Genomic DNA, 49,883 nt, shown 5'->3' with positions numbered 1-49,883 from the left:
GTCCGGCTGCGCAGCAGTCGTAAAATCAGGCGGCGCGGTTTTTCAGGGCAGCCGCGAGCGCCCAATCGACGACTGCTGCGCAGCCGGACGCAGGCTGCGCCAGCTGCTACAGTCCTGTGTCGTATCGGACAGAATGATCCTGCACAGACTGCGCGCTGCCCCGTCGGAAGGCCGAGCGCAGGTTCTGCGCAGTGGGCAACCCGGCAAGGATGCCGGCGGGCCCACGGAGCAGGACCGGAGCGAGGGTATGGCGAGCCTTAGCGTGCCACCGTACGTCGGGGTGCAGGCGCTTGGTTACTTGGCGCCGGGCCGCGCAGGCTTTTCCAAGTGACCCGCCGTAAGGGCGGAACCCATATCAGCCATCACCGCAAAAACGGATATGTACACCGTCTGATGAGCCTGATTCATAAACCGGCGCATTGCCAAAAATCGCTTGGAAAGTCCGCCCCATCCCGCGGTCTATCACCAATCAAGCCCCACACCCAGGATTCCCCATGACCCACCCACGAATCGGTTTCGCCTGCCAGTTCAAGCATCCCGAGCGCGACCTTTCGCTCAGTGCTTTGAAACTCATCGAGAGCCCGTTCAACCCGCGAACCACCACGTTGCGCTGGATGGATAGCGTCGAAGCGCAGGTGGCTCGGGACCGTTTGCTGGAAGTGATCGCGCATAATCTGGAGGCGCAACTGCGCTTGCTGGCCTACGTCGCCGAGTTGCCGCCAACCTTGCGCATGCTGCGGCTCAGCAGCGATTTACTGCCGTTCTACAGTCACCCGAAAGTGGCTGCGTTCTATCAGGACCCGGCTATTCAAGATCAGCTCGCCGAGCGCTTCGCTGCCATCGGTACGCTGGCGCGGGCGGCGGACATTCGCTTGTCGTTTCACCCCGGCCAATACTGCGTGCTGGGTTCGGACAAGCCGAACGTGGTGGAAAACAGCCTCGCCGAGTTCGAATACCACGCCGACATGATCCGGATGATGGGCTACGGTCAGCGTTTTCAGGACTTCAAATGCAACGTACACATTGCCGGTCGCTTGGGGGGCGAGGGCATTCGGGCGGTCTGGCCGCGGCTGTCTGAAGTGGCGCGCAACTGCATCACCTTCGAGAACGAAGAGAAAACCTACGGCGTCGACGACTGCCTGCAACTGGCGGATCTGGCCCCGGTGGTGCTCGACATCCATCATTGCTGGATTAACGAAAACGACTACATCGCGCCGGATTCCGCGCGTGTGCAACAGGTCATCGACAGCTGGCGCGGGGTCCGGCCGACGATGCATTACTCGCAGCCCCCGGAGCGCTTGCAGGAGTTGGGTTTCGACGCCGACCGCAAGCTGGAAATGCCCGAGTTGCTGCAAGTGGTGACCAAGCGCGACCTCTACGGCCACAGCGCGCAGATGTGGAATCGCTGGACCAACACTTACGCACAGCTGTTCATGGATCGGTTCGACGTCATGCTCGAAGCCAAGGACAAGAACCTCGCGGCGCTGGCCTTCTATAAAGAGTTTGCGCCCGGGGCGTGAAGCACAAAAAAAAACGGCCCATCAGGCCGTTTTTTTATGTCGCGAGAAACTCAGGCAAGCCTTACAGGTGATCCGCATCAATCACCGCCTTGGCGAACGCCCGCGGGTCTTCCTGCGGCAGGTTGTGGCCGATGCCGCCGCTGATCAGGCGGAATTCGTATTTGCCGGTGAAGCGCTTGGCGTAGTCCTCGGGCGCCGGGTGTGGTGCGCCGTTGGCATCGCTTTCGAGGGTGATGGTCGGCACGCTGATGGACGGTGCCTTGGCGAGTTTCTGCTCGAGCGCCTCGTACTGGCTTTCACCCTGAACCAGGCCGAGGCGCCAGCGATAGTTGAACACGGTGATGTCGACATGATCGGGGTTGCTCAACGCCTTGGCGCTGCGCTCGAACGTGGCGTCGTCGAACGCCCATTTCGGCGAAGCCAGTTGCCAGATCAGTTTGGCAAAATCATGGGTGTTCTTCGCATACCCGGCACGGCCGCGCTCGGTGGCGAAGTAGAACTGATACCACCACTGCAATTCAGCCTTGGGCGGCAGCGGATTTTGCCCGGCCGCTTGATTGCCGATCAGGTAACCACTGACCGCCACCAGCGCCTTGACCCGCTCCGGCCACAACGCGGCGACGATGCCGGCTGAACGCGCGCCCCAATCGTAGCCGCCGAGCACCGCCTGTTTGATTTGCAGTGCGTCCATGAAGTCGATGACGTCGCTGGCCAGCGCCGCCGGTTGACCGTTGCGCAAGGTTTTATCGGAAAGGAAATGCGTGTCGCCATAGCCTCGCGCATACGGCATCAGCACGCGATAGCCCTTGGCCGCGAGCAACGGCGCGACCTCGTCGTAACTGTGAATGTCGTACGGCCAGCCGTGCAGCAGAATCACCACCGGGCCATTGGCAGGACCCGTTTCGGCGTAGGCCACGTCGAGCAGGCCAGCCTTGACGTGCTTGAGCGGGCCGAACGGGGAAGGGCTCGTATATGAAGCTTGCGCGTTATTTGCCGCGGGCTGGGCGGTCGCTGCGGTCTGCGCCTGGGCCACGCCGAGCACGCCGAACAGGGCGAGTGCGAGGATTGACGAGCCGGCCAAGTGGCGGCGAGTTTTATTGGGTTTGTTGTTCTGCAGTGCCGTTTTCATGTGAAGTCTCCGTTGCGAGCCAATGATCGAAGGGCTGACTGCTGCCCTTCAAACCTGGCGCCCATTTCAACGCGGTGACGTATCCGGGCTGTGTCGAATCCCCAGCCCGGTGAAAACCCATGTATCAAAATAGCAGCCATATACACACTGATACACCGCAGGAGCATTGCCGCACAAACCTGTAGCAGCTGGCGCAGCCTGCGTCCGGCTGCGAAGCAGTCGTAAAATCAGCCAACTCGGTGAATGACCAGAACGCATTCACCATCACGACTGCTTCGCAGCCGGACGCAGGCTTCGCCAGCTGCTACAGAGACTGCACTGGCGATCAGTCAGTTGATCAGAGGCCGTGCTGGCGATCGATCAGTCAACCAGGACCGCGGCGGTTGCCGCAGCGCCCATCAGTTAATAACAAACCCCGCGCCCACCGGATCATTGCGTTCGATCACCCAGCGCGAAGTGCCGAGGATGCTCGCCGTACCTTTGACCGTCGGGCGTACTGCGCGGGTGCCATTGAGGTCGACTTCGCCCAGCAGGCAGCCTTCAAAGGTGCCGCTACCCAACAACCCTTCGGACAGAATCGGTTGGTTCAAACCGAGTTTTCCCCGAGCCTCGAACATCGCCATCATCGCGCTGGTGCCCGTGCCGCCGGGCGAACGGTCGAGCTGACCGGCGCTGAACACGTGGACGTTCTTATAGAACGCGCCTTCGATGGTCGCCGGGTGCCAGAAAGTGATGAAGTTGAGGTCATTGATGTGCGCCTCGGTGGGGTGCTGGATCTTCAGTTGCCGGTTGATCTGGTCACGCGCCAGCAGGCCGAGACGCGACAGTTCGCTGCCGTTGTCGGGGCTGATGCGCAGGTCGCAATCGCTCAGGTCGATGATGCCGAAGTAGTTGCCGCCCCAGACCAGATCAGCCTTGAGGTCACCGTAGCCGGGCAGTGTGATCGGGATGTCCTGAGCAGCGACGTAGGCCGGCACGTTTTCAAAACGGGTCCACAGTACTTTATCGCCTTCGGAAGCGACCTCGGCCACCACCAGGCCGGCGGTGGTTTCGAAGCGGATTTTGGTGATGCCATCGGCACCGCGCGGCACCAGGCCGAGCGCGACCATCGCCATGCTCACGGCGATCGTGCCGTGACCGCACATGTGCGAATACACACTGCCGTCCATGTAGATCAGGCCGGCGTCGAATTCGCTGCTCGATGGCGGCGTGAGGAACACGCCGAACATGTCCTTGTGGCCACGCGGTTCCTGCATCAGGGCCTTGCGCAACCAATCGTAGTTCTGCTCAAGAAAGGCGCGCTTGGCGAGGATGCTCGAACCGGCGGGGTAGGGAATGCCGCTGTGAACGATGCACAGTGGTTCGCCTTCGGTATGGGTATAGATGACATCGAACGTGTCTTGCATGCGCATGACTGAACTCCTGGCTGACGGGCGGATTTATGGCTATGTATGGCTGGAAGTGGACGGTTATTTGCGTTCTGACAAAAGGTCGAGACCGATACAGAGGTCGAGAATGATCACCGCGAGCACCACGACGATAATGGTCGCGCCGGAGGCGGCGGCGATGGTCGGGTCGACGGTGTACTGCACGTAGTTGAAGAGTTTCACCGGGATGGTGTTGAGGTCTGGCGTGGTGTTGAAGATCGACAGCTCGACGTTGATCCACGACGAGATGAACGCGAAGATCGAGCCGGTGACAATGCCCGGACGAATCTGCGGCAGCACCACCAGAAAGAAGGTCGCCCAAGGCGTACCGCCGAGATCGCTGGACGCTTCTTCCAGGGCGCGCTGTTCCGGCGTCAGCATCGACAGCACCGAACGCAGCACGAAGGGCGAAATGATGATGGTGTGGCCGATCAACAACGCCAGAAAACTGCGGGTCAAACCGAAGTAACCGCCAAATTGCAGCAGCGCTGCGCCGAGCACGATGTGCGGAAATACCAGCGGTGAGGTGAGCGCCGCGAGGATCGTGCCCTTGCCGGGAAAGTCATAGCGCGCCATTGCCAGCGCGGCCGGCACGCTGAGCAGCACTGCCACCAACGTCGCGACCAGGGCGAGCAGGGTGCTGGTGGCAAATGACGCCACATAGCTGGGGTCACCGAGCATTTTTGCGTACCAATCCAGCGTCCAGCCCTGCGGCGGGAAGGCCAGGAAAGAAGTCGCGGTCACAGACACGCCGAGGATCACCACCAGTGGCAGCAGCATGTAGCCAAGCACGGCCCACGACACCAGTCTGACCAGCATTTTAGTGATCATTGATTGCTCCCCCGAATGCTGCCGACCCGTCCGGCCAAGCCGACCATGATCAGGGTGAAAATCAGCAGCACCACGCTCAGCGCGCCGCCGTAATTGAAATCGAAAACCGAGCTGTATTGCTGGAAGATCAGCATCGACAGCACTGAAATGCGTCCACCGGACAGCAGCGCCGGGGTTACGTAAGCGCTCGCCGCCAGGGTGAACACCATGATCGAACCGGAGATGATCCCAGGCATGGTCAGCGGCAGCACCACGTGGAAAAACGTCGAGCGTGGGCTGGCGCCAAGGTCCTCGGAGGCCTGCTCAAATGCCGGGTCAACTTGCGCCAGTGCGTTACCGGCGGCGAGCACAATGAACGGCAGCAGGATGTAGACCATACCGATGAGGATGCCGAGTTCGGTGCCGAGGAAGCGGATCGGCGTTTCAATCAGGCCCGTCTCCAGCAGGCTCTGATTCACCAGGCCTTTGCGCCCCAGCAACACCATCCAGCCGAACGAACGGACGATATTGCTGGTGAACATCGGCACCACCAGCAGAATCACACAGGCCCGGCGCCACGCTCGCCACTTGACCACGCGCACCAGATACCAGGCCAGCGGGTAACCGAGCAGCAAGGAAATCAGCGTGGTCAGCGCGGCGATGCGGAAGGTCACCAGAATCACATCCCAGTGGTACTGATCGCCCAGCACGCGGATGTAGTGTTCAAGGGTGAGCGTTTGATCGGCACCCTGGGTCAGGCTGGCGAAGATCACCACGGCGAACGGCGCCAGAAAGAACGCGGCGAAAAACGCCAGAGCGCCGAACAGCATTAACGCCGGAGCCAGCACCTGGCGTTTCATAGCGCTTCACCAATCAGGTGCAGGTGCGCAGGATTGAAGCCCAAGCGCACGCTGCTCCCCGTGACCAGATCGGCGCGCGGGAAACCCATCGTGCGCGCAACGATCGCTTGCCCGTCGATCAAGGCATGCACCAGCGTATGACTGCCGACGGTAACGATATCGGTCACCGTGCCGTGGATTTCGCAGGCGCGGCTGCTCGACGCATCCAGCACCTCCAGATGTTCGGGTCGCAGCACGGCCACGCCACGCGGCAGCAGGTCTTTTGCCGGATGGATAATGGGTGTGTGCCCGATGCCCAGACGAATCTCGCCATTTTCGCTGACCTGATAGCCGATCAGGTTGGCCTCGCCGATAAAGTCGGCGACGAAGCGTGAGGCCGGTGCGCTGTAAATCTCGCTGCACGCCCCGACCTGCTCGATGCGGCCGGCATTCATCACCACGATGCGGTCGGCGATGGTCATCGCTTCTTCCTGATCGTGGGTGACAAAAATGAAGGCGATGCCGAGCTTGGCCTGCAGGTGCTTGAGCTCGAGCTGCATGCGCTTGCGCAGTTTCATGTCCAGCGCCGACAGTGGCTCATCAAGCAACAGCAGTTTCGGTTGATTGACGATGGCGCGAGCCAGCGCCACGCGTTGTTGCTGGCCACCGGACAAGCCGCGAGGGAATCGCTCTTCGAGGGTTTCCAGGCCGACCATGGCCAAGGCTTCACGCGCCTTCAGTTTCGCTTCAGTGCGGTTGACACCCTGGCGGCGCGGGCCGTAGGCAACGTTTTCCAGCACGGTCATGTGCGGAAACAGCGCGTAGTTCTGGAACACCGTGTTGAGCGGTCGACGGTACGGCGGCAGGCGACTGACGTCCTGACCCTCGATCGCGATGCTGCCGGAATCGGGCTGCATGAAGCCGGCAATCGAACGCAGCAGGGTGGTCTTGCCACAGCCACTGGGGCCGAGCAGTACGATGAATTCGCCCTGCTCGATCTCCAGGTGAATGTTGTCCAGCGCCTGGTATGGCCCAAAGCTTTTACAGACGCTGTCGATGCTCAACAAAACTGACATTGCAGACCTCTTGAGCTAGTTTCTGGCGGTGACTTTGCGGTTCCAGTCGTCGGTTACGCTGGCGCGCTGGGCATTGATCTGGCTCCAGTCGAACAGCCGCAGGTTGTCAATCGAACCGCCGACACCCCAAGGCAACTTGCGCGCCACGTCATCCGCCACTTCGACGCCTTTCACCGCCGGCCCCAGGTACAGCTTGCCGGCCAGGCAGGACGCCGCTTCCTTGGTCAGCGCGGTATTGATGAACTGTTCGCCGGCCTTGCTGTTCTTCGCCCCCTTGATCAGGTGCAAGCGCGCATCGGTGGCCCAGGCGCCTTCCTTGGGAATGGTGAAAGCGATCGGTGCGCCCTTGTCGATCAAGTCCCAGGCGCCGACGTTGAAGTGCGCGCCAATGATCGCTTCGCCGCTCTGAAAAGCGTTGGTGGCAGCACCCGAACTGTCAAAAAACAGCGCGGTGTCGAGTGCGCCCAATTTGCTGTCAAGCGGATCGAGATTTTTGCGGTCGATGCCCCACACGTCCGCCATGAAAAACACGAACGGCACTCCGGAGGAGTTGGCCGGCGAGGGCAGGGCGATGGCGCCGGCGTATTCCGGATTCCACAGGTCTTTCCAGCTGGTGGGCGCTTCCTTGATTTCCTTGGTGTTGTAGGTGAGGCCCAAGGAATAGAAACCGCTACTGACGGCGAAGGTATGACCGCCCTCGGCGTAGACCGCTTTTTCTTCGACGTTTTTCAGGTTGGGAATGGCTGCAGCATCGAGGTCAGCGATAACGCCGGCGGCGTAGGCCAGTTCACTGATGCCGCCATCCATCCACGCCACATCAATGGTCGGGCTGGATTTTTGTTGCTGGAGTTTTGCCAGCGTGGTGGTCGACGTACCGACTTCCGCTGCCACCGCAACACCGGTGGCCTGCGTGAAAGGTTCTGCAACACATTTAAGGAACGCCTCCCCCCAGTTGCCGCCGTACAACGCAACGGTCAGCTTTTGTGGATCAGCCAGGACGGCGGGTGAGGAGATGCAGCCGGTAACCAAAAGAGCAGCGGTGATTTTCTTGCCTGTCTTCAGTTTCATCGTGTGTCCCCTGGGGCGTGGGTGGACGTTTCCCCTTCGTTGCATCTTGCTCGTGTCAGTGATTGGAGCGCTTGCACTTCGGGGCCTTAAAGTTGAATAGTTAGGTCATGCGCACACTCACTTCGACTCATCCCGACAATGCCCTGCCTGACTCGCTCAACGGCGAGCCGGGAGGGCGCCCGCAGCTGTCGGTCGGGCTGGTCCTGCTTGACCAATTCACACTGGCCGCGTTTTCCGGTTTTGTCGATGTGTTGCGCTTGTCTGCCGACCTCGGTGGAGGCAGCCGGCAGATCCATACGGCGTGGCGGGTGATGAGTGTCGACGGATTGCCGCGCACCTCCAGTGCCGGTATCACCCTGGAAGTGTCCGGTGGCCTGGCACAGGACCTCGACGAGTTTGATTACGTGGCCATCTGCGGCGGCAACGACTACCTCAACACCCATTTGCCGAATAATCTGCGCGACTGGCTGCAGCGCGCGGCCAAGAGCCGCACACGCTTGCTCGGCATCTGCACGGGCACCTTTGCCCTGGCGCAGGCGGGCGTGGTCGGCAGCCGTGCAGTGTGCGTGCACTGGAACGTGCTGGACGCGTTTCGCGCACGCTTCCCCAAGACGCCGGCAGCGGTCGATCATCTGTTCATCGACGAAGGCGACCTGATCACCTGTGCCGGCTCAACGGCCGCCATCGATCTGGGCCTGTATCTGGTGGCCCGCCATTGCGGGCGCGAAAAAGCCCAGCAGGCGGTCCGGCACATGATGTTGCAGGGCATTCGCCAAGGGCGGCAACCGCAGGCGCATTTTTACGCCAACCTGGCGGACATCAAGGATGAGCGGGTGCGCCAGGCGGCGCATTACATCGAACAGCGCATGGACAGCTTGCCGACGCTGGATGCCATCGCGCGGTATGTGGGCCTGGGAAGACGTCAGCTGACCCGGGCATTCCAGCAGTCGCTGGGTCTGTCGCCCATGGAGTTCCAGCGCTCGCTGCGGATCGAGTATGGCGGCTGGTTGCTGACCAACAGTCACAGCAGCATCACCCAGATCGCCATGGACTGCGGCTTCTCCGACGGCGCACATTTCTCCCGCGAGTTTCGCAGTCGCTTCGGTGTGTGCCCGCGCCAATATCAACGTCAGCAACTGCCTGGCGTGCCAGTTGCTGATTGAAGGTTGGCGCCGTTTATCGGAGGGATAGTGGAATTTTTTGCCGCCGCTCGACTCAGAGCAAAAAGGAAACAGCGCCCTGAAATGTGAACGTCCGGTCAGGTTTTTTCTGCAAAACCCTGTTCCTGTGTACCATTCCTGGCTGATTTTCCTCCCCCATGGCCGTGATGAGGCCCGACCGCTAGAGCTCACTACATGCAATCAAAAGGCCGCAGCGTCGGTGTTCCGTTGGTGCTTCAAAATTTGCGCGCGGAAACCGCGCCCCTGCACACCGCCCTGGAAGAACGCCTGCCGTTTTTCTCCCCGGTGCTTGACCACGTTCACTATCAGCGACTGATCCAGGCGTATTATGGTTTTTACCAGCCTCTGGAACGACGTCTGCTGGATAGCCATCAAGTGCCGCCCGATTTCCTTTTGCCCGAGCGACTCAAGACCGCCACCTTGTACAGCGATTTGCTGGCATTGGGGCTGACCGAACGTAAGATCGCTGAACTGCCGCTGTGCCAGTCCTTGCCGGTGATCGACTCGCCCGCAGCCTGCCTGGGCGTTCTTTATGTGCTGGAGGGCGCTACGTTGGGCGGTCAGATCCTGCGTCGAGAAATCGCCGCCCGTCTTGATCTGGATGCGGCCAGTGGCGCGGCTTTTCTTGATGTTTATGGTGACGCAACTGGCCGACGCTGGCGTGAATTCATCGACTACCTGGCCACTTTCCCACTGGATGATGCCGCGCGGCAGTCCGTGGTGAGCGCCGCCCAAACGACATTCGCCTGCTTCGAAAGCTGGCTCGAGAGCACCGAGGTATTGTTATGAAGCGGTTGGACAAAGAGGCCTTTGATGAACTGCTGGCCAATTGTGACGATGAACCGATTCGTACGCCCGGCGCCATCCAGCCGCACGGCGTGCTGCTGACCTTGTCGGAGCCCGGCATGTGCATCGTGCAGGTCAGCGCCAACGTCGAAACCTTGCTCGGCCAAGCGCCACAGGCCCTGTTGGGCTCGACCCTGGCTCAGCTCATCGGCGACGTCTATGCACGCGAGGTCGAGCAGGCCGCGCAGCATGAAAATCCACTCGACATCCCCAGCCTGTATTTCACCCTCAATGGCGCAGCGTTCGAAGGTTTCGTCCATCGGCACCAGGGCGTGCTGGTGCTGGAACTGGAAGTTCAGGCCAAGCCGGCGCAACCCGTTGTCGACGGCAAGGGCAATAATTTGGGGCGCATGCTGCAGCGTCTGCAAGCGGCGAAGACTTTGCAGGCGTTGTACGAAATCAGTGTTCAGGAAATCCAGGCGATCACCGGTTACGACCGCGTGCTGATTTATCGCTTCGAAGAAGAGGGTCACGGTCAGGTGATCGCCGAGGCGACGTCGCCGTCCATGGAGGTGTTTCAGGGGCTGTTTTTCCCGGCCTCGGACATTCCCGAACAGGCCCGCGAACTCTATCGCACCAATTGGCTGCGGATTATTCCCAATGCGGATTACCAGCCAGTGCCGCTGGTACCGAAACTGCGCCCGGACACCGGCCAGCCGCTGGATTTGAGCTTTGCCAGCCTGCGCAGTGTGTCGCCGATCCACTGCCAGTACATGAAGAACATGGGCGTCTTGTCCTCCATGAGCATCTCTTTGCTCAAGGGCGATAAACTCTGGGGCCTGATCAGTTGCGGCAATCGCCAGCCGCTGCACGTGCCGCACGAATTGCGTAGCGCCTGCCAGACCATCGGCCAGGTCTTGTCGCTGCAGATCAGTGCCATGGAAGCGCTGGAAATCAGCCGCCAGCGTGACGAGAAAATTGAAGCGCTGGGGCTGCTCAATCAGGCGATGGTCGATTCGCCAGACACGGTCTTCGACGGGCTGGCGGCGCAGCCGGCGGTGTTGTTAGCGCTGGCCAATGCCGGCGGCGTGGCGATCATCGATGACAACAAACTACATCGCTACGGCAACTGCCCCGAGCCGGACGACATTCGGGCGCTGCACAAATGGCTGCAATCGTCCTCTCAGCAGGTTTTTTCCAGCCATGAGCTGTCGAAGGTCTATCCGCCTGCAGCGGCCTTTGCGCAAGTTGCCAGCGGCGTGCTCGCGATGAGCCTGCCCAAGCCGGTCGACAATGGCGTGCTGTGGTTCCGCCCGGAAGTGAAGGAGAACATCAGCTGGAGCGGCGACCCGGACAAGCCGCTTAACCTGGAGGATTCCGACACGGGGATGCGCTTGCGTCCACGCACCTCGTTCGAGATCTGGAAAGTGGAAATGGCCGGCATTTCCAACAAATGGAGCAACGGTGATCTGTTCGCGGCCAACGACCTGCGACGCTTTGCGCTGGAGTCCGATCTGGCTCGTCAGGTGGTGCGCGAACAGCGTGCGGTTCAGGCCCGTGATGATCTGGTGGCGGTGGTGTCCCACGATTTGCGCAACCCGATGACAGTCATTTCGATGCTCTGCGGCATGATGCAAAAAGCCTTCAGCTCTGAGGGTCCGCACACCTCGCGGCGCATCAGTCGAGCCATCGACACCATGCAGCAGGCGGCGGGGCGAATGAACACGCTGCTGGAAGACCTGCTCGATACATCCAAGATCGACGCCGGGCGCTACTCCATTACGCCGCAACGCATCGCCGTCGATGAGATGTTTGAAGAGGCTGATTCGTTGCTGTCGCCGCTGGCGATGGACAAGGACATTGAGATTTCCTTCACGACTGAACCGCAGCTCAGCATCCATGGCGATCCCGAGCGGCTGTTCCAGGTGCTGTCGAACCTGGTGGGCAATGCGATCAAGTTCACCCCGCGCAGCGGCAGGATTGGTGTCGCGGCCATGTCAGCGGGGGACGAGATCGTTTTCAGCGTGAGTGACACCGGCGAGGGTATCCCACCGGATCAGCTACCGCACGTGTTTGATCGCTACTGGACCGTCAAGGAAGGCAACCCTACGGGCACAGGGCTTGGTCTTTACATCACTCAAGGCATTGTCAACGCGCACGGCGGGCATATCGAAGCGCAGAGCGAAGTCGGGCGTGGCACGGAGTTTCGCTTCACTGTGCCGAAGTCGGGTCACTCGGCGGTTCGGTAAACGCCACTGCCCGCGAGGCCTGCATTGGATGCAGCGCATCGGCCGGGTCCGAGCACTGTGGCGAACACTCGTCGACCGGTTATGCTGCATGCTCTGACCCTTTCAGGTGATCCCATGTCCCGTTCACTGCTGTCCCTGCTGAACATTGAACTGCCGATCCTGCAATCGCCGATGGTCGGCGTGTCGACTCCCGCACTGGCCGCAGCGGTGTCGAATGCCGGCGGCCTGGGCGCGATCGGTATCGGTGCGAGCATCGTCGAACAGGCGCGGGCGATGCTGCGCGAGACGGCGGCGCTGACTGACAAGCCGTTCAACGTGAATCTGTTCTGCCACGCGCCGGCCGTTCAGGACGTTGATCGTGAAGCGCAGTGGCTGAAAGCGCTTGCGCCGTATTTCGCGGAGTTCGACGCGGCTCCTCCCGCTTCGCTGCGCGAGATCTACACCTCATTCGTTACCGATCCGGCCATGCTGCAGATGCTGCTGGAAGAAAAACCGGCGGTGGTCAGCTTCCATTTTGGTCTGCCGTCACAGGCAGCTGTGGATGCGCTGAAGGATGCCGGCATCGTTTTGTTTTGCTCGGTAACGAGTCTGGCGGAAGCACGTCTGGCGGAACAGGCCGGCGTGCATGCGCTGGTGGCGCAAGGGTTTGAAGCGGGCGGGCACCGCGGGGTGTTTGATCCGCAACAGGACGGCGAAATGGGCACCTTCGCCCTGGTGCGCGTCCTCTGCGCGGCGAGCTCGCTACCGGTGATCGCCGCCGGTGGGATCATGGACGGTGCGGGGATCAACGCCGTTCTGCAGTTAGGTGCGAGCGCAGCTCAACTGGGTACGGCATTCATCCTCTGCCCGGAATCATCGGCCAACGCGGCGTGGCGCGAAGCACTCAAAGGCCCACGGGCGCACCATACCCAAATTACCAGCGCCATCTCCGGACGGCCGGCGCGGGGCATGGTCAATCGAAACTTCAGCGATCTGCAAATCAGCGGCGCGAACGTGCCGGACTACCCGATTGCCTACGACGCCAACAAAGCCTTGAACGTCGCCGCCAGCGCGAAAAACAACAGTGACTTCGCCGTGCAATGGGCGGGGCAGGGCGCCCCGCTGGCGCGCGAACTGCCTGCTGGCGAGTTGGTGAGATTGTTGGCAGCAGAAATGAACGTGTAGCAGCTGCCGAAGGCTGCGTCCGATCGCGGCCCGACCGGACGCAGGCTGCGCCAGCTGCTACAGGGTAGCGTTGCGACTGATATTTAACGCAATCAAACCACGCTCAACACTTGCTCCAACGGACGACGCGGTTTCTGCGGCCAATTTTCCGGCAGCGGCTCCCCGACAGCCACCAGCATCACCGCAATCTCATCCTCAGCCAGGCCAAATTCCTCAGCCACCGCCTCGGCATCAAAGCCGATCATCGGTGACGAACCCAAACCCATCGCCTGCGCCGCATAAATAAGCGTGCCAGCGCCGAAAGTCGCCGTGCGAACCGCTTCATCACGCTGCCTCAGCGGCTGATCATGGTAGAGACTCTTCGCCGCGCCTTCCCAGCCAGGCACCATCTGCTCCGGCATCAACCCGGCCTCAACCGACGGCGCCAAGCGGTCAGGAATGGTTTTGTAGTCCGCCAACTGCCCGCACACGATGAACGTCACCGCCGCCTCGGTCACCTTGGCCTGATCCCAGGCAATCTTGCGCAGGCGCGCTTTCGCCTCGGCTGTATGCGCAGCGATAAAACGCCAGTTCTGCAGGTTGAACGCTGTGGGCGCGGTGGTCGCCAGGCGAATCAGCTCAACGACTTGCGCTTCCTCAATACCCCGCGAGGCATCAAACAGGTTGACGGTACGACGCGCCTCGATGGCGCTGATGATCGGGTCTTTCATCGCAAGTTCTCTCTATTTGGTTGCTGACGGCCGTCGTGTTGGATCGGTGACAAACCGCCAGCGCAATGATTGGAATGGTTTATTCAGACGATGCTGTCGATCACGCCGCCATCGACGCGCAGCGCGGCGCCCGTTGTGGCGGACGCCTGTTCCGAGCTGACGTAGATGATCATGTTGGCCACTTCCTCAACGCTGGCTGCACGGCGAATGATCGATGAGCCGCGATGGGCATTGACGAAATCGGCTGCTACCTTCTCCAGACTGTCGCCGGAGCTTTCGACGGCGGGCCGGAGCATTTCAGCGACGCCTTCAGAGAGCGTCGGGCCTGGCAGCACTGAGTTGACTGTCACCCCGGTGCCGGCCAGGCGTTTGGCCAGGCCGCGCGAAATGGCCAGCTGAGCGGTTTTGGTGAAGCCGTAATGGATCATGTCTGCCGGGATGTTCAGCGCCGATTCGGATGAGATAAACACGATCCGACCCCATTTGCGCTCCACCATGCCCTGTGCATAGGCCCGCGAGAGGCGCACGCCGGACATAACATTGATGTCGAAAAACCGTTGCCATTCGCTGTCCGGTGTCTCGAAGAAATCCTGCGGATTGAAGATGCCCAGGTTGTTGATGACGACGTCGAAGTTGCGATGCTCTGCCACCAGTTTCTGGTAGCCGGACTCGCTGCCCAGATCGCCGGCAAACCCTGTGGCGTTCGCGGCCAGTGCGCCCAGACGTTGCAAGGCATTGTCGACGCTGTCCTGGCTGCGCCCATTGATGACCACATGCGCACCCGCCTGCAGAAAGCCTTTAGCCGTCGCAAAACCGATGCCGCTGGTGGAGCCTGAGACCAGAATTTTCCGGCCGGTAAAGTCGATGTTCATGATGACCTCGCAATTCTGTGGATGAGCGAATCCTGAAGTATTTTCGTCCCATCGATAATCCGGCCGGATTCGAGATGACTTTTCGAGTCTGCCGAATTATCGTCGACGCACGCTCCCTTCGGATCAAATGCTCATGGACACACTCGATGCCTTGCGCCTGTTCGTCAGCATTGCTGAGGCCGGCAACCTGACGGCAGCGGCGCGTCAGGAATCGGTGGCCACCTCGACGGTCACCCTCGCGTTGCAGCAGCTGGAAGAACGGGTAGCAGCGCGCCTGATCGCGCGGTCCACGCGCAAGCTGACCTTCACCCACGAAGGTGAGCAGTTTCTGATTTATGCCCGGCGATTTTTGGCGGAGTGGGAGGGGGCGATCGACGGGATCCGCCAGACCGGGCCATTGAAGGGGCCGATCCGCATCACCGCGACCAGCGATTTCGGCCGTGTGCAACTTGTGCCTGCGATTGATCGGTTCATGCAGTTGCACCCGGGTATCCAGGTCACCCTGCATCTGGGCGATGGCGTCATTGACCTGATCGATCACAACCTTGACCTGGCGCTGCGCAATGGGCCGCTGGTGGATTCGAACCTGCGCTCCCGAGCATTGGTGCGCAGCCAGCGGATCATCTGCGCGGCGCCCGCCTATTGGGATGCGCACGGCAGACCGGATCATCCCGAGCAGTTGGCAGCGCATAACTGCCTGATCCTGCACCGCCCGGGCGTGCCGTTTTCCACCTGGCCCTTCGTCGTTGATGGCAAACCGATCGCTGTTCGGGTGTCCGGCAACCGTATTGCCAACGACGGCGGGGTACTGCGCCATTGGGCCGTGCAGGGGCACGGCGTGATGATCAAGAACCGCTGGGAGGTCCGTCACGAAATTGAAGCGGGACTGCTTGAAACGGTCCTTGATGAATTCGTTCCCGCGCACGTCGATCTGTACGCGGTAACCACCGGCCGCACTTCAAGCAGACGCGTCTCGGCGCTAGTGGACTTTCTCGCCGAACAACTGCACGACGACTAATCCACATGCTTCTGTATCCGGAGTGAGCGCGCTCATGTAGCAGCTGCCGAGCCCGCGAGACCGCGTCCGGGGCCGGTGTGAATAAGCTTCTGTAGCAGCTGCCGAGCCTGCGAGGCTGCGTCCGAGGCCGAAGGCCTCGCCATCCGGCCCCACACATTACCGACCGTGAGCCGCCGCTGCCAATTGTTCGGTATCCACCCGAACAAACACAGAATCACCCACCGCCGTCAGCACATCGCCCGCGTACACCTCACACATAACGCGAGTCTTGCGTCCGACTTCACCGTCTACTCTGGCCTTCAGCGTCAATGGCAAACCCATCGGCGTCGGCTTGATGAACTTGATGCCCAGATTGCCGGTGACGCAGTTGATGCGCGGCAGACTGGTGGCCTCGCGCTTCTCCGCTCGGTAGTGATAAGCCATCGCCGTCCAGTTGGAATGACAATCCACCAACATCGCGATCAGCCCGCCGTAGACCAGATCCGGCCAGCCGCAATAGCGAGCGTCCGGCAGGTGCTCCGCCATCACATGCACACCGTCCTCGTGCCAGAAACTCTTGATATGCAACCCATCGACATTGCGACTGCCACAGCCATAACAAACGCCCTCCGGCGCGGCACTGTCCTGCAGGGAAGTCTCGGGAGTGGACATGACAAGTTCATCTCTAAAGGAAAAAACCTCAGGATATTAGCGCCGAATCCGAAGACCCGATACATCGGCCAAACGCGAAATGCGCGCACGCCGCCCATTCCCTGTGGGAGCGAGCCTGCTGGCGATGAGGCCGGTACAGACGGCAGATATCTGCGACCGATGCACCGCCTTCGCCAGCAAGCCGGCTCCTACAATTGACCTGGGCCAGGCACGAAATGTAACCGCGGCCCCGATCCACTGTAGGAGCGAGCCTGCTGGCGATGAGGCCGGTACAGACGCCAGATATCTGCGACCAATACACCGCCTTCGCGGGCGCCACGCTCCCACAGTTGACCCCGGCCAGGCACGAAATGTAACCGCGCCCTCGATCCCCTGTGGGAGCGAGCCTGCTCGCGATGAGGCCGGTACAGACGCCAGATATCTGCGACCAATACACCGCCTTCGCGGGCGCCACGCTCCCACAGTTGACCCCGGCCAGGCACGAAATGTAACCGCGCCCTCGATCCCCTGTGGGAGCGAGCCTGCTCGCGATGAGGCCGGTACGGACGCCAGATATCTGCGACCGATACACCGCCTTCGCGGGCAAGCCACGCTCCCACAGTTGACCTGGGCCAGACACGAAATGTAACCGCGCCCTTGATCCCCTGTGGGAGCGAGCCTGCTCGCGATGAGGCCGGTACAGACGCCAGATATCTGCGACCGATACACCGCCTTCGCGGGCAAGCCACGCTCCCACAGTTGACCCCGGCCAGGCACGAAATGTAACCGCGCCCTCGATCCCCTGTGGGAGCGAGCCTGCTCGCGATGAGGCCGGTATAGACGCTAGATATCTGCGACCGATACACCGCCTTCGCGGGCAAGCCACGCTCCCACAGTTGACCCCGGCCAGGCACGAAATGTAACCGCGCCCTCGATCCCCTGTGGGAGCGAGCCTGCTCGCGATGAGGCCGGTATAGACGCCAGATATCTGCGACCGATACACCGCCTTCGCGGGCAAGCCACGCTCCCACAGTTGACCCCGGCCAGGCACGAAATGTAACCGCGCCCTCGATCCCCTGTGGGAGCGAGCCTGCTGGCGATGAGGCCGGTACAGACGCCAGATATCTGCGACCGATACACCGCCTTCGCGGGCAAGCCACGCTCCCACAGTTGCCCCGGCCAGGCACGAAATGTAACCGCGCCCTCGATCCCATGTGGGAGCGAGCCTGCTCGCGATGAGGCCGGTACAGACGCCAGATATCTGCGACCGATACACCGCCTTCGCGGGCAAGCCACGCTCCCACAGTTGCCCCGGCCAGGCACGAAATGTAACCGCGCCCTCGATCCCATGTGGGAGCGAGCCTGCTCGCGATGAGGCCGGTACATACGCCAGATATCTGCGACCGATACACCGCTATCGCCAGCAGGCTGGCTCCTACAGTTGACTTGGGCCAGGCACGAAAACGAAGCACACCGCCAATCGCCTCACTTAAGGCACTGAGCCCCTGTCTTGGCCACCTGCGCGTCCTGCTCGGCCTTGACTCCCGATACGCCAATTGCGCCGATCACTTGCCCGTCATGAACAATCGGCACACCGCCTTCCAGGGAGGTGAGCAATGGGGCAGAAAGGAAGGCGAAGCGTCCGCCGTTGACCATGTCTTCGTAGCCTTTCGATTCGCGGCGTCCAAGTGCAGACGTACGCGCTTTTTCGGTGGCGATGTAGGCCGCGCTCGGGGCGCAGCCGTCGAGGCGTTCCAGTGCGAGCGGATGGCCGCCATCGTCAACAACCACGATGGTCACGGCCCACTGATTGTTTTGCGCTTCGCTGCGCGCGGCGGCGAGAATCCGGCTGACTTCATTCTGGCTCAAGATGGCTTTACTGTTCATCGGGTTGCTCCTGTGTCGGGGGATGACATGGCGTCTTCGACCAGCTCGATCCAGTGCCGAACAGGCGTTCGGCCGGCGCCATCGAGATGAGACTGGCAGCCGATATTGGCCGTGGCGATGACGTCGGGGTGGCCGTTTTCCAGCGCGTTGAGTTTGTTATCACGCAATTGCCGCGACAACACCGGTTGCGTGATCGAATACGTTCCCGCCGAGCCGCAACACAAATGGCTGTCAGGCACGACGGTGAGGTTGAAGCCCAGACGAATCAACAGCGCTTCCACCGCACCGCCGAGTTTCTGCGCGTGCTGCAACGTACAAGGGCAGTGGAAGGCCAAACGTTGATCACTGTGAAGTGCAAGCCTTTCCAGCGGTTCTTCACGCAGTACTTCCACAAGGTCGCGGGCCAGCGCGCTGACCTTGTGAGCCTTGTCCGCGTAAGCCGGATCGGCGCGCAGCAAATGTCCGTAATCCTTGATAAACGCCCCGCAGCCACTGGCCGTCTGCACAATCGCTTCGACCCCGTTTTCAATGCCCGGCCACCACGCATCGATGTTGCGTCGGGCGCGGTCGAGGCCGGCAGCTTGCGCGTCTAGGTGATAATCCACGGCGCCGCAGCAACCGGCTTCACGGGCCGGGATCACGCTGATACCCAGACGATCCAGAACCCGCGCCGTCGCCGCATTGGTATTGGGTGACAGGCTCGGTTGCACACAGCCTTCGAGCATCAACACCTGTCGGGCGTGCTGCATGGTCGGGCGCGGTTTCGCCGAAACAACGTGGCGCGGCAACTTGCCCCGCAGGCCGCCAGGCAACAACGCGCGGAATACCTGGCCGCTGCCGATTAACGCCTTGAACAGACCAGGGTTGGGCACCACGCCGCGCAAGCCTTCGCGCAGTAACCGCTGGTCAAGCGGGCGCGCAACCGCTGCATCCACCACCGCCCGGCCAATGTCGAGCAGGTTGTGATAATCAACGCCGGACGGGCAGGTGGTCTCGCAATTGCGGCAGGTCAGGCAGCGGTCCAGATGCAACTGCGTCTTGCGCGTAATCTCATTGCCTTCCAGCACCTGCTTGATCAGATAGATGCGGCCACGCGGCCCGTCCAGTTCATCGCCGAGCAGCTGATAGGTCGGGCAGGTCGCGTTGCAAAATCCACAATGCACACAAGAGCGCAGGATACTTTCGGCTTCCTCGGCGCGGGGCAGTTGGCGCGACGCTTCGCTCAGGGTTGTCTGCATGGTTCAGAGCTCCGCATACAGGCGTCCGGGGTTGAAAATCTGTTGAGGGTCGAGTTGCTGTTTAAGGCTGCGGTGGTAGCGCATCAACGCCTCGGGCAACGGCTGAAAAGGGCAGTCGCTGAGCCCGTGGCTGTAGCAGGTCACGTGCCCGCCGACCTCATCAACCACCCTGCGAATGAACGCCCCTTCAGCATCCGACTTCAACCAGCGCTGGGCGCCGCCCCAATCGAGCAGTTGCCGGCCAGGCAACGAAAGCCGTGCGGTATTGTTCGGCACGGACAGGCGCCAAAGCGGCTGATCCTCATCGAAGAAACTCAGCCGGTGCTCATTCAGATCAGCCCAGAAACCAGCGTCCAGCCGCTCTCCGCCGAGCCGGTCATGGGCCGCCGTCACCGACCCTTCGCCCCCTTCAAGACGCAGATGCAGACGCTGACCATCGTGGCAGGCGGCGCTGATCGGCAACGGTTGCTGGCCCCATTCTGCCAGACGCAGCAAGGCGCGGTCGGCGTCCATTTCGAGGCTGATGCTCAGGCATTGACGCGGTTTCGGCAGCACCTTGAGTGATACCTCGGTGATCACGCCCAGTGAGCCGAAGCTGCCCGCCATCAGACGCGACAGGTCGTAACCGGCGACGTTTTTCATCACTTCGCCACCGAAGCGCAAGTGCTTGCCGAGCCCGGTGATCACCCGCGTCCCCAGGACGAAATCACGCACCGACCCCGACCATGGCCGACGCGGTCCGGACAAGCCGCTGGCGATCATGCCGCCGACCGTGGCGCCATCACCGAAAGCAGGGGGTTCGCACGGCAACATCTGCTGCGCCTGGTCAAGCGCTTGCGCGAGCTCGGCTAGCGGCGTACCGCAACGGACAGTGATCACCAGTTCGGTCGGGTCGTAGCTGACGATGCCCCGGTGCGAACGTGTGTCGAGCACTTCGCCTGCGGTAATGCGACCCAGAAAAGCCTTGCTGTTGGAGCCTTGTATGCGCAGCGGCGTGGCGTTTTGCAGCGCCTGGTTGACCTGCTCCAGCAGTGCGCCGCTGTCATCGAGATCGTGTTCGCCGGGCATCAGAAGCGCTCCAGTTCGGGGAAGGGCAGCTGACCCATGTGCACGTGCATCGCGCCAAATTCGGCACAGCGGTGCAGCGTCGGGATGTTCTTCCCGGGGTTGAGCAGGCCGCTCGGATCGAACGCGGCTTTGACGGCATGGAACAGCGTCAGCTCATCGCTGTTGAACTGCGCGCACATCTGATTGATTTTCTCGCGACCGACCCCGTGCTCGCCGGTGATGCTGCCGCCGACCTTCACGCACAACTCGAGAATCTTGCCGCCCAGCGCTTCGGCGCGATCGAGTTCGCCGGGCTGATTGGCATCGAACAGAATCAGTGGATGCATGTTGCCGTCCCCGGCGTGGAAAACGTTGGCCACACGCAGATTGTATTCGGCTGACAACGCCGCAATCGCTTGCAGAACTCCGGGCAAGGCGCGGCGCGGGATGGTGCCGTCCATGCAGTAATAGTCTGGCGAGAGCCGGCCCACTGCGGGAAAGGCATTCTTGCGTCCGGCCCAGAAACGCACGCGCTCGGCCTCGTCTTTGGCGAGCCGCACTTCGGTGGCGCCGGCCTGTTGCAGTACTTCGCGCACGCGGTCGCAATCAGCGTGGACATCGGCTTCGACGCCGTCGAGTTCGCACAGCAGAATGGCTTCGGCCTCGACCGGGTAACCGGCGTGAATAAAATCTTCGGCCGCGCGGATCGCCAGGTTGTCCATCATCTCCAGACCGCCCGGGATGATGCCGGCGGCGATGATGTCGCCGACTGCGCGGCCGGCTTTTTCGACGGAATCGAACGCTGCCAGCAGCACCTTGGCGGTTTGCGGTTTCGGCAACAGTTTGACCGTGACTTCGGTGATCACGCCGAGCATGCCTTCGGAGCCCGTGAACAATGCGAGCAGATCAAACCCGGGAGAGTCCAGGGCCTGGGAGCCCAGGCTCAACTGTTCACCGTCGACAGTGAGGACGTCGATTTTGAGCAGGTTGTGCACGGTCAGGCCGTACTTGAGGCAATGCACGCCACCGGCGTTTTCGGCGACGTTCCCGCCAATCGAGCAGGCAATCTGCGAAGACGGGTCCGGCGCGTAATACAAGCCGAACGGTGCGGCGGCCTGCGAGATCGCCAGATTGCGCACCCCCGGCTGAACCCGCGCAGTGCGTGCAGCCGGGTCGATGTGGAGAATATCGTTGAAGCGCGCCATCACCAGCAGCACGCCTTTTTCCAAGGGTAAGGCGCCACCGGACAACCCGGTGCCGGCGCCTCGGGCGATGACCGGCACATGCCTTTCGTGACACAAGCGCAACACGCCTTGCACCTCATCGAGGTGGCGCGGCAACACCACCAGCATCGGCGTGGTGCGATAGGCCGACAAGCCGTCGCATTCGTACGGTCGCAACTCTTCCGGCTGATGCAGCACGTCCAGGTTGGGCATTCGCTCGTGCATTGCCTGAATCAACGCGGCTCTGTCGACATCCGGCAGCACACCGTCGACGCGTTCGTCGTAGAGGATGTTCATAGGCGGTCACGGCACTCGGTTATTGTTGTTCGAGGTGTGTTTCCGGTATTGCGCACCTATGCATCATTGGCCCGAGGCGGTCAGCTGTCCATGCGTTGTTGCCTGTTGCAACAGGTTTTTTCAGGGGCTCAACCGCGCCCCTGGAAAAACATCAGGCCGATCAGGACGTTATCGTGTTCAGCTCAAGGACGCTGATCATCTGCAGACTCAGTCTCGAAGCGGATCTGCTCGGGATCACCCAGCGAGCTGTAATGCTTGCGCAGTTTGCGCAAGTCCCGGGTGCCCATTTGGTCCAGCGACAAGATCGCGTTCTGCGCTTCATGGGTAGCGCGAATCAGCTCGTCGATTTTCAGATGCAGAATGTCGTTGTCGCGGTTTTGCGTGTTCTGGATCAGGAACACCATCAAAAAGGTGATGATCGTGGTCGAGGTGTTGATGATCAGTTGCCAGGTGTCGTTGTAGTTGAACAACGGACCCGTCACCGCCCAGGCAATGATCAGCACGATGGCAGTCAAAAAGGTCTTCGAACTGCCGGCGCGGTTGGAGAGGGCTTGGCAGAATTTTGAAAATTTCATGAGACGAGCTCTAGCTTGTGGTTTCAGTCTGACCACAGCTCGCCTGTGAAATTCTTTCTTACAAATCTGCCACGGTCCTGGACACTTCATCCGTCCTGCAGAAAAAACTTGGAACAACCGGAATCCAGCCCTGGTCACTCTTCTGGCACGACGGTTTTGACTGCCGTGTGCCCGCGACAACGGGCGCCCTCCGGGCGACGCATCCTTTGACCGACAGGAAGACTGAAAATGGCCAGAAAAACTGTTGAAGACCTTTTTGTTCACGAGCTATCCGACGTTTACAGCGCGGAAAAGCAGATCACCAAAGCGCTGCCTCGCATGGCGAAGGCCGCGACCAATCCGCTGCTGGCTGAAGCGTTCACCTCGCACCTTGAGGAAACCCATGGCCAGATCGAGCGTATTGATCAATTGGTGCAATTGACCGGCCTTAAGCTCAAAAGAATGAAATGCGTGGCCATGGAGGGGTTGGTTGAAGAGTCCAAGGAACTGCTGGAAGAGATCGACAAGGGCGCGGTGCTCGACGCAGCACTGATCGGCGCTGCGCAAAAGGTCGAGCACTATGAGATCGCCAGTTACGGCACGCTGGTTGCGATGGCCAAGCACCTTAAGCTGGATGACGCCGCAGCCTTGCTGGCGGCGACGCTGGCGGAAGAAAAAGGCGCCGATGAAAAGCTGTCGAAAATCGCCGAGCAGGGCGATAATCAGGCCGCTACGTTAGAAAAATAAGCGTCGCCCTTGCACATGAACGGTGGCGGTAAAAATCGCCGCCGCCGACTCACCGCACAAAAAAACTGCATCTCTAGCAAGCTGGACGTTTTGAAGCTGGCGCAAACCTCAGTCTGCGGCAGACTTCTCGTCGTTGGGCTGCCCTTTAGCCATTATGTAGCAGGGGTGAAGCTGGCCATTGGGATGCGTGGTGACCACGACTGAGAGCAGTTTCCAGCCTTCACGAATTTTCATGTTGGCGTCATTGGTAGATAGGGCTTCCATAATTTGGTACGCCTCGGACATATGCATGGGGTAACTCGCTTTTCTGGATTCTTCCATTAGGCACGTATCTGCCGCGCAGGTTCAGACGTTACCCCGCAATTCACCGAGCGCCCCACTGATCGACCAGCCCCAGCCGGGGCACAATAGACCGTGGCTCCAGCAGTGCACCCGGCGCCACCACCGCGTTGGCGCCGATCCGCACGCCGTCACCCACCAGTGCTCCGAACTTGCAGACGCCGGTTTCGATCATGCGTTGATTGAACAAAATCGTGATGTTCGCACCCTCGAACTCGTTGCGGTAGTTGGCGATCACGGCGCCGGCCTCGACATTGACGTTCTCGCCCAGCAGCGAATCGCCCACGAAATTGAAGTGCGCCAGCTTGCTGCCGTCCAGCATGAAGCTGCTCTTGAGCTCACAGGCGGGGCCAATGATGCAGTGGCTTCCCAGGTAAGTGCCGCCGCGGAGGTACGCGCCTGATGCAACAAAACAATGCGGGCCAATCACCACTGGCCCCTTGAGGATTGCCCCCGGCTCAACCGTGGCGGTCTCGTGGACAGCGACGTTTCCCTGCAGACGGTAACCGGAGCCGAGTCTCCCGAGCAGCGTCAGCACATGCTGTTCGGCGGCCTGGGTGATATGCCAGGCCTGCGCAGCCTTGTTGGCTAACCCGAGATCCTGCCAACGGGAAACGAATCGGGAAATGTCAATTTCAGTCAATGCAAAAAACCTCTGGTCGGGCCGTGGAGGAGGTGGGTGACAGGTCGCTAACCGGGCTTGTGTACTGGCTTGTCCGGTTGAAGCAGTTGCGTCACTGCCAGCACCAGATCGTCCAGCGACCACGGTTTGTGCAGGTACAACGTCGAGGCGGGCAGTGTCTGCGGATCCAGCAAATAACCAGAGGTGAGAATGGCGGCGATGTCTGGCCATTGTCCGCGCACCATCTGGATGAATTCCGTCCCTTGAACCTGACCGGGCACGCCGTGATCGGCGATCACCAGACGGCACTGTTGATGCGCATGCAACAGGTAGGTCAAGGCCTCATCGGCCGTGTCGAAAGCGGTGGCCTTGGCGCCGATTTCCTCAACGATGTCTACCATCAACGAACGCAGTGTCGGATCGTCTTCGACGATGATGATTTCGCCCTCGATCGGCAATATTCCTTCCCAATTTACATTCACTCATTGATTCCTTAGCCAGGCCCGGCGGCCGACGTCACTGAAGTCAGTGTCTGAGTGTATGTGCGATTGGGCAATGTGCTCGATGAAAAAATCATTCGTTTTATGTCCCAGGTCAACGAATGGGTTTATTGCGCCACCTCTCCCGGAGACCGGGCCTTTTCACCGCATTCATTCACCCCGTACTGACGGCTCACACGTTTGTCCGTTGGCTTCATCCCTAGCAGGGGCAAACCCAGCAACGTCAGGCCGATACCGGCCAATGCGCTGATGGGCAGCGGGTCGCCGAACTGCAGCCACGCCCACAGCAGCGTGATCGGCGGCGCCAGAAACAGTGCGCCGCTGATTCGCTGGACGCTGAAGCGTTGCAGGCACAGCCAGTAAAAACCGTAGCCTCCAACCGTAGCGAAGATCACCAGCCACGCGACGCCCGCAGCGAAACCCGCACTGGCCGGTGGCAGCAGCCCACCTTCAAAGTACGCCAGCACGGCGAATACCGGCGTCACGGCACAGACCTGAATGAACAACGCAGTCGACGCTGGCATCGAGACGCCGGGGGTGGCTTTCTGGTACAGCGTCGCTGCTGCCAGCGAGAACACCGCCAGCAGGGGCAAAACGTAAACCCACAGATTGGCAGCCGCCCATTCGACGCTGGCGCTGCTCGCCACCAGCATGCCGAGCACACACAGGGCCAGGCCCAGCCATTGCCAGCCACGCGTGCGTTGCCCCGGTACGCAACCGGCCAGCACCACAATCGTCAATGGCAAAAGGTTGGCGATAACTGCAGCCGTGCCAGGTGCAACGCCCAGCTGAATGGCGCCGGCGATCGGGCCGATGTAGCCGCCAATGGCGAACAGTCCCAGCAGACTTTGATGGATGACATCGCGGCGGCGCAGTGCTCGCAATCCCTTCCAGGCAAAGGGCAGCAACACGGCCGCGGCGAGAATGAAACGCCACAGTGAAGCGAGGTAGACGCCGCCCTGATCGGCCGCGTAGCGGTATCCGATAAAACCGGAACTCCAGCTGACGACCATGGCGAGCAGAAGCAGGGCGCTTCCCAGTAGTGAAACTCGAGGTATGGCAACGTTCATCGCGTGGCACCTGACAGTGGGCTTGATTCGATGGTATGAATGAACCGCTGGTGCAATCAAACGATACGATCAGCACGACTGATGCAGGAATCCAGAACCATGTCCGAGACCCTCGAGATTGATCTGCTGCGAACGTTTCACGCCATCGTGCGCTTTGGTCAGTTTCTCGCGGCGTCGCATTTTCTGAACAAAAGTCCTTCGGCGGTGAGCCTGCACGTTCGGCGCCTGGAAGCGCTGGCGGGAGGGCGGCTGCTGGAGCGTGATAACCAGACCGTGACACTGACGCCACTGGGTCGACGCTTCGCGCTGCAAACCGCCGAACTGTTGCAACTGCACGATCGCCTGCTGGCCGGCTTTACCGCGCCGGTGGCCAGTGGGCGGATCAGGCTGGGAATCTCCGAGGAATACGCCGCAGCCGTGCTGGGCTGTACGTTGCCGCACCTGACCGCGGATTTTCCGGGCATCGAACTGGAAGTGGAAACCGGTAACAGTGGGCGCTTGAGCGCACGCCTGGAGCGCGGGCAGCTGGACATGGCGTTGCTGGTCGAGCCGGTTGACGTGGCGGCAGCGGACGCGCGTTGCCTGAAAACCTTCGGGGTGACCGAACCTGTCTGGGTCGCCGCGCACGACTACACGCTGGACCCGAGCAAACCGGTGCCGTTGGCGTTGCACAGCAAGGGCTGCCCGTATCGCGCAGTGGCGATCGACAACCTGTCGCGGCTGGGTCGACGCTGGCGAACGGTGATCATCAGCGCGGGCGTCACCGCGCTTGACGCCGCCATCGAGGCCGGTCTGGCAATTGGCATTGTCGACCGCGCCCGGGTCGGTGAAGGCATGCGCATGCTGACGCTGGCGGACGGATTTCCCGAATTGCCAATGCATGAATTGCGTCTGATGTCAGCGCCCGGCGAGTTGAGTGGGGCGGCTGAAGTGCTGGTGGGATTGATCGGCCATGATTTTCATCGTTGAGTCGACAATCCACCGTCTTCTTGTAGCAGCTGGCGAAGCCTGCGTCCGGCTGCGAAGCAGTCGTAAAATCAGCCTACTTGGTGAATGAGCGCGGAACGCATTCACCATTACGACTGCTTCGCAGCCGGACGCAGGCTTCGCCAGCTGCTACACAGACGAGCGACTACCGGTTGAACCGCTCCACCAGCGAGTACTGGGTTTTTGCGGTCTGCGTCAGTTCGGTGCTCAGCTGGGCCGAGTGCCTGGCCTGTTCAGACGTCTGGTCGGCCAGATGCGCGATGGTGGTGATGTTGCGGCTGATTTCCTCGGCCACCGCCGTTTGCTCTTCGGTCGCGGCGGCGATCTGGGTGGTCATGTCGGTAATGTTTGCGACCGCCGCGCTGATGCCGACCAAGGCTTTATCGGCCTCAAGCACCCAGGCCACGCCTTCCTCTGCCTGACGATGGCCACTTTCCATGGTTTTCACGGCGTTGCTGGACGACACCTGCAGTTTGGAAATCAGGCCATGAATCTGCGCAGTGGACTCAGTGGTGCGTTGTGCCAGCTGCCGCACTTCATCCGCCACCACCGCAAAGCCGCGACCCATATCACCCGCGCGAGCGGCTTCGATGGCGGCGTTCAGCGCGAGCAGGTTGGTCTGGTCGGCAATGCCTTTGATGACGTCGACCACCGTGCCGATTTCATTGCTGTCCTTGGCCAGTTGCGCCACGGTTAACCCTGTTTCGCCCACCACTACAGAGAGGCGCTGGATCGACTCGCGGGTATCACGCGCGACATCGCGTCCGCGCGCAGTCAGCACATTGGCTTCCTGCGTTGCATCGGCAGTGCGCTGGACGTGGCTGGCGACTTCCTGTGTGGTCGCCGCCATCTGATTGACCGCTGCCGAGACCTGCTCGGTTTCAACACGCTGACGATCAAGTCCACGCGAACTGTCAGCGGCCAGACCGTCGGATTTGCCCGCCAGGCTGGTCAATTGCTCGGCCGTATCCTGCAGGCGCGTGAGGCAGGTCTTGAGGCGCGAGGCCTGACTGACAAACGCCGTTTCCAGACGCGCCTGAGGGCCGCGTTCATCGCTGTACATTTTGCTGAGCAGCGCGTCGCAGGTGGAAGATTCAGCCAACGCCAGCAGTTTGAGCGCGCCGCGATTCTGCCGGCGGGAAATGAACAGACCGATCGGTACCGAAGCGGCAATCGTCAGGAGGGCCGCTTCAGTGGCGCCCAGCCAGATGCCGCCCGCGGTGCCGACCAGACCCATCGTCAGCACTGGCAGCCAGGCGAGCAGGGCGGGTTGCCATTGATCGCTGGCGGGAACGGCGGCCTTGCCCAGACTGATCCGCTTGTAAAGCGCTTCAGCGCGACGGACCTGTTCGGCAGTCGGTTTGACCCGCACCGATTCATAACCGATCACCTGGCTGCCTTCGAAAACAGGCGTGACGTAAGCGTTGACCCAATAGTGATCGCCGGTTTTCGAGCGATTCTTGACGATGCCCATCCACGGCTTGCCCAGCTTCAGCGCGGCCCACATGTGGGCGAATACCGCGGGCGGCACATCGGGGTGGCGGACAATATTCTGCGGCGCGCCGATCAGGTCCTCCCTGACAAAACCGCTGATCTCTACAAACGCGTCGTTGCAATACGTGATGTTGCCTCGGGCATCCGTGGTCGAGATGAGTTTTTGCTGAGGTCCAAGCGAAACCTCGCGCTGCGTGACGGGCTGGTTGTTTCTCATCTGTGTTGCTCCTTTGCCTAAGCTCAAGACATCGGCCGCACAGAATGAAAGGTTAATAACAATCGCCAAAAGACCGGGTTGTTCGTCGGGTGATAGCAATACTGTCATTTTCGGCACTGTGCCAATACCACTTGGCACGTGTTCGGGGTGCCACCGGAACGCCCGGCATAGCGTACGCAATTATTCATGGATTTTTTGCGGGCCATGTTCAAGGTATCGCCCCAGGCCAGACCACCTTCGCCCACGGTCGGAAGCGCTTTCGCGTAGCAGCTTGATCCGATGGTTGAAGCGGAATAACGAGACTTGGCGGCGTTGCCGGCGCATCCAGCGGTCAGCCCCAGCAGCGTCGCGAGCAGGATCAGAGGGACCCATGACGAGCAGTGCGCCGCTGAAAGTCTGGTCATGCCGGTTCCCCTGATTCAGGCTGTCGTGCTCTTTTTCAGTCTAGACCGTGTTGGGTCAGGTCCGACCGAATGCGTCGGCCAGACCCGCTATTGCCGCTTTCGATTTGCCGTTTTTACGTAGTCCACTGCCCTGCATTTAACCATCATGCCTGCGTTCACGAAGCACCAGCCGACCATTCCATCCGAGGGGCAGGGCATGCGACGTTTATCGTGTTTGATCGTTTCTTCTGCGTTGAGCTTTCCGTTAACGGCCCACGACTCAGCGCAAGGCACTACGTAAAACAGGCAAATTTGCACAGAACAACACACTACCTGTAGCAGCTGTCGAGCTTGCTCGGTGCGCAGCTACTTGCCGGTTTTACGTAGCTGCGTTGCGCTGGGGTTGCGCATGCTGCTGCAGGCAGACGGCTGTCCCGGATCCCGCCGCTGTAACCGCACGCGACGATAATTTCCCATCCATGAAAAACCGAGGAGTGCGCGAACCATGAGTACTTTTACCACTAAAGAAGGCGTGGACATTTACTACAAGGATTGGGGCAGCGGCCCGGTTGTCGTGTTCTGCCATGGCTGGCCGCTGGACGCCGACAGTTGGGAATCACAGATGTATCACCTGGCTGCCAACGGCTGCCGCTGCATCGCCCATGACCGCCGTGGTCATGGTCGCTCCAGTCAGCCATGGGACGGCAACGACATGGACCATTACGCCGATGACCTGGCGCAATTGCTCGACCATCTTGATGTGCGCGATGCGACCTTGTTCGGTTTCTCCACGGGTGGCGGTGAAGTGGCGCGGTACATCGGCCGTCACGGCACTGCCCGGGTGAAAAAAGCCGGGCTGATTTCTGCCGTGCCGCCACTGATGGTCAAGACTGACGCCAATCCGGGCGGGCTGCCAGTGTCAGTTTTTGACGGAATTCGCGAAGGCTTGCTGGCGGACCGCTCGAAGCTTTTCATCGACATCCCCAGCGGGCCGTTTTTCGGCTACAACCGGCCGGACGTCAAGCCGTCCCAGGGCGTCATCAATGCCTGGTGGTTGCAGGGCATGCGCGGCGGCCACAAAAATACCTACGACAGTATCAAGGCGTTTTCTGAAACCGACTTTACCGAGGACCTGAAGAAATTCGACGTGCCAACATTGATCATCCACGGTGACGACGATCAGATCGTGCCCATCGATGCCGCCGGGCGTGCCTCGGCGAAACTGATCAAGGACAACAAACTGATCGTTTACGAAGGCGCGCCGCACGGGATCACCGACACCCACAAGGAGCGGCTCAATGCCGACCTGCTGGCGTTCGTGCAATCGTAGTTTTTAACCCGAATGACGTGAGAGCCCGGGCGGCTCTCACTGTCATGCAAGACGCCTGAGACTCACGACGCCTTGTTGGACTCGTCCGCCGCCTTGATCAGGTCTGCGCCGATTTCATCCGAGAACTTGTCCCACACCGGGCGCATCGCGTCGCGCCATTGCTGGCGTTGCTCAGGCGTCAGCGGGTCGATCTCGCTGGTCTTGGCGTTGATGATCGTCTGTTTGGCCGTGCGGTTGAGGGCTTCAGCCTGTTCGTTCACCTTGACCGTGACTTGATCCATGATGGTTTGCAGCTCGCTGCGCACATCTTCTGGCAGGCCGTTCCAGAATTTTGCGTTGGTGATGACCATGTAGTCGATCAGGCCATGGTTGGTTTCGGTGAAGAACGGCTGCACTTCGTAGACTTTCTGGCTCTCGTAGTTGGACCAGGTATTTTCAGTGCCGTTGACGGTGCCGGTCTGCAAGCCTTGGTACACCTCGGCAAAGCTCATCTTGCGCGGGTTGGCGCGGATCGCTTTGAACTGTTCCTCGAGCACACTCGATGCCTGCACACGGAATTTCAGGCCCCGCGCATCCTTGGGCAGAATCACTTTCTTGTTCGCGGACAGCTGCTTGAGGCCGTTGTGCCAATACGCCAGGCCATGAATGCCCTTGTCATTCATTGAGGACAGCAACGCCTTACCCTGCGGACCTTGCTGAAAGCGGTCGACTGCAGCCAGGTCGTTGAACAGGAAGGGCAGGTCGAAAATTTGCACCTTTTTGGTGTACTGCTCGAACTTCGCCAGTGACGGGGCGAGCATCTGCACATCGCCGACCAACAGCGCTTCCATTTCCTTGCCATCGCCAAACAGCGCCGAGTTAGGGTACACCTCGACTTTCACCCGGTCCTTGAGCTTTGGGTGTTCGGCCACCAGTTTCTGGAACATCAGCGCGCCCTGGCCTTTGGGCGTGTTGTCGGCTACCACGTGGGCGAACTTGATGATTATCGGGTCGGCAGCCTGCGCGAGGCCTGCCATGGAAACAGCGGCGGCGCAGAGCAGCGCCTTGGTCAGCTTCAACATCGTGATCACCTTGTTATTGTTGTAAGGGAAGTCAGTCGTTGAGGACGTATTCCGGCCCTCGCGGGTGAGGCGGTTTCGAAGTTTCTCCCATCCCAAGATGCCCAATCGCAGGCGTTTGCTGAATCAGCTTTTGCATAACCCAGCGTTCGGGCGCGGTGAACGCGCTCAGTTCTTAGCCAGGGCCAGAAGCCGTTGCGCGCGCAGCAGCACCGGGGCGTCGATCATTTGCCCGTCCAGCTGAAAAGCACCGGCGCCGTTCGCCGCCGCGCTGGCTTGCACGACTTTTCGCGCCCAGTCGAGGTCGTCGGCGCTGGGGGCGAGGGCGGCATGAATGACCGCCACTTGATTGGGATGAATGCACAGCGCGCCGCCGTAACCCATGTCGTAGGCGTGACGAACGGCCCGCTGCAAACCGTCGGGATCGCCGATGGCCGGGAACACGCCATCCAGCGGCGGCAGCAAATCGGCGCCGCGCGAGTGCAGTTGCACGGCCATGCGCGCCTGATCGAGAAACAGCAGCGCGGCGGCGGTGCCGGTGTTCAGGTTCAAATCGAGGGCGAGGTCGAGGCTGCCAAATGACAAACGCTCGACCCCCTCGGCGTGGGCAATTTGCTGCAGCGCCAGCAGGCCTTTGGCGCTTTCGATAATCGGCCAGATCGGTTTGCCGGTCTGCCACACGGCAGCAACATGCGCGGCGCTTTCAACCTTGGGCAGCAGCACGCCGACGACGCCTTTGTGATGCGCACAGAACGTCAGGTCTGCCGCGTGCTCCGGGTGATCCGGAGCATTGACGCGCACCCAGACCGACGCCTCTGATTGCTTGGTTAAAAAGTCCGCCAGATGTTCGCGGGCCTGACGTTTCAGCGCTTCCTCCACAGCGTCCTCGAAATCTACGATGACCGCGTCGGCGCCGGCGGCTAGGGCCTTGGCGAAACGCTCGGGGCGACTGCCGGGCACAAACAGGGCAGAGCGGACGATGGTTTGGCGCATGCATGAATCCTCTTGAACGGTGAACTCTTCAAACCACTCCGGTGGCCGTCAACCGAGTCAGGTCTTCCTCAGAGAAACCCAGCTCCGCGAGGATCTCGCGGTTGTGCTGGCCGAGGTCCGGCACGCCGTCCATGCGCGGCGTGAACGCATTGTTTTGGCCGGGCGGCAGCAGCGACGGCAATTTCCCGCACGGGCTGTCGACTTCGCGCCAGCGATCACGGGCCTTGAGTTGCGGATGCGCCCAGACGCCCTGCATGTCGTTGACCCGGGCGTTGGCGATTTGCGCATCTTCCAGACGGGCGACCACCTCATCGACCGACAACGCCGAGAAGCCGTCGACGATGATCTGCCGCAACGCTTCACGATTCTCCGAGCGCTTGAAGTTGGCCGAAAAACGCGGGTCCGTCGCCAGGGTCTGGTCCAGCAAAACCTTCTCGCAGAACAACGCCCATTCGCGCTCGTTTTGCAGGCCGAGCATGATCGTGCCGCCACCGCCGGTGGGGAACGGCCCGTACGGATAGATAGTCGCGTGGGAGGCGCCGGCCCTGGCTGGCGGCGGTGCACCCTGGTAGGCGTAGTACATCGGGTAGCCCATCCATTCGACCAGGCTTTCCAGCATCGACACGTCGATGCGGCTGCCCACGCCGGTTTTTTCGCGCAGCATCAGCGCCGAGAGAATCCCGGTGTAGGCGTACATGCCCGCAGCGATGTCGGCAATCGAGCAGCCGGCCTTGGCCATCTCGTCCTCGCCGGGGCCACCGGTCACCGAAAGAAAGCCGCCCTCGCTCTGGATCAACAGGTCATAAGCCTTTTTCTTTTCGTAAGGTCCGCCTTCGCCATAACCGGAAATATCGCAAACGATCAGCCGCGGGAAACGCGCCTGCAACGCTTCGAACGACAGGCCCATGCGTGCAGCCGCGCCCGGTGCCAGGTTCTGCACCAGCACGTCGGCCTTGCCCAGCAGCGATTCGAGAATACCGCTGGCGGCGTCCTGTTTCAGGTCCAGGGTGAGGCTTTCCTTGGAGCGGTTGGTCCAGACAAAATGCGAGGCCAGACCGTCGACCCGCTGATCGTAGCCGCGGGCGAAATCACCGGTGCCGGGGCGTTCAACCTTGATCACACGAGCGCCCAGATCGGCCAGTTGCCGCGTGCAGAAAGGCGCAGCAATCGCGTGCTCCAGGCTGATGACGGTGATGCCGTCCAATGGGCGGGGATTGAGCTGAGTCATTTCGGTCACCTGTTCGCAACGGTTAAATCAGATCTGCCAGCGCCTGCGCATCGCGCAAATGCCAGACCTTGTCGATCAGTGCTTCGCCTTGCTCTGGCGTGCGCGCTCCAGAAAACGCCAGCAGGCGTTGGAACTTCGCGGCCAATTCCGGGCGGGTCAGCGTGTTGCCGGGGTCGCCTTTGGGCTCGTCGATGGCGGCGGTCAGCGTGCGGCCGTCGGTGGTGATGACGATCACGCGGCCGAGCCAGCGCGCCGGGTAGGCGTTATCGACTTCGGGGTCGAGTTCCATGCTGACTTTTTCACGAAAAGCATCGACGTCGGGATCGGTCAGGGCCAGGTCGCGAAACTCGATCAACTGCGCGCTGCCGTGCACGGCGATCAGCCCCAACACGGCGCCCATGGAAAATTTGGCTTGATGCACGGTGCTCGGTTTGACCACGCGGCCCAGCACGTCGATGGCGCCCTGGTGCACGCGAGTGACCACCTTGGCGATCTGGTCGTGGCGCAAGCCTTCGGTTTGCATCAACTGCAGCAAGGCGTCAGCGGCGGGGTGCGTGTGGCGGCAGGAAGCGTGGAACTTGAACGAGGTTTCCGCCAGCGCCCAGCGCGTGCCCAGCCGATCGGACAACCTGCTCGGGTCGGCATCGGTCGACATGCCGGCGGCCATACCTTGCTCGCCTTCAAGAATGTTGCGCGCGCCGGTCAAGCCGTCCTCGGTCATGTAAGCGGCGAGCAAACCATCAGCGGCCGCTTTGGCGGTGTGCAGTTGTTTGGAGTCTGCGGCATCGCGCAAGAACTCCCACAAACCGGCCGCCTGAGTGCCGGCGCTGCCCAGCACATTGATGAATTGTTCCTTGTCGAAACCCAACAACTTGCCGACGCCCACCGCAGCGGCGAGGGTGCCGACGGTGGCGGTGGTGTGGAAGATTCGGTAGTGCGACCGGCCCATGAATTCGCCAATGCGAATGCCCGCTTCGTAGCCTGCGACCGACGCCAGCAGCAGGTCCTTGCCAGACTTGTTCAAGTCCTGAGCCGCCGCCAGCACCGCAGAAAAAACCACCGTGGCCGGGTGCAGCACGGAACTGTTGTGCAGGTCGTCCTGCTCCACCAGATGTGAAGAGGCGCCGTTGACGAATGCAGCAAAGTACGCGGACGTGCCACGTCCGCTGACGAGGATTTTGGCGTTACCGTCGGCCGGACCCATGCGCTCGGCGTAGCGCTCGAACAGCGGAATCGGCCGAGCGCCCTGACTGGCCAGCGCCGAGCCGATCCAGTCGAGAAACAGGTCTTCGGTGCGGGCGAGCACGGCGTCGGGAATCTGCGCGTAATTCAGGTCGGCCAGGAACGTGGCCAAAGCATCGGTGTGGTGCATGGGCGGGGCCTCAGAAGCTGCGTGGCAGTTCGAGCAGGTGCTCGGCGACGTAGGAAAGAATCAGGTTGGTGGAGATCGGTGCCACCTGATAGAGCCGGGTCTCGCGGAACTTGCGTTCGACGTCGTATTCACAGGCGAAACCGAAGCCGCCGTGGGTTTGCAGGCAGGCGTTGGCGGCCTCCCATGAAGCTTTGGCGGCGAGGTATTTGGCCATGTTGGCGCTGGCCCCGGCGTTCTTGCCGTTGTCGTATTCCTCGCAGGCGCGCCAGCGCATCAGGTCGGCGGCTTCGATCTCGATATGCGCTTCGGCAATCGGGAATTGCACGCCCTGGTTCTGCCCGATCGGGCGGCCGAACACCACCCGATCACGGGCGTAGGCACTGGCTTTTTCGATGAACCAGCGCCCGTCACCGATGCACTCGGCGGCGATCAGTGTGCGTTCGGCATTGAGCCCGTCGAGGATGTATTTGAAGCCTTTGCCTTCTTCGCCGATCAGGCTGTCGGCCGGCAGTTCGAGGTTATCGAAGAACAGCTCGTTGGTTTCGTGATTGACCATGTTGGCGATTGGCTGAACGGTCAGCCCTTTGCCGATGGCTTCGCGCAGGTCGACGATGAAAATCGACATGCCTTCGGATTTTTTCTTCACCTCGGCCAGCGGCGTGGTGCGTGCCAGCAGGATCATCAGGTCGGAATGCTGCACCCGCGAGATCCACACTTTCTGGCCGTTGATGATGTACTTGTCGCCCTGTTTGACGGCGGTGGTCTTGATCTTGGTGGTGTCGGTGCCGGTGGAAGGCTCGGTCACCGCCATCGATTGCAGGCGCAATTCGCCGCTGGCGAGTTTGGGCAGGTAGTGACTTTTCTGCGCCTCGCTGCCGTGGCGCAGCAGCGTGAACATGTTGTACATCTGGCCATGCACGGTGCCGGAGTTGCCGCCGCAGGCGTTCACTTCTTCCAGAATCACCGAGGCTTCGGCCAGCCCCAGGCCCGAGCCGCCGTACTCGGCGGGGATCATCGCCGACAACCAGCCGGCATCGGTCAGGGCTTTGACGAACGCTTCCGGGAAACCTTTCTGTTCGTCAATCTGCCGCCAGTACGCTTCATCGAATTCAGCGCAGAGGGCGCGCACGCCGTCGCGGATGGCATTGAGGTCTTCGTCGTCATAAGGGTTCATGGTCAGGCTCTCTGGATCAATCAGCGGCACGCCGCCCGGCAAAGGGCAACGTTCACGGAAAAGGTTTCAGTCGAAAACGACTTCGGCGGTCTGGGCGACACCGGCTGCATTGCCGGCCCACAACTGCGCTGTACCGGCGTCAACGATGCGTCCGCCCACTTGAAACGGGGTGGGCACGTTCAACGGCCGCACGCCGCGATAAGCGAAGTGCCGCACGCGTTTGTCGGGGTTGGCGCGGATGAAAGCGCGCAGGTTGAACGTGGCGATCATCGGCCCGTGCACCACCAGGTTCGGGTAGCCTTCAGTGGCGGTGACGTAGGGATAGTCGTAGTGAATGCGGTGGCCGTTGAAGGTCACGGCGGAGTATCGAAAGAGCAGGGTCGGCGTCGGTGAAATGGTTTCGCTCCAGTCACCCGCTTCCGGCGCCTGGCCGCTGTCGAGTTTCGGTGGGTTGGGCTCGCGGTAAACGATGTCCTGCTCTTCGCGCACGCACAGTTGACCGTTCTGCGAATAGTCATGCCGCACCGTCACGAACAGCAGCGAACCACTGCGGCCGTGCTTTTCTTCAACGCGCAGGAGGGTCGATAAGCGGTGTGCTTCGGCGCCGATGATCAGCGGCTGGATGAACTCAACGCGACCACCGGCCCACATGCGGTTGCGGTTGTCGGCCGGGGGCAGGAAGCCTCCACGCGCCGGGTGGCCATCGCCGCCCAGCTGGGTTTCGAACAGCGGCTCCTGGAAAAAACACCATTGCCACAGCGCCGGCAGCGCCTCGCCATCGGCCGGTGCCGCTTCGCCGAACGTCGCGGCGATGCGCTTGACCAGGTTCCGGCTGAGCACGTCATGGGCTTCTTCCGTGCGGCCGATCCACGCACTGAAATCCGTGGGCGAAGTGGAAACGTTCATATCCGGGCAGCCTCTGCATTTGTTCTTGTGCATCGATCATGCGAGCCCCTCGGCATTCTGAGAATTTGCATTTGCGTATACCGGCGTTCATGTATGCTGAACGCGTCTTGTATTGCCGGACACGACCATGCATTTCGACCTGGCTGACCTGCGTCTTTTCATCCATATCGGTGAGTCGCCGAGCCTGACCCAGGGCGCGCGCCGCGCCTTTCTGTCACCCGCTGCCGCCAGTGCGCGCATCAAAGCCCTCGAAGGTCAGCTCGACACTCGCCTGCTGTACCGCGACAGTCGCGGCGTCGAGCTGACGCCAGCCGGGCATAAATTGCTCAAGCACGCACGGCTGATCATGACGCAGGTGGACTACCTGAAAGCCGAATTCACCCACTTCGGCACCGACTCCTCCGGCCACATCCGCATCTTTGCCAACACCACCGCCGTCACCGAATTTCTGCCGGAAGTGCTCGCCGGTTTCCTCGCCAAGCGCCCCGGCGTGACCGTCGACCTGCAAGAGCGCTTATCACGCGACATCGTCCGTGGCGTGCTCGATGGCAGCACCGACATGGGCATCATTGCCGGGCCGGTCGAAGCCGCCGGCCTGCAAGTCCTTCACTTCAGCACCGATCGCCTGGTGCTGATCGTGCCGGTGGGGCATGAGCTAGCGAAGCAGAAAAAAATCACCTTAAAACAGACCCTGGCGTTTCAGCACATCGGTCTGCATGAAGGCAGCACCCTGTTGAGTTTTTTGCGTGACCACGTCGAACGGATGGGCCAGAACCTGTCGCTGAGAATCCAGGTGTCCAGTTTTGAGGCGATCTGCCGCATGGTGGAGGCGGGCGTCGGCATTGGCGTCATCCCCGAATCCGCAGCCCTGCGTCACAGCCGCACCATGCACCTAGTGACGATCCAGCTCGACGAGCCGTGGGCCGTGCGCGAGCGCAGTATTCTGGTGCGTGAGCTCGATGCGTTGCCGGGGACGGTGAGGGCGTTGATTGCGACGTTGATGCCGCCCGCGCCATTGAGCCTAGAGTAGCCCTGCTACAGGCCGAGCTTTTGTCGCATTTGCGCCTCGCTCAATACGCCACTGGCAGGTCCGCCCGGCAAGCCTTCGTTCGCCCGCGACAACGGCAACAGCACCGGCACGAAACCGGCGTCGCGCACCAGTCGGGCACCCATATCCCGGGCTTGCGCGTCGTCAGCGAACGTCGCAATCGCTTTGCCGGCGCCGGACTGGCTCTTCATCGATGCGGCACCGATGACGTTGAAGGCACGCACCAGATGCACGCCGGGCAGGTAATGCTGATCGGCGAGCGCGACACCCTGATCCAGCGCTTTCTGCCCGACCTCGCCATCGCGGCCGCTGAAGGGATTGCTGGTGCTGAACACGACCTTGCCCTCCAGCTTGCCTTTCAACTGTTCGGACAATACCGGCATCGCACCGTAGGGAACACTCAACACAATCACGTCGCCCCACGCGGCCGCATCGCTCACCGAGCCTGCCCGCGCTTTCGGGCCAGCGGCGTCGACCAGCGTCTGCAATTGCTCAGGGTGACGTGAAGAAAACATCACCTCGTGACCCGCCTTGACCCAAAGCGTGCCCAGTGTGCCGCCGACTTTCCCGGCGCCGATCACGGCGATTTTCAAGGTGTCGGCCATCACTTGCCCCGTGCACGCGATCAGCACGGCAACTATCAAGAAGCGGATTCTGCACATGCGCTTTGACTCCCGGTTGCACACAGGGTGTTCTGCTATTTGAACGCCTGACGCAACTCTTTAATGACTGCAGCGACCGAGGGGCCCTGAATAGCGGGTGGCTCAGGGCTCTCGCCAAATTCGCGCCAGACGAACAGTGTCATCTCCGCGCCGTCGGTCAGCGACTGGGCGTTTTCCTTCGACGCGAACGTGTTCAAAAGCCTGTAGCGCGGATCGTTCCAGAATAGCTCTTCCACCCAGTGATACACCGGAATGAAATGAAAATGGATGGCATGACCTGGATCGTGACCGAAGCGGCTGATGTAGAGCCATTTTGGCTTGAGTCGCGTTTCGAGGGTTTCCTGCACGGTTGCCAGCAGGCCACCCAGTTCAGCCAGCGCTTCGCCGGGAAGGTCGCCCAATGAGTTGACGTGAGCCCTCGACCCCAGCATCAGGTAGCCGGGGAGGGCGGATGACATGTGGTGATTGACGATCCAGTGGGTGGTTTCATGGATGATGAAGTTTGCTGGTATTTCCATGCAGGGGTGCCTTTGATTGAAGGGCTGTCCGGAGAATATGCCATCGCGGGGTGGTTCAGAAGCGTCATAGGTATGGCAGGATCAAATCGAACGTTGATGGTTACGATCCAGCAATCGCGCGGTGGGTTGCAGGTACCGAAGGACGTTGATGTTCCGTCAAAAGCGTGTGCTGCGTGCGGTAAAAAAACGGAGAACGAGGGGATTTCCGAGAAGGTTGTAGGACGTCTCCGAAACGCCTATACCGGGTATCAGTCCGCGGAAAGCTCATCTAAAGTTTGTTCGTTGCCGAGGAATCGGTGATCAATCTTCGTGTGCGAGGCTTATATTTGCGCAGGATAGCGGGAAATATACTTAATTACTGAAAAGGATATCACGTGAATTTGCAGCTTACTTTTAATGGGGCTCAAGCATCCAGCGATCAGTTGATTACCATTTTAAATTCTGCGGGCGCTAATACGTCCGTTAACATAAATACTGCTCAATCACTTCCTACATCTACACTGACAAGAATCATTCAAGCCGCTGGCAGTAAAATTTTGAACCTAGAGTTCAACGGCGCCCAGCTCTCAGGAAATCAGGGTGACCAGCTAAAACAAGCTTTGGTGGCGGCAGGTGCCGCTACAACCGTAAGTATAAACACAGCCCAGGCAGTCCAAACCGCGGTGATTGTTTCTGTGATACAAGCAGCGGGCAGTAAGCAATTGCATGCCCATTTCAATGGTGCCCAGCTTTCCGGCAATCCAGGAGATCAGTTGAAACAGGCGCTCGCTGCAGCGGGGGGCAACAGTAGAGTGAGCGTTAACAGCGCTCAATCTTTGCAATCCTCTAACTTGGTCTCGGTAATCCAAGTTGCTGGTAACAAACAATTTAGCGCCGCTTTTGATGGAAGTAAACTTTCTGGAAATTCTGGCGACCAGATTAAACAAGCGCTCGCAGCAGCCGGGGTGAACACCAACATCAGCGTTGGTGAAGGGCAGGCTCTTCTGACGTCTACGCTTGTCTCGATTGTCCAGGCCGCAGGGAGTAAAAACCTTCACCTGAGCTTCGCAGGATCTAAGCTTTCGGGTAATCCTGGGGATCAACTAAAGCAGGCGCTCGCAGCTGCAGGAGTCAATACGAGCGTTGGGCTTGATTCAGCACAGTCGTTGCAGTTGAACGCCCTGGTATCCATAATTCAAGCTGCGGGAAGCAAACAATTTACGGCTGACTTCAATGGCGCTCAACTTTCTGGCAATGTCGGTGACCAGATCAAGCAAACGGTAGCAGCTGCTGGCGCTAACACAAGCATCAGTGTGAATACCGCACAGACTATTCTTACACCTACGCTGATTTCAATTATCCAGGCAGCTGGAAGCAAGGCATTGGCATTTGATTTCAACGGCGCTCAAGCTTCAGCTGACCAGTTAGCGCAAGCCACAGCAGCGGCTGGCGCTAACGTCACGATAAGTGTTAACACGGCGCAGGTACAAACTACAGCCTCACTAACAGCCCTAGTCAGAGCCGCGGGCTGAGTGGGATCACCCTCGTCAAACTAAGGAAACTGTCGTGAAAAACTACGCAGTCATTATCACTGGCATAAGCCTGCTTTCCATGGGCGGCATGGCAGAAGCCTCGATGCGTTGTCAAAAAGGCATTATTGACGAGGGTGACACCACTGTTGACGTACTTAAGAAATGCGGGCAACCCGCTAACCGTCAGGTCATTGATCCTATCGTAGGTAGCAATGGACAAGTCCTTTATAAGTCGTTGCCGGTGGAAAGGTGGCTCTACGGTCCACGCGCTGGCATGCTCTACTACTTGCGGTTTCTCGACGGCAATTTAGTGGAGATAAGAAGTAAAAGGGAATGAATTGCCACTTTGAAACACACGGGTCAGGGTCACGCTATGCGTTTGATTGCCTATTGACTTGCCCCCGTCGCCCGGCTAATTTCCAGACATGACTACTTCATTGCGCTGCCAGCCAAGCATTATTACCGCCATTCCTTATTTGGCGGGCTAGCTCACGACTGCAGCACCCAACCCGCCCTAGAGGCGGGTTTTGTTTTTCTGTCTCGGGGCTCTGATCAATGTCAGGAGACCTTCATGCTCAGTACGCCCGCCCAACAAGCCTTGCTCGAGTATTACGTTAAAAAAATCCTCGCGGCGCCGGTCTACGAGCTTGCCGTACGCACTCCGCTGCAAACGGCACCGGCATTGTCCCTTGCCTTGGGCAATCAGATCCTGCTCAAGCGCGAGGATCTGCAGCCAACGTTTTCTTTCAAAATCCGGGGCGCTTACAACAAGCTGGTGAATTTCAGTGCTGCGCAGAAGCAACGCGGCGTGATCACCGCTTCAGCCGGCAATCATGCCCAAGGCGTAGCACTGGCGGCACGGGAACTGGGCATCGACGCCACCATTGTCATGCCCGCCAACACGCCGGAGTTGAAGGTGCTGGGCGTACGCAGTCGTGGCGCGGAGGCGCTGTTGCACGGGGACAGTTTTCCCTTTGCCCTGGCCCATGCGCTGAAGCTGGCCGAGCAAACCGGCAAGCACTTTGTTTCGCCCTTCGACGATCAGGATGTCATTGCCGGGCAGGGCACTGTCGCCATGGAAATTCTGCGTCAGCATCAAGGGCCGTTAGACGCAATTTTCGTCCCGGTGGGCGGTGGCGGTTTGATTGCCGGCATTGCCGCGTACGTCAAATATCTGCGGCCAGAGGTGCGCATCATTGGCGTTGAGTCGCAACACTCCGCCTGTTTGTATGCGGCTTGGCAAGCCGATGAGCGAGTAGTCCTGCCAAGCGTGGGCACCTTCGCCGATGGCGTAGCGGTCGCCCAGATCGGTGCTCATGGTTTCGAAGTATGTCGGTTCTGCGTTGATGATGTGATCACGGTCAGTAACGATGAGCTTTGCATCGCACTGAAGAATATCTACGACGACACCCGCTCGATCACCGAGCCGTCCGGCGCCTTGGCGGTGGCTGGGATCAGAAAGTATGTAGCGCAAACGGGTGCTAGTGGGCAGACACTGATCGCCATCAACTCCGGGGCCAATATCAATTTCGATACCTTGCGGCATGTGGCTGAACGCGTTGCATTGAGTGAGGCGTTGGCTTGATGGTACTGCTGAGTGTGAGACCAGATTCAGGGGATGGGATATCTTGCTCACCTCGAGACCGACTTTATCCATGGAGGAAAAATTGCGGATTTACATGACAGGTGCTTCGTGTGCTGGCGTGACCACGTTGGGTCAAAACGTCGCCGCTCTGCTCGGAGTACGACATATCGATGTCGATGACTTCTACTGGATGCCCACGGACCCTCCGTTTACGACCAAGCGACCTGCCATTGAGCGCGTGTCGTTGATCCAGCAAAAATTCGGTGATGAAGATTGGGTGCTGACCGGTTCTTGCATGGGCTGGGGCGATGCGCTGATTACCGGCGTCGATCTGATTGTGTTTGTTGTGACACCGACGCCTGTTCGCCTTGAACGGCTGGCCGCACGAGAGAAAGAGCGTTTTGGAAATCGGATAGCCCCGGGTGGCGACATGCATGGGATACATGTGGCATTTCGGGATTGGGCCTCGCGGTATGACAATCCGAACTTTGCCGGGCGCAACCGAGCGTGGCACGAGGCGTGGCTATCAGAGCAAAACGCTCTGATCTTAAGAGTTGACGGGATGAACGTGGGTGAAAAGATGGTTGCGGATGTTGTTGGGGCGGTGGCGCAGGTATCGCAGTAGTTCGAAATCTGGACGGCTGAGTCGTGGCGCCGTTTTGGTGATGTTCGCTTTAGGTCGTTTTCTGCCGGTCTCGACAGGCAGCTATCGGCCAAATGCAGTCGTTCACAGGTACCTACAGAATTAAAGGCGAGTCAGTGCCGGACAGTGGGGATTCTTCCCCAATCGCGCTCCTTAGTGTTGACAGTCATGCGACTTGCGCTGAATCCTCCAGCTCTGCTTCACGCTTGGCAATAGCCACTTCCAACTCCGGGGAGCGCTTGGCCCATTGCTCGGCGGGCAGTGTTTTGGACCATTCTTTTATTTCCGGGGCGGTCAAGTCAGGCGGCGGAACCAGCTTGCGTTCTTGCAAATAAAAACCCAAGGGAGCACCTAAAAAAACAGTGAAGAAAACATCATTAATGGCAGATTTAAAGTCTCCCTTGGCAGCGGACTTCAATGCGTCAAACAAAATGCTAACGGTCCAGCTGATCAAGCCCTTGTTGCTGTTCTCTCCCTCGAAGTTGCACTTCGGAACGGCTTCAGGCCCAACCTCCATGTAGCTGCGCATGCACTCCCAGAGACACATGGCCGTTTCGCCGCCGCCGCAACTGAATCCCAAGCTGAAGTCTCGTTCCTTCTCCGGTGCATCTGGGTCGGGATTGCGAAAGCCTACGACCAATAGGCCTTGAGTAGTTTTACCGTGTTGACCGACGGAGTGCATTGCTACCGCTTGAGCAGTAACCTGCTCCCAAGGGACGATCCAGTAACGGCCGTCATTGAATGGCACGCAGACCTCGCGGCGCTGGCGGTTGAAGCGTACAGGTAGCGGCACGGGCTTAGTCAGCCCATGTAAAAGGATCAATATCGGAATACCAACTAGCACCAACGACAATAGGGCTGTTCCCACCAGCCTCTCGCCATTTCGCTCTATGTAGATCATGAGTAAACAGAGCATTACCACCGGCCACAGCACCATGACAGCAGAGCCAATGCTGTAGGAGCCAATATCAAGATATACCTCGTTCTTGCGCCAGATAGTATTGAGTACATCCTTGGGTGTTTGTCCGGTTGGAACGGCAAGTGGTGCTAGGTAGTCCTCCCGCGAGAGCTCACCCCTGCGGCTGTTGGGTGAAGGTGAAGTCATACCTTTTCCTTGGGTGTCAAATAGCTTGAGTTCTGCTGAGGGCCTAATCGATGAACGATGGCCCGATCCAATTCAGGAGTCGGTTCGCCGGAACGTAAAGTGATGATTTCGCCGTCAGGGCTCAGCAGGCCGCCATTTGGCGATAGTGTATAGGCTACGCCTTTGGCGCCGCCGATGGTAGCACCGACACCCGCGAGCAGCGCCACCGGACTGAGGTAACTCAGGCGTAAGGATAGTCGTGTGAGAGGTTGTGGGAAGCTTCCGCTCAGGCGCAGCCCTTGACCCGCATCTACCGGAATCCAGTTGCATTCGGTGGCATTCAGCCAAGTGGCTCCGAGGTCTGTCGGTGTTCCCCGGGTGCCAGTACCAAAACCGGCGGAAACAGGGGTTAGGTTGCCACTCATGGCCAAGTCGATTTGTGCTGCGCCGGGGGCCGCACCGGGTAGATCAATTGTCAGTTGGCAGATTCCATCCTGTGTAATCGTGTCTCCCAATGAACCACCGATACGCACTTCGCGCGTCTCCATAGCTAGACGGGGCTGGTAGAGCAGAACCATCAGCTCGTTGATTTCATCTTGTTGGGCCTGAGGTGCGATGCCTTTGTTAGTTTTGGCCCGGCGATGGGACCAGCAGCAGTTGGCGAGGTAGCTTTGCAATGGGTTCGCTTGGCGGAACCAAGCGAACAGGTAAAGCCCCCCGAGCGCCAGCAGCAACAGATTCAAGGGGCCCATGCCCAAGCGGAAGCGGCGTATTGCTATTGGAGTGCTGATTGTATTGGCTAGACGCAGGCTGGTAAGGCTAAGGCCTAGTAGTCCCTGCGCGAAGTACACTGCAACTTGGCCGGTCACGGCCACTTGCTTGAGTCTGAGCCAAGGATCGACATTCTCTTGAGCACTTTCGATCTGACTGTTCAATGAGTTCCATTCGTTGTACGCGGCAAACCCTGACAAGCCTCCCACAATCGCCCCGAATAGAGTTAGCGTCGGTGCAGTAAAGGAGAGCTGGCCTTTAGCTAAGCTAACCTCATTCATCCCCTTCCCTAAAATCATCCAATTCTGAATCACTGCCCCCAACGCTGCCCCTGCGTACAAATACGCTGACATGCTATCCGCATGCCGTTGCGCATCGCTGCCTTCCAGGGCAGCTGCCTGCCCGGCATAAGTGCCGGCGTTGAGAATGTTGACCACCAACGCCGCCAGCGGCAGCAGGCCACCCGAGGCCTTGATCGAGGGTGCGTTGACGATGCCGTTGACGCGACCGAGGCTGATGGCCTGAGCGGTGCTTCGGGTCCATTGGCTGAGGGCTTCAACGTTCTGGCCGACCAAGCGCCAGACTTTGATACCGTTCTCTACGCCCTGCACAAGGCGGGTGTTATCGCCGAGGCGGATGACTAGGAATAATCCCATTGCCATCGCCGTGCCTTTGCTTGCATGAATCAAAGACGCGCCCAGGCGGGTCATGGTCGCCGTCCAGGCACCTTCCAGATTGCTCGCTAACCGCTCGATATTGCGCAGGGTGTCCGCGTCCAGAATCTTGAGTGCGGCTGCGCGGGAGTCGGCAAGGTTTTCCAGACTGAGCGCCGTGACCAGTTCGTTGAGGCGCGAGGTATTGTTTACCGCCGCTTCCATGCTCGGACTCCACGCCTGGAACACCAGACGCAGCAAACCGGGATCCTCGCTATTCGCATAGTCGGCAAACTGTTTCGCGCCTTCGTTACGGCTGCACTGAGCGCTGAGGCAAGCGATCGTCAGGCTTTCCAGCCACTTGAGGTGTTCTTCGCTGCTCTGGTCGACAAACCACGTGCCGCTGTCGTTGCGTGGCAGGTAGGTTTTGCGATCGGCGTACAGCAATTGATGGCGTTCTTCGACCTGTTTGAAGTGCTGCGGCGCCTCCTGATCCAGCCAATGGTCCATGCTCGCCAAGTCGATGTATTCACCAACTTTGGTTCCGCCGCCACCTTCCAGATTGCTGGTTTTTTCCTGGCGATAATCTCGCACGACTTGTTGCGCTTCCTGATGCAGCTCGCTCGGGATGAAGCTGCGTACCTTGTTCAGTACGGCCTCTTCACGGGATCGAACCTGAGCCAACAGGCCATCCGCTTGGGCATGCCCATACTGTCGGCCGCGTTGTTGGTTGATGCGTGTTTCTTCCAGCATCAGGGTGTTCAGCTGCTTCTGACTGTCGATCAGGGTGTCGCCCTGTTCCGGTGTCAGTTGCAGGTTGTGTTCGCGATACCGGTAGTTGAGCAGGTTGGCAACTTCGCCACCGTCTTCGGTGACCATGTTGCGGATAAAGCTGCCGATGGTCTGGCGCAAGCTATTGTCGGCTACCCACTCTTCGTGTTCTGCCTCGACCTTGTTCTGTTCGTGGTCGATATCCCGCAATACCCCCAGATCATCATCCAGCGCAGCAAACACAGCATACAGCGGAGCTGACTCGCTCTTGGCTTTGTCCAGCCAGGCTTGCGTAGGTTCCAGTTCCCATGGGCTGGCGCTCCAATTCCCAGGCTCGACCACGGGCTCGCCCGGTGGTTGCGTGCCGGCCGCCTGTTCGCGTTCGCGCAGATATTCCGAGCTGGCGGAATAGGCTTTGATGTTGTCTTGAGTAGGCGTGGCTTGCGCTGTTTTGCGTTGTTCTTTCACGCCTTCGCGGTCAGTCGCGCCGTTCTTCTGATGTTCATGCGCGAGGGTTTTTTCGCGCACTTTCGGCATGAGTTCGGCCACCATTGTCGGGGCTTTTTCGAGCGGTGGGCAGTGTTTGGCCGACAGGCGTTTGGCGACGTCAGTGAGGGAGATCTGACGCATACGCTTGCGTCGTTCACCGTTCTTTTTCAGGCGCTCGCAGGCGTCTTTGCCCAATGGTACTTCGCTGTAGAGCATCCACGCGTCGGTGCTTTTGTTCAACGCGATCCCGGCGTTGTCACCGGTCGTCAGAGTAGAGTGGGGTTGCGTCAGCGATTGTTCAACCAGCAAACCATCAGACGCGACGGCGTAGCGTTTGAGTGGTCCTTCGGCATGCCATAGATAGACGTAACCCGCGCGCAAGCGGCGCAAGGCCATCGGGTGGCTTTTGGTCGGGCTGGAAGGCGCGAAATCTGCGTGTTCGGCGGCCTGTTCGGCCATTGCGTAGCGGCTGGGAATCACGAAGATTTCGGGTTGGCGCGCAGGGCAGGTGGTAGTCGGGCTGGACAACTCTTCGTCGCCGAACTGGCATTGAGCAGCATGATCGGCAGCGGCGAGGTTGCGGTTTTTATCGAGCGGTGCGGTGGTCATGCTATGGACTCCTTGTCAGTCAGCAGCCAATGACGATGCAGTTCTACCAACAAGACGTCCAGGCGTTGTGTGGCGTTGAGCGTTGGTTGTTGCAGTATTTCGCGGTAGGTCTGATGGTCGGGCGCTTGCGGAAACGCCGTGCCGTGCTCGGCAACAAGAGCAGACCAGCGCGCCACTTCTTTTGGCGCAGAGTATCCGTGTCTGGCGGCGCCTTCACGGCAGAGCACCGCCCATTGCTGCTGTTCGACGGCCGAACGCTGAGCCAGGCACTCGGGAAAGTAAGTGCGAACGTGCTCCAGCAGCTGTTGATCAAACATTTCCAGCTTGCCTTGATTGAGTTGTTGCAGCTGCTGATCATCCAGATACAACCATGGCCGTTCGGCATATTGCTCGGCGTTTTGCTGGCGTTGATCGCGCACGATCCACTGTTCTCCTTGACCATCGCGCCCGGGCAGACGCACTCGGCTGACCGGGCCCATCATGCGATCTTTTTCGCCCTGGATCAGAGTCGGCAGCCAATGGCGCATGACGCGCGGATCGTAGTAGCGAAACAGCAACGTCACCTCGCCAGTTACTCGAGCGTGAATCAGGCTGCGCAGGTGTTCAGCCAGTTGCGGCAAGGGCGCGTCGCTTTCAATCAGCAGGCCGGCATCGTGTTGCCAATGCTCCGTAAAGGCTTGTTCAAGGGCGCCATTGTTGCGCAGGAGAACCAGCGCTGGACCGACATCAAACACCTCTTTGTAGGGCGTGGCGTGATAGAGCCATTCGATAGTTGGATTGTCGTCCAGGCTGTACAAACGGGCCGGCAGGTTTTCGATCTTTGCTCCATCCAGAAGTAGATAACGCGTGGCACCGGGGATCATTTCATCGCCTTCAGTTGTTGGCATATCTCGCAGACTGGCTGAGCGGTTGTGGCTGCTCGTTGCAGGGTTTCACGCAAGGCGGGCACCAGCAACTGCCCAGCCTTATCCGCATCCGCCTGCTTCAACGGCCCCGGCAACAACGGTGCCGCGCCCGTGCCACTGCCCGGACTACCACCGGAGTTCATGTTGATAACCGGCCCACTCAGGATCACGCCACCGGCATCGATCTTGATAAAACTACCGCCGCCCTTGAGTGTCAGTTCGCTGCCGGCTTCGAGCACCACCTTCAAACCGCTGCTCAGGTGAATCTCCTGGCCGGCTTCGATGAACTGGCCGGTGCCGATTTTCACATGCTGGTTAACACCGACGCTGAGATGATCGCTAGCCTTGGCTTCAACCTTGCGATCGGCATACACCGTGTGGTGTTCTTCGGCCTTGAACTCCGTGTAGCTGTTCTTCTCGACCGTGTCATGGCGCTCATTGCCAACCCGAATCTTCTGGTCGTGCTCGACGTTTTCGTCCCAGTCACGCTGAGCGTGCAGGAAGATTTGTTCCTGGCCTTTTTTGTCCTCGATGCGCAGTTCGTTAAAACCAGCGCCACCCGGGGAGCTGAGGGTTTTGAAGGTGGTGCGCGTCTTGTTAGCCGGCAGAGGGTAGGGGACGACGTTTTCCTTGTGGAACAGGCAACCGCTGACCAGAGGTTGATCGGGGTCGCCTTCAAGGAAAGTGACGAGCACTTCCATGCCAATGCGCGGGATGGCGATGCCGCCGTATTGGGCGCCGGCCCAGGCGCTGGAGACGCGTAACCAGCAACTGGTTTTGTCGTCGGCCTGGCCTTCGCGGTCCCAGTGGAACTGGACTTTGACGCGGCCGTATTGGTCGCAGTGGATTTCTTCGCCTTTGGGGCCGGTGACGACGGCGCTCTGGCTGCCAAGGATCCGCGGTTTTTTCCGGGTCAGCGGCGGACGATGGGGCACGTCCCACGGCGTCGCCTGGAAGCGGTTGCGGTAACCCTGATGGAAGTCGTCTTTGAGCGTCGTCGTGTCACTGGTCACCGACTCTTCCAGCACTTGCGGCTGTTTGCCTTCGTGGAGGATTTCGGTCAGGAGCCACAAATCGTTCCACTTGGCTTTCGGATGCTGGGTCAGGGCGAGGAAGTGGCCGCTGACCAGTATCGGCTGATCACTTCTGCCTTCGGCCAGTTGGAAATCGCTGCGGTGACGCTCAAGGGCGCGTTTCGCCAGGTGCTTGCCGCGTTCGCGGTCGATGAAACGGCCCGGGTAGTCGTAGTCTTCGAGGTCTGGCACGGCATCGCCGCGCTTTTCGCTTTCGAGGGTGATGCGCGGTTTTTCGAAGTCGTAATCGCGACGCGTCGTGCGGCTGGTACGGGTTTCCAGACGCAGGTCGAAGCGCTTGACCACCGGGTCGTTGGCGACCATGCCGGAGTCTTGCTGATAGGCCACCGGGGCCAGTTTGGGGAACACCGTCTGGTCATCGCCGAACACCAGTTTGTGGCCAGTGGTGGTGTGCT

General features: G+C 60.1%; 46 protein-coding genes and 1 pseudogene. 14 read left to right on the top strand and 33 right to left on the bottom strand.

The features are described 5' to 3' along the window. Positions 1–494: 494 nt before the first annotated feature. Positions 495–1,520, top strand: coding sequence for a UV DNA damage repair endonuclease UvsE (gene uvsE / locus DU29_RS0126675; RefSeq protein ID WP_028624449.1), 1,026 nt, complete (start codon positions 495–497; stop codon positions 1,518–1,520). 61 nt (positions 1,521–1,581) lie between these two features. Here uvsE and DU29_RS0126670 read toward each other — a convergent pair whose 3' ends face one another. The 6 genes from DU29_RS0126670 to DU29_RS0126645 all read right to left on the bottom strand — a co-directional run bounded on the left by DU29_RS0126670 (position 1,582) and on the right by DU29_RS0126645 (position 7,869). Then, positions 1,582–2,649: an alpha/beta fold hydrolase gene (locus DU29_RS0126670; RefSeq protein WP_028624448.1), complete on the bottom strand. Its 1,068-nt coding sequence runs from the start codon at positions 2,647–2,649 to the stop codon at positions 1,582–1,584. Positions 2,650–3,047: 398 nt separating this feature from the next. Further along, positions 3,048–4,061 carry a proline racemase family protein gene (locus DU29_RS0126665; protein ID WP_028624447.1) on the bottom strand — a complete coding sequence of 338 codons (1,014 nt, stop codon included), beginning with the start codon at positions 4,059–4,061 and terminating at the stop codon, positions 3,048–3,050. A gap of 57 nt (positions 4,062–4,118) precedes the next feature. Further along, positions 4,119–4,907, bottom strand: a complete 789-nt coding sequence (locus DU29_RS0126660; protein ID WP_028624446.1) for an ABC transporter permease — start codon at positions 4,905–4,907, stop codon at positions 4,119–4,121. Then, a complete protein-coding gene (locus tag DU29_RS0126655) occupies positions 4,904–5,746 on the bottom strand; it encodes an ABC transporter permease (RefSeq protein WP_033051011.1) in 843 nt (280 codons plus the stop codon). Before DU29_RS0126655 ends, DU29_RS0126660 begins: the two co-directional genes overlap by 4 nt. Beyond that, complete coding sequence (locus tag DU29_RS0126650) at positions 5,743–6,801, bottom strand: ABC transporter ATP-binding protein (protein ID WP_028624444.1); 1,059 nt, start codon at positions 6,799–6,801, stop codon at positions 5,743–5,745. Before DU29_RS0126650 ends, DU29_RS0126655 begins: the two co-directional genes overlap by 4 nt. 15 nt (positions 6,802–6,816) lie before the next feature. Beyond that, complete coding sequence (locus DU29_RS0126645) at positions 6,817–7,869, bottom strand: ABC transporter substrate-binding protein (protein ID WP_028624443.1); 1,053 nt, start codon at positions 7,867–7,869, stop codon at positions 6,817–6,819. Between the two features lie 107 nt (positions 7,870–7,976). On the opposite strand from DU29_RS0126645, the gene DU29_RS0126640 reads away from it, so the two are divergent. From DU29_RS0126640 to DU29_RS0126625, 4 genes are all read left to right on the top strand, one after another. Continuing rightward, on the top strand, positions 7,977–9,032 hold the full coding sequence (locus tag DU29_RS0126640) for a GlxA family transcriptional regulator (RefSeq protein ID WP_050483191.1): 1,056 nt from the start codon (positions 7,977–7,979) through the stop codon (positions 9,030–9,032). Positions 9,033–9,224: 192 nt separating this feature from the next. Further along, the gene (locus tag DU29_RS0126635; protein WP_028624441.1) at positions 9,225–9,839 is read left to right on the top strand and encodes a biliverdin-producing heme oxygenase; all 615 of its coding nucleotides are present in this window, start codon (positions 9,225–9,227) and stop codon (positions 9,837–9,839) included. After that, positions 9,836–12,085, top strand: coding sequence for an ATP-binding protein (locus DU29_RS0126630; RefSeq protein WP_028624440.1), 2,250 nt, complete (start codon positions 9,836–9,838; stop codon positions 12,083–12,085). Before DU29_RS0126635 ends, DU29_RS0126630 begins: the two co-directional genes overlap by 4 nt. A 114-nt stretch (positions 12,086–12,199) precedes the next feature. Next, positions 12,200–13,249 (top strand): NAD(P)H-dependent flavin oxidoreductase, encoded by a 1,050-nt coding sequence (locus DU29_RS0126625; RefSeq protein ID WP_028624439.1) that lies wholly within the window; start codon positions 12,200–12,202, stop codon positions 13,247–13,249. Positions 13,250–13,341: 92 nt separating this feature from the next. Here the strand turns inward: DU29_RS0126625 and DU29_RS0126620 are convergent, their stop codons facing one another. Both DU29_RS0126620 and DU29_RS0126615 read right to left on the bottom strand, forming a co-directional pair. After that, complete coding sequence (locus DU29_RS0126620; protein ID WP_028624438.1) at positions 13,342–13,959, bottom strand: nitroreductase family protein; 618 nt, start codon at positions 13,957–13,959, stop codon at positions 13,342–13,344. A gap of 83 nt (positions 13,960–14,042) precedes the next feature. Beyond that, the gene (locus tag DU29_RS0126615) at positions 14,043–14,831 is read right to left on the bottom strand and encodes an SDR family NAD(P)-dependent oxidoreductase (RefSeq protein ID WP_028624437.1); all 789 of its coding nucleotides are present in this window, start codon (positions 14,829–14,831) and stop codon (positions 14,043–14,045) included. Between the two features lie 133 nt (positions 14,832–14,964). Here DU29_RS0126615 and DU29_RS0126610 point away from each other — a divergent pair, with 133 nt between their 5' ends. After that, the gene (locus tag DU29_RS0126610) at positions 14,965–15,849 is read left to right on the top strand and encodes a LysR family transcriptional regulator (protein WP_028624436.1); all 885 of its coding nucleotides are present in this window, start codon (positions 14,965–14,967) and stop codon (positions 15,847–15,849) included. 156 nt (positions 15,850–16,005) lie between these two features. Here the strand turns inward: DU29_RS0126610 and DU29_RS0126605 are convergent, their stop codons facing one another. From DU29_RS0126605 to DU29_RS0126580, 6 genes are all read right to left on the bottom strand, one after another. Next, the gene (locus DU29_RS0126605; protein ID WP_028624435.1) at positions 16,006–16,500 is read right to left on the bottom strand and encodes a PaaI family thioesterase; all 495 of its coding nucleotides are present in this window, start codon (positions 16,498–16,500) and stop codon (positions 16,006–16,008) included. Positions 16,501–17,964: 1,464 nt separating this feature from the next. After that, the gene (locus DU29_RS0126600; protein ID WP_028624434.1) at positions 17,965–18,366 is read right to left on the bottom strand and encodes a heme-binding protein; all 402 of its coding nucleotides are present in this window, start codon (positions 18,364–18,366) and stop codon (positions 17,965–17,967) included. Then, complete coding sequence (glcF, locus tag DU29_RS0126595) at positions 18,363–19,604, bottom strand: glycolate oxidase subunit GlcF (protein WP_028624433.1); 1,242 nt, start codon at positions 19,602–19,604, stop codon at positions 18,363–18,365. The genes DU29_RS0126600 and glcF overlap by 4 nt, the downstream gene beginning before the upstream one ends. A gap of 3 nt (positions 19,605–19,607) precedes the next feature. Further along, entirely contained in the window at positions 19,608–20,672 is a 1,065-nt protein-coding gene (gene glcE, locus DU29_RS0126590) for a glycolate oxidase subunit GlcE (RefSeq protein WP_028624432.1), read from the bottom strand. After that, positions 20,672–22,171: a glycolate oxidase subunit GlcD gene (gene glcD, locus DU29_RS0126585; RefSeq protein WP_028624431.1), complete on the bottom strand. Its 1,500-nt coding sequence runs from the start codon at positions 22,169–22,171 to the stop codon at positions 20,672–20,674. The genes glcE and glcD overlap by 1 nt, the downstream gene beginning before the upstream one ends. Before the next feature lie 182 nt (positions 22,172–22,353). Then, positions 22,354–22,746, bottom strand: coding sequence for a low affinity iron permease family protein (locus tag DU29_RS0126580; protein ID WP_028624430.1), 393 nt, complete (start codon positions 22,744–22,746; stop codon positions 22,354–22,356). A 228-nt stretch (positions 22,747–22,974) separates the two neighbouring features. Between DU29_RS0126580 and DU29_RS0126575 the strand changes: the two genes are divergently transcribed. After that, the gene (locus tag DU29_RS0126575; protein WP_028624429.1) at positions 22,975–23,472 is read left to right on the top strand and encodes a YciE/YciF ferroxidase family protein; all 498 of its coding nucleotides are present in this window, start codon (positions 22,975–22,977) and stop codon (positions 23,470–23,472) included. Positions 23,473–23,580: 108 nt separating this feature from the next. On the opposite strand, the gene DU29_RS0126570 is transcribed toward DU29_RS0126575, so the two are convergent. The 4 genes from DU29_RS0126570 to DU29_RS01000000130540 all read right to left on the bottom strand — a co-directional run bounded on the left by DU29_RS0126570 (position 23,581) and on the right by DU29_RS01000000130540 (position 26,003). Beyond that, complete coding sequence (locus DU29_RS0126570) at positions 23,581–23,763, bottom strand: hypothetical protein (RefSeq protein WP_028624428.1); 183 nt, start codon at positions 23,761–23,763, stop codon at positions 23,581–23,583. Positions 23,764–23,836: 73 nt separating this feature from the next. After that, positions 23,837–24,454: a transferase gene (locus DU29_RS0126565; protein ID WP_028624427.1), complete on the bottom strand. Its 618-nt coding sequence runs from the start codon at positions 24,452–24,454 to the stop codon at positions 23,837–23,839. A gap of 47 nt (positions 24,455–24,501) precedes the next feature. Next, a complete protein-coding gene (locus DU29_RS0126560; RefSeq protein WP_028624426.1) occupies positions 24,502–24,915 on the bottom strand; it encodes a response regulator in 414 nt (137 codons plus the stop codon). Between the two features lie 125 nt (positions 24,916–25,040). Next, on the bottom strand, positions 25,041–26,003 hold the full coding sequence (locus tag DU29_RS01000000130540) for a DMT family transporter (protein ID WP_081832547.1): 963 nt from the start codon (positions 26,001–26,003) through the stop codon (positions 25,041–25,043). Between the two features lie 99 nt (positions 26,004–26,102). On the opposite strand from DU29_RS01000000130540, the gene DU29_RS0126550 reads away from it, so the two are divergent. Next, positions 26,103–26,972 carry a LysR family transcriptional regulator gene (locus tag DU29_RS0126550; protein ID WP_028624425.1) on the top strand — a complete coding sequence of 290 codons (870 nt, stop codon included), beginning with the start codon at positions 26,103–26,105 and terminating at the stop codon, positions 26,970–26,972. Between the two features lie 163 nt (positions 26,973–27,135). Here DU29_RS0126550 and DU29_RS0126545 read toward each other — a convergent pair whose 3' ends face one another. From DU29_RS0126545 to DU29_RS0126540, 3 genes and pseudogenes are all read right to left on the bottom strand, one after another. Beyond that, complete coding sequence (locus tag DU29_RS0126545; protein WP_442961329.1) at positions 27,136–28,221, bottom strand: methyl-accepting chemotaxis protein; 1,086 nt, start codon at positions 28,219–28,221, stop codon at positions 27,136–27,138. 210 nt (positions 28,222–28,431) lie between these two features. Then, positions 28,432–28,701: pseudogene (locus DU29_RS1000000133830) on the bottom strand (PAS domain-containing protein); the annotation flags it as partial. A gap of 104 nt (positions 28,702–28,805) precedes the next feature. Then, complete coding sequence (locus DU29_RS0126540) at positions 28,806–29,105, bottom strand: hypothetical protein (RefSeq protein WP_028624423.1); 300 nt, start codon at positions 29,103–29,105, stop codon at positions 28,806–28,808. 484 nt (positions 29,106–29,589) lie between these two features. On the opposite strand from DU29_RS0126540, the gene DU29_RS0126535 reads away from it, so the two are divergent. Then, positions 29,590–30,414, top strand: coding sequence for an alpha/beta fold hydrolase (locus DU29_RS0126535; protein ID WP_028624422.1), 825 nt, complete (start codon positions 29,590–29,592; stop codon positions 30,412–30,414). A 62-nt stretch (positions 30,415–30,476) separates the two neighbouring features. Here the strand turns inward: DU29_RS0126535 and DU29_RS0126530 are convergent, their stop codons facing one another. The 6 genes from DU29_RS0126530 to DU29_RS0126505 form a co-directional block, all read right to left on the bottom strand. After that, a complete protein-coding gene (locus tag DU29_RS0126530) occupies positions 30,477–31,475 on the bottom strand; it encodes a TRAP transporter substrate-binding protein (protein WP_028624421.1) in 999 nt (332 codons plus the stop codon). Between the two features lie 165 nt (positions 31,476–31,640). Next, a complete protein-coding gene (locus tag DU29_RS0126525; protein ID WP_028624420.1) occupies positions 31,641–32,465 on the bottom strand; it encodes an HpcH/HpaI aldolase/citrate lyase family protein in 825 nt (274 codons plus the stop codon). A gap of 28 nt (positions 32,466–32,493) precedes the next feature. Beyond that, positions 32,494–33,693: a CaiB/BaiF CoA transferase family protein gene (locus DU29_RS0126520; RefSeq protein ID WP_028624419.1), complete on the bottom strand. Its 1,200-nt coding sequence runs from the start codon at positions 33,691–33,693 to the stop codon at positions 32,494–32,496. Positions 33,694–33,715: 22 nt separating this feature from the next. After that, the gene (locus DU29_RS0126515; protein ID WP_028624418.1) at positions 33,716–35,065 is read right to left on the bottom strand and encodes an MmgE/PrpD family protein; all 1,350 of its coding nucleotides are present in this window, start codon (positions 35,063–35,065) and stop codon (positions 33,716–33,718) included. A gap of 10 nt (positions 35,066–35,075) precedes the next feature. Then, complete coding sequence (locus tag DU29_RS0126510) at positions 35,076–36,239, bottom strand: acyl-CoA dehydrogenase family protein (RefSeq protein ID WP_028624417.1); 1,164 nt, start codon at positions 36,237–36,239, stop codon at positions 35,076–35,078. Positions 36,240–36,305: 66 nt separating this feature from the next. Beyond that, the gene (locus DU29_RS0126505) at positions 36,306–37,145 is read right to left on the bottom strand and encodes an FAS1-like dehydratase domain-containing protein (protein ID WP_028624416.1); all 840 of its coding nucleotides are present in this window, start codon (positions 37,143–37,145) and stop codon (positions 36,306–36,308) included. Between the two features lie 127 nt (positions 37,146–37,272). On the opposite strand from DU29_RS0126505, the gene DU29_RS0126500 reads away from it, so the two are divergent. After that, entirely contained in the window at positions 37,273–38,175 is a 903-nt protein-coding gene (locus tag DU29_RS0126500) for a LysR family transcriptional regulator (RefSeq protein ID WP_028624415.1), read from the top strand. 5 nt (positions 38,176–38,180) lie between these two features. Here DU29_RS0126500 and DU29_RS0126495 read toward each other — a convergent pair whose 3' ends face one another. Together DU29_RS0126495 and DU29_RS0126490 are read right to left on the bottom strand one after the other, a co-directional pair. Next, complete coding sequence (locus tag DU29_RS0126495) at positions 38,181–38,855, bottom strand: NADPH-dependent F420 reductase (protein WP_028624414.1); 675 nt, start codon at positions 38,853–38,855, stop codon at positions 38,181–38,183. Between the two features lie 35 nt (positions 38,856–38,890). Continuing rightward, on the bottom strand, positions 38,891–39,373 hold the full coding sequence (locus DU29_RS0126490) for an HIT family protein (protein ID WP_028624413.1): 483 nt from the start codon (positions 39,371–39,373) through the stop codon (positions 38,891–38,893). Between the two features lie 374 nt (positions 39,374–39,747). On the opposite strand from DU29_RS0126490, the gene DU29_RS0126485 reads away from it, so the two are divergent. The 4 genes from DU29_RS0126485 (at position 39,748) to DU29_RS0126470 (ending at position 43,094) form a co-directional block, all read left to right on the top strand. Continuing rightward, positions 39,748–40,884 carry a hypothetical protein gene (locus tag DU29_RS0126485; RefSeq protein ID WP_028624412.1) on the top strand — a complete coding sequence of 379 codons (1,137 nt, stop codon included), beginning with the start codon at positions 39,748–39,750 and terminating at the stop codon, positions 40,882–40,884. Positions 40,885–40,918: 34 nt separating this feature from the next. Next, positions 40,919–41,221 (top strand): DUF2845 domain-containing protein, encoded by a 303-nt coding sequence (locus tag DU29_RS0126480; protein ID WP_028624411.1) that lies wholly within the window; start codon positions 40,919–40,921, stop codon positions 41,219–41,221. 234 nt (positions 41,222–41,455) lie between these two features. After that, a complete protein-coding gene (gene ilvA, locus DU29_RS01000000130535; RefSeq protein WP_081832546.1) occupies positions 41,456–42,469 on the top strand; it encodes a threonine ammonia-lyase, biosynthetic in 1,014 nt (337 codons plus the stop codon). A gap of 82 nt (positions 42,470–42,551) precedes the next feature. Beyond that, entirely contained in the window at positions 42,552–43,094 is a 543-nt protein-coding gene (locus tag DU29_RS0126470) for an adenylate kinase (RefSeq protein WP_028624410.1), read from the top strand. A 184-nt stretch (positions 43,095–43,278) separates the two neighbouring features. Here the strand turns inward: DU29_RS0126470 and DU29_RS0126465 are convergent, their stop codons facing one another. The 4 genes from DU29_RS0126465 to tssI all read right to left on the bottom strand — a co-directional run. Next, positions 43,279–44,217, bottom strand: a complete 939-nt coding sequence (locus tag DU29_RS0126465) for a DUF6708 domain-containing protein (protein WP_028624409.1) — start codon at positions 44,215–44,217, stop codon at positions 43,279–43,281. Then, entirely contained in the window at positions 44,214–47,489 is a 3,276-nt protein-coding gene (locus DU29_RS01000000130530; RefSeq protein ID WP_050483190.1) for a toxin VasX, read from the bottom strand. The genes DU29_RS0126465 and DU29_RS01000000130530 overlap by 4 nt, the downstream gene beginning before the upstream one ends. Beyond that, on the bottom strand, positions 47,486–48,352 hold the full coding sequence (locus DU29_RS0126450; RefSeq protein ID WP_028624408.1) for a DUF4123 domain-containing protein: 867 nt from the start codon (positions 48,350–48,352) through the stop codon (positions 47,486–47,488). The genes DU29_RS01000000130530 and DU29_RS0126450 overlap by 4 nt, the downstream gene beginning before the upstream one ends. Next, positions 48,349–49,883: type VI secretion system tip protein TssI/VgrG (tssI, locus tag DU29_RS0126445; protein WP_028624407.1), on the bottom strand; the 1,535-nt coding region annotated here is incomplete at its 5' end. The genes DU29_RS0126450 and tssI, both read right to left, overlap by 4 nt.

Origin of the sequence: Pseudomonas sp. Ant30-3, from assembly GCF_000690905.1 — a bacterium.
Taxonomy (GTDB): domain Bacteria; phylum Pseudomonadota; class Gammaproteobacteria; order Pseudomonadales; family Pseudomonadaceae; genus Aquipseudomonas.
Note: the sequence above shows the minus strand (reverse complement) of the source record. Positions and strands in the feature narration are given on the sequence as shown.

What these genes read in the sequence shown, in the direction of transcription:
- DU29_RS0126525 (WP_028624420.1), bottom strand. Translation starts at nt 32,465, where the DNA reads ATGCGCCAAACCATCGTCCGCTCTGCCCTGTTTGTGCCCGGCAGTCGC.
- DU29_RS0126665 (WP_028624447.1), bottom strand. Translation starts at nt 4,061, where the DNA reads ATGCGCATGCAAGACACGTTCGATGTCATCTATACCCATACCGAAGGC.
- DU29_RS0126625 (WP_028624439.1), top strand. Translation starts at nt 12,200, where the DNA reads ATGTCCCGTTCACTGCTGTCCCTGCTGAACATTGAACTGCCGATCCTG.
- DU29_RS0126645 (WP_028624443.1), bottom strand. Translation starts at nt 7,869, where the DNA reads ATGAAACTGAAGACAGGCAAGAAAATCACCGCTGCTCTTTTGGTTACC.
- DU29_RS0126580 (WP_028624430.1), bottom strand. Translation starts at nt 22,746, where the DNA reads ATGAAATTTTCAAAATTCTGCCAAGCCCTCTCCAACCGCGCCGGCAGT.
- DU29_RS0126600 (WP_028624434.1), bottom strand. Translation starts at nt 18,366, where the DNA reads ATGAACAGTAAAGCCATCTTGAGCCAGAATGAAGTCAGCCGGATTCTC.
- ilvA (WP_081832546.1), top strand. Translation starts at nt 41,456, where the DNA reads ATGCTCAGTACGCCCGCCCAACAAGCCTTGCTCGAGTATTACGTTAAA.
- DU29_RS0126490 (WP_028624413.1), bottom strand. Translation starts at nt 39,373, where the DNA reads ATGGAAATACCAGCAAACTTCATCATCCATGAAACCACCCACTGGATC.
- DU29_RS0126520 (WP_028624419.1), bottom strand. Translation starts at nt 33,693, where the DNA reads ATGACTCAGCTCAATCCCCGCCCATTGGACGGCATCACCGTCATCAGC.
- DU29_RS0126550 (WP_028624425.1), top strand. Translation starts at nt 26,103, where the DNA reads ATGTCCGAGACCCTCGAGATTGATCTGCTGCGAACGTTTCACGCCATC.
- DU29_RS0126655 (WP_033051011.1), bottom strand. Translation starts at nt 5,746, where the DNA reads ATGAAACGCCAGGTGCTGGCTCCGGCGTTAATGCTGTTCGGCGCTCTG.
- DU29_RS0126500 (WP_028624415.1), top strand. Translation starts at nt 37,273, where the DNA reads ATGCATTTCGACCTGGCTGACCTGCGTCTTTTCATCCATATCGGTGAG.
- DU29_RS0126650 (WP_028624444.1), bottom strand. Translation starts at nt 6,801, where the DNA reads ATGTCAGTTTTGTTGAGCATCGACAGCGTCTGTAAAAGCTTTGGGCCA.
- DU29_RS0126670 (WP_028624448.1), bottom strand. Translation starts at nt 2,649, where the DNA reads ATGAAAACGGCACTGCAGAACAACAAACCCAATAAAACTCGCCGCCAC.
- DU29_RS0126530 (WP_028624421.1), bottom strand. Translation starts at nt 31,475, where the DNA reads ATGTTGAAGCTGACCAAGGCGCTGCTCTGCGCCGCCGCTGTTTCCATG.
- DU29_RS0126620 (WP_028624438.1), bottom strand. Translation starts at nt 13,959, where the DNA reads ATGAAAGACCCGATCATCAGCGCCATCGAGGCGCGTCGTACCGTCAAC.
- DU29_RS0126505 (WP_028624416.1), bottom strand. Translation starts at nt 37,145, where the DNA reads ATGAACGTTTCCACTTCGCCCACGGATTTCAGTGCGTGGATCGGCCGC.
- DU29_RS0126495 (WP_028624414.1), bottom strand. Translation starts at nt 38,855, where the DNA reads ATGTGCAGAATCCGCTTCTTGATAGTTGCCGTGCTGATCGCGTGCACG.
- DU29_RS0126640 (WP_050483191.1), top strand. Translation starts at nt 7,977, where the DNA reads ATGCGCACACTCACTTCGACTCATCCCGACAATGCCCTGCCTGACTCG.
- glcD (WP_028624431.1), bottom strand. Translation starts at nt 22,171, where the DNA reads ATGAACATCCTCTACGACGAACGCGTCGACGGTGTGCTGCCGGATGTC.
- DU29_RS01000000130540 (WP_081832547.1), bottom strand. Translation starts at nt 26,003, where the DNA reads ATGAACGTTGCCATACCTCGAGTTTCACTACTGGGAAGCGCCCTGCTT.
- glcE (WP_028624432.1), bottom strand. Translation starts at nt 20,672, where the DNA reads ATGCCCGGCGAACACGATCTCGATGACAGCGGCGCACTGCTGGAGCAG.
- DU29_RS0126660 (WP_028624446.1), bottom strand. Translation starts at nt 4,907, where the DNA reads ATGATCACTAAAATGCTGGTCAGACTGGTGTCGTGGGCCGTGCTTGGC.
- DU29_RS0126515 (WP_028624418.1), bottom strand. Translation starts at nt 35,065, where the DNA reads ATGCACCACACCGATGCTTTGGCCACGTTCCTGGCCGACCTGAATTAC.
- DU29_RS0126605 (WP_028624435.1), bottom strand. Translation starts at nt 16,500, where the DNA reads ATGTCCACTCCCGAGACTTCCCTGCAGGACAGTGCCGCGCCGGAGGGC.
- DU29_RS0126575 (WP_028624429.1), top strand. Translation starts at nt 22,975, where the DNA reads ATGGCCAGAAAAACTGTTGAAGACCTTTTTGTTCACGAGCTATCCGAC.
- DU29_RS0126630 (WP_028624440.1), top strand. Translation starts at nt 9,836, where the DNA reads ATGAAGCGGTTGGACAAAGAGGCCTTTGATGAACTGCTGGCCAATTGT.
- DU29_RS0126635 (WP_028624441.1), top strand. Translation starts at nt 9,225, where the DNA reads ATGCAATCAAAAGGCCGCAGCGTCGGTGTTCCGTTGGTGCTTCAAAAT.
- glcF (WP_028624433.1), bottom strand. Translation starts at nt 19,604, where the DNA reads ATGCAGACAACCCTGAGCGAAGCGTCGCGCCAACTGCCCCGCGCCGAG.
- DU29_RS0126510 (WP_028624417.1), bottom strand. Translation starts at nt 36,239, where the DNA reads ATGAACCCTTATGACGACGAAGACCTCAATGCCATCCGCGACGGCGTG.
- DU29_RS01000000130530 (WP_050483190.1), bottom strand. Translation starts at nt 47,489, where the DNA reads ATGACCACCGCACCGCTCGATAAAAACCGCAACCTCGCCGCTGCCGAT.
- DU29_RS0126535 (WP_028624422.1), top strand. Translation starts at nt 29,590, where the DNA reads ATGAGTACTTTTACCACTAAAGAAGGCGTGGACATTTACTACAAGGAT.
- DU29_RS0126465 (WP_028624409.1), bottom strand. Translation starts at nt 44,217, where the DNA reads ATGACTTCACCTTCACCCAACAGCCGCAGGGGTGAGCTCTCGCGGGAG.
- DU29_RS0126450 (WP_028624408.1), bottom strand. Translation starts at nt 48,352, where the DNA reads ATGATCCCCGGTGCCACGCGTTATCTACTTCTGGATGGAGCAAAGATC.
- DU29_RS0126540 (WP_028624423.1), bottom strand. Translation starts at nt 29,105, where the DNA reads ATGACCAGACTTTCAGCGGCGCACTGCTCGTCATGGGTCCCTCTGATC.
- DU29_RS0126615 (WP_028624437.1), bottom strand. Translation starts at nt 14,831, where the DNA reads ATGAACATCGACTTTACCGGCCGGAAAATTCTGGTCTCAGGCTCCACC.
- DU29_RS0126570 (WP_028624428.1), bottom strand. Translation starts at nt 23,763, where the DNA reads ATGCATATGTCCGAGGCGTACCAAATTATGGAAGCCCTATCTACCAAT.
- uvsE (WP_028624449.1), top strand. Translation starts at nt 495, where the DNA reads ATGACCCACCCACGAATCGGTTTCGCCTGCCAGTTCAAGCATCCCGAG.
- DU29_RS0126610 (WP_028624436.1), top strand. Translation starts at nt 14,965, where the DNA reads ATGGACACACTCGATGCCTTGCGCCTGTTCGTCAGCATTGCTGAGGCC.